The 57,671-nt window shown below is 69.1% G+C and carries 47 protein-coding genes and 1 pseudogene (1 of these 48 running past the window's edge); 20 read left to right on the top strand and 28 right to left on the bottom strand.

Features of this window, described 5'->3' with window-relative positions; all coding sequences use genetic code 11:
• From TSH64_RS34355 to TSH64_RS36700, 5 genes and pseudogenes are all read right to left on the bottom strand, one after another.
• Window positions 1-1,681 (bottom strand): annotated as a pseudogene (locus TSH64_RS34355) (tetratricopeptide repeat protein); the annotation flags it as partial.
• A gap of 1 nt (window position 1,682) precedes the next feature.
• A complete protein-coding gene (locus TSH64_RS34360; protein ID WP_109451964.1) occupies window positions 1,683-2,420 on the bottom strand; it encodes a flagellar motor protein MotB in 738 nt (245 codons plus the stop codon).
• Entirely contained in the window at window positions 2,417-3,187 is a 771-nt protein-coding gene (locus tag TSH64_RS34365) for a hypothetical protein (protein WP_247873330.1), read from the bottom strand. Before TSH64_RS34365 ends, TSH64_RS34360 begins: the two co-directional genes overlap by 4 nt.
• Window positions 3,188-3,272: 85 nt before the next feature.
• The gene (locus tag TSH64_RS34370) at window positions 3,273-3,980 is read right to left on the bottom strand and encodes a protein phosphatase CheZ (RefSeq protein ID WP_109451966.1); all 708 of its coding nucleotides are present in this window, start codon (window positions 3,978-3,980) and stop codon (window positions 3,273-3,275) included.
• A gap of 294 nt (window positions 3,981-4,274) precedes the next feature.
• Window positions 4,275-4,403, bottom strand: a complete 129-nt coding sequence (locus TSH64_RS36700) for a hypothetical protein (RefSeq protein ID WP_280177257.1) — start codon at window positions 4,401-4,403, stop codon at window positions 4,275-4,277.
• Between the two features lie 363 nt (window positions 4,404-4,766).
• Between TSH64_RS36700 and TSH64_RS34375 the strand changes: the two genes are divergently transcribed.
• Window positions 4,767-5,801 (top strand): patatin-like phospholipase family protein, encoded by a 1,035-nt coding sequence (locus TSH64_RS34375; RefSeq protein ID WP_109451968.1) that lies wholly within the window; start codon window positions 4,767-4,769, stop codon window positions 5,799-5,801.
• Between the two features lie 147 nt (window positions 5,802-5,948).
• The gene (locus TSH64_RS34380; protein WP_109451970.1) at window positions 5,949-7,529 is read left to right on the top strand and encodes a matrixin family metalloprotease; all 1,581 of its coding nucleotides are present in this window, start codon (window positions 5,949-5,951) and stop codon (window positions 7,527-7,529) included.
• A 45-nt stretch (window positions 7,530-7,574) separates the two neighbouring features.
• On the opposite strand, the gene TSH64_RS34385 is transcribed toward TSH64_RS34380, so the two are convergent.
• A complete protein-coding gene (locus TSH64_RS34385; RefSeq protein ID WP_247873331.1) occupies window positions 7,575-8,558 on the bottom strand; it encodes an SAM-dependent methyltransferase in 984 nt (327 codons plus the stop codon).
• A 209-nt stretch (window positions 8,559-8,767) separates the two neighbouring features.
• Between TSH64_RS34385 and TSH64_RS34390 the strand changes: the two genes are divergently transcribed.
• From TSH64_RS34390 to TSH64_RS34395, 3 genes are all read left to right on the top strand, one after another.
• Entirely contained in the window at window positions 8,768-9,061 is a 294-nt protein-coding gene (locus TSH64_RS34390) for a (2Fe-2S)-binding protein (protein WP_109451972.1), read from the top strand.
• 221 nt (window positions 9,062-9,282) lie between these two features.
• Window positions 9,283-9,552, top strand: a complete 270-nt coding sequence (locus tag TSH64_RS35490) for a hypothetical protein (RefSeq protein WP_146208105.1) — start codon at window positions 9,283-9,285, stop codon at window positions 9,550-9,552.
• Between the two features lie 20 nt (window positions 9,553-9,572).
• Window positions 9,573-9,878 carry a hypothetical protein gene (locus tag TSH64_RS34395; RefSeq protein WP_098740106.1) on the top strand — a complete coding sequence of 102 codons (306 nt, stop codon included), beginning with the start codon at window positions 9,573-9,575 and terminating at the stop codon, window positions 9,876-9,878.
• 82 nt (window positions 9,879-9,960) lie between these two features.
• Here the strand turns inward: TSH64_RS34395 and era are convergent, their stop codons facing one another.
• The 8 genes from era to rpoZ all read right to left on the bottom strand — a co-directional run bounded on the left by era (window position 9,961) and on the right by rpoZ (window position 17,291).
• Complete coding sequence (era, locus tag TSH64_RS34400) at window positions 9,961-10,866, bottom strand: GTPase Era (protein WP_109453340.1); 906 nt, start codon at window positions 10,864-10,866, stop codon at window positions 9,961-9,963.
• A gap of 262 nt (window positions 10,867-11,128) precedes the next feature.
• Window positions 11,129-11,914, bottom strand: a complete 786-nt coding sequence (gene rnc / locus TSH64_RS34405) for a ribonuclease III (RefSeq protein ID WP_109451974.1) — start codon at window positions 11,912-11,914, stop codon at window positions 11,129-11,131.
• Entirely contained in the window at window positions 11,915-12,682 is a 768-nt protein-coding gene (gene lepB, locus TSH64_RS34410; RefSeq protein ID WP_109451976.1) for a signal peptidase I, read from the bottom strand.
• On the bottom strand, window positions 12,679-13,164 hold the full coding sequence (gene acpS / locus TSH64_RS34415; RefSeq protein ID WP_109451978.1) for a holo-ACP synthase: 486 nt from the start codon (window positions 13,162-13,164) through the stop codon (window positions 12,679-12,681). The genes lepB and acpS overlap by 4 nt, the downstream gene beginning before the upstream one ends.
• Entirely contained in the window at window positions 13,161-13,910 is a 750-nt protein-coding gene (locus TSH64_RS34420; protein WP_109451980.1) for a pyridoxine 5'-phosphate synthase, read from the bottom strand. Before TSH64_RS34420 ends, acpS begins: the two co-directional genes overlap by 4 nt.
• A gap of 179 nt (window positions 13,911-14,089) precedes the next feature.
• Complete coding sequence (locus tag TSH64_RS34425) at window positions 14,090-14,485, bottom strand: cytochrome c (protein WP_199237738.1); 396 nt, start codon at window positions 14,483-14,485, stop codon at window positions 14,090-14,092.
• A 57-nt stretch (window positions 14,486-14,542) separates the two neighbouring features.
• Window positions 14,543-16,702 carry a bifunctional (p)ppGpp synthetase/guanosine-3',5'-bis(diphosphate) 3'-pyrophosphohydrolase gene (locus TSH64_RS34430; protein ID WP_109451984.1) on the bottom strand — a complete coding sequence of 720 codons (2,160 nt, stop codon included), beginning with the start codon at window positions 16,700-16,702 and terminating at the stop codon, window positions 14,543-14,545.
• 154 nt (window positions 16,703-16,856) lie between these two features.
• Window positions 16,857-17,291, bottom strand: a complete 435-nt coding sequence (gene rpoZ / locus TSH64_RS34435) for a DNA-directed RNA polymerase subunit omega (protein WP_098740113.1) — start codon at window positions 17,289-17,291, stop codon at window positions 16,857-16,859.
• A gap of 307 nt (window positions 17,292-17,598) precedes the next feature.
• Here rpoZ and TSH64_RS34440 point away from each other — a divergent pair, with 307 nt between their 5' ends.
• On the top strand, window positions 17,599-18,201 hold the full coding sequence (locus TSH64_RS34440) for an NYN domain-containing protein (protein WP_109453342.1): 603 nt from the start codon (window positions 17,599-17,601) through the stop codon (window positions 18,199-18,201).
• Between the two features lie 98 nt (window positions 18,202-18,299).
• On the opposite strand, the gene pdxA is transcribed toward TSH64_RS34440, so the two are convergent.
• The 3 genes from pdxA to lptG form a co-directional block, all read right to left on the bottom strand.
• Entirely contained in the window at window positions 18,300-19,328 is a 1,029-nt protein-coding gene (gene pdxA / locus TSH64_RS34445; protein WP_109451986.1) for a 4-hydroxythreonine-4-phosphate dehydrogenase PdxA, read from the bottom strand.
• Window positions 19,325-20,785, bottom strand: coding sequence for a peptidylprolyl isomerase (locus TSH64_RS34450; RefSeq protein WP_109451988.1), 1,461 nt, complete (start codon window positions 20,783-20,785; stop codon window positions 19,325-19,327). The genes pdxA and TSH64_RS34450 overlap by 4 nt, the downstream gene beginning before the upstream one ends.
• Window positions 20,786-20,990: 205 nt before the next feature.
• Complete coding sequence (gene lptG, locus TSH64_RS34455) at window positions 20,991-22,085, bottom strand: LPS export ABC transporter permease LptG (RefSeq protein ID WP_109047418.1); 1,095 nt, start codon at window positions 22,083-22,085, stop codon at window positions 20,991-20,993.
• Window positions 22,086-22,377: 292 nt separating this feature from the next.
• On the opposite strand from lptG, the gene TSH64_RS34460 reads away from it, so the two are divergent.
• Window positions 22,378-22,956, top strand: coding sequence for a GNAT family N-acetyltransferase (locus TSH64_RS34460; protein WP_109451990.1), 579 nt, complete (start codon window positions 22,378-22,380; stop codon window positions 22,954-22,956).
• 37 nt (window positions 22,957-22,993) lie between these two features.
• The gene (gene guaA / locus TSH64_RS34465; protein ID WP_109451992.1) at window positions 22,994-24,577 is read left to right on the top strand and encodes a glutamine-hydrolyzing GMP synthase; all 1,584 of its coding nucleotides are present in this window, start codon (window positions 22,994-22,996) and stop codon (window positions 24,575-24,577) included.
• A 452-nt stretch (window positions 24,578-25,029) separates the two neighbouring features.
• Here guaA and TSH64_RS34470 read toward each other — a convergent pair whose 3' ends face one another.
• Complete coding sequence (locus TSH64_RS34470; protein ID WP_247873332.1) at window positions 25,030-26,130, bottom strand: lytic transglycosylase domain-containing protein; 1,101 nt, start codon at window positions 26,128-26,130, stop codon at window positions 25,030-25,032.
• Window positions 26,131-26,475: 345 nt separating this feature from the next.
• On the opposite strand from TSH64_RS34470, the gene TSH64_RS34475 reads away from it, so the two are divergent.
• Both TSH64_RS34475 and TSH64_RS34480 read left to right on the top strand, forming a co-directional pair.
• Window positions 26,476-27,690 carry an efflux RND transporter periplasmic adaptor subunit gene (locus TSH64_RS34475; RefSeq protein WP_109451994.1) on the top strand — a complete coding sequence of 405 codons (1,215 nt, stop codon included), beginning with the start codon at window positions 26,476-26,478 and terminating at the stop codon, window positions 27,688-27,690.
• Between the two features lie 19 nt (window positions 27,691-27,709).
• On the top strand, window positions 27,710-30,835 hold the full coding sequence (locus TSH64_RS34480; RefSeq protein WP_109451996.1) for an efflux RND transporter permease subunit: 3,126 nt from the start codon (window positions 27,710-27,712) through the stop codon (window positions 30,833-30,835).
• A 3-nt stretch (window positions 30,836-30,838) separates the two neighbouring features.
• Here the strand turns inward: TSH64_RS34480 and TSH64_RS34485 are convergent, their stop codons facing one another.
• Window positions 30,839-31,921 (bottom strand): patatin-like phospholipase family protein, encoded by a 1,083-nt coding sequence (locus tag TSH64_RS34485; RefSeq protein ID WP_109451998.1) that lies wholly within the window; start codon window positions 31,919-31,921, stop codon window positions 30,839-30,841.
• Between the two features lie 158 nt (window positions 31,922-32,079).
• Between TSH64_RS34485 and TSH64_RS34490 the strand changes: the two genes are divergently transcribed.
• From TSH64_RS34490 to TSH64_RS34505, 4 genes are all read left to right on the top strand, one after another.
• Entirely contained in the window at window positions 32,080-32,901 is an 822-nt protein-coding gene (locus TSH64_RS34490; RefSeq protein WP_109452000.1) for an RNA methyltransferase, read from the top strand.
• A complete protein-coding gene (locus TSH64_RS34495) occupies window positions 32,898-35,123 on the top strand; it encodes a helicase-related protein (protein ID WP_247873333.1) in 2,226 nt (741 codons plus the stop codon). Before TSH64_RS34490 ends, TSH64_RS34495 begins: the two co-directional genes overlap by 4 nt.
• Before the next feature lie 238 nt (window positions 35,124-35,361).
• A complete protein-coding gene (locus TSH64_RS34500) occupies window positions 35,362-36,651 on the top strand; it encodes an Nramp family divalent metal transporter (RefSeq protein WP_109452006.1) in 1,290 nt (429 codons plus the stop codon).
• Between the two features lie 83 nt (window positions 36,652-36,734).
• Entirely contained in the window at window positions 36,735-36,947 is a 213-nt protein-coding gene (locus tag TSH64_RS34505; protein ID WP_109452008.1) for a SlyX family protein, read from the top strand.
• A 16-nt stretch (window positions 36,948-36,963) separates the two neighbouring features.
• Here TSH64_RS34505 and TSH64_RS34510 read toward each other — a convergent pair whose 3' ends face one another.
• Together TSH64_RS34510 and TSH64_RS34515 are read right to left on the bottom strand one after the other, a co-directional pair.
• Window positions 36,964-38,508 carry a multicopper oxidase domain-containing protein gene (locus TSH64_RS34510; RefSeq protein WP_109452010.1) on the bottom strand — a complete coding sequence of 515 codons (1,545 nt, stop codon included), beginning with the start codon at window positions 38,506-38,508 and terminating at the stop codon, window positions 36,964-36,966.
• 71 nt (window positions 38,509-38,579) lie between these two features.
• Window positions 38,580-38,960, bottom strand: a complete 381-nt coding sequence (locus TSH64_RS34515; protein WP_109452012.1) for a hypothetical protein — start codon at window positions 38,958-38,960, stop codon at window positions 38,580-38,582.
• A 186-nt stretch (window positions 38,961-39,146) separates the two neighbouring features.
• Here TSH64_RS34515 and TSH64_RS34520 point away from each other — a divergent pair, with 186 nt between their 5' ends.
• Complete coding sequence (locus TSH64_RS34520) at window positions 39,147-39,356, top strand: hypothetical protein (protein WP_109452014.1); 210 nt, start codon at window positions 39,147-39,149, stop codon at window positions 39,354-39,356.
• A gap of 107 nt (window positions 39,357-39,463) precedes the next feature.
• On the opposite strand, the gene pbpC is transcribed toward TSH64_RS34520, so the two are convergent.
• Window positions 39,464-41,503 (bottom strand): penicillin-binding protein 1C, encoded by a 2,040-nt coding sequence (gene pbpC, locus TSH64_RS34525; protein WP_109452016.1) that lies wholly within the window; start codon window positions 41,501-41,503, stop codon window positions 39,464-39,466.
• A 48-nt stretch (window positions 41,504-41,551) separates the two neighbouring features.
• Window positions 41,552-46,768, bottom strand: coding sequence for an alpha-2-macroglobulin (locus TSH64_RS34530; RefSeq protein WP_109452017.1), 5,217 nt, complete (start codon window positions 46,766-46,768; stop codon window positions 41,552-41,554).
• Between the two features lie 202 nt (window positions 46,769-46,970).
• On the opposite strand from TSH64_RS34530, the gene TSH64_RS34535 reads away from it, so the two are divergent.
• Together TSH64_RS34535 and TSH64_RS34540 are read left to right on the top strand one after the other, a co-directional pair.
• Window positions 46,971-47,381 (top strand): hypothetical protein, encoded by a 411-nt coding sequence (locus tag TSH64_RS34535; RefSeq protein WP_109452018.1) that lies wholly within the window; start codon window positions 46,971-46,973, stop codon window positions 47,379-47,381.
• A 51-nt stretch (window positions 47,382-47,432) separates the two neighbouring features.
• Entirely contained in the window at window positions 47,433-48,803 is a 1,371-nt protein-coding gene (locus TSH64_RS34540) for a PepSY domain-containing protein (RefSeq protein WP_109452019.1), read from the top strand.
• A 10-nt stretch (window positions 48,804-48,813) separates the two neighbouring features.
• Here the strand turns inward: TSH64_RS34540 and TSH64_RS34545 are convergent, their stop codons facing one another.
• Together TSH64_RS34545 and glp are read right to left on the bottom strand one after the other, a co-directional pair.
• The gene (locus TSH64_RS34545; protein ID WP_109452020.1) at window positions 48,814-49,719 is read right to left on the bottom strand and encodes a LysR family transcriptional regulator; all 906 of its coding nucleotides are present in this window, start codon (window positions 49,717-49,719) and stop codon (window positions 48,814-48,816) included.
• Window positions 49,716-50,954, bottom strand: a complete 1,239-nt coding sequence (gene glp / locus TSH64_RS34550) for a gephyrin-like molybdotransferase Glp (protein WP_109452021.1) — start codon at window positions 50,952-50,954, stop codon at window positions 49,716-49,718. Before glp ends, TSH64_RS34545 begins: the two co-directional genes overlap by 4 nt.
• Before the next feature lie 324 nt (window positions 50,955-51,278).
• Here glp and TSH64_RS34555 point away from each other — a divergent pair, with 324 nt between their 5' ends.
• Window positions 51,279-51,596: a hypothetical protein gene (locus TSH64_RS34555; RefSeq protein WP_109452022.1), complete on the top strand. Its 318-nt coding sequence runs from the start codon at window positions 51,279-51,281 to the stop codon at window positions 51,594-51,596.
• A gap of 33 nt (window positions 51,597-51,629) precedes the next feature.
• Here TSH64_RS34555 and TSH64_RS34560 read toward each other — a convergent pair whose 3' ends face one another.
• Complete coding sequence (locus tag TSH64_RS34560) at window positions 51,630-52,841, bottom strand: hybrid sensor histidine kinase/response regulator (protein WP_109452024.1); 1,212 nt, start codon at window positions 52,839-52,841, stop codon at window positions 51,630-51,632.
• Between the two features lie 229 nt (window positions 52,842-53,070).
• Here TSH64_RS34560 and TSH64_RS36520 point away from each other — a divergent pair, with 229 nt between their 5' ends.
• On the top strand, window positions 53,071-53,601 hold the full coding sequence (locus TSH64_RS36520; protein WP_247873334.1) for a hypothetical protein: 531 nt from the start codon (window positions 53,071-53,073) through the stop codon (window positions 53,599-53,601).
• An 85-nt stretch (window positions 53,602-53,686) separates the two neighbouring features.
• Window positions 53,687-55,567, top strand: a complete 1,881-nt coding sequence (locus tag TSH64_RS34570; protein WP_146208106.1) for a carboxylesterase family protein — start codon at window positions 53,687-53,689, stop codon at window positions 55,565-55,567.
• Between the two features lie 100 nt (window positions 55,568-55,667).
• On the opposite strand, the gene glpX is transcribed toward TSH64_RS34570, so the two are convergent.
• Both glpX and TSH64_RS34580 read right to left on the bottom strand, forming a co-directional pair.
• The gene (gene glpX, locus TSH64_RS34575; RefSeq protein ID WP_174471837.1) at window positions 55,668-56,669 is read right to left on the bottom strand and encodes a class II fructose-bisphosphatase; all 1,002 of its coding nucleotides are present in this window, start codon (window positions 56,667-56,669) and stop codon (window positions 55,668-55,670) included.
• A gap of 81 nt (window positions 56,670-56,750) precedes the next feature.
• A protein-coding gene (locus TSH64_RS34580; protein ID WP_109452030.1) for a homoserine dehydrogenase crosses the window boundary here: on the bottom strand, window positions 56,751-57,671 show its 3' portion. It continues 384 nt past the right edge of the window; only the last 921 of its 1,305 coding nucleotides appear in the window; its start codon lies beyond the right edge, outside the window; its stop codon occupies window positions 56,751-56,753.

Genomic DNA, 57,671 nt, shown 5'->3' on the forward strand with positions numbered 1-57,671 from the left:
TGGTCAGCTCCACCCCCTCCTTGATCGCCCGCACCGTCACATTGTCGGAGATCGGCCGCACCACCACGCCCTGGTAGGAGGCCATGACCTCCAGGTCCGGATAGCGGTGGGGTTCGGGCACCCCCTGCCCCGGACTGGGAAGCGGAACGACCTGGATGCGGTCGCCGACGTCCGGGTCGGCGAACTGCACGACGTTGGCCGCATCGGGGGCCCGCACCAGCAGCCGGGCGCCCAGCAGGAAATCGGGGTCCGGCTCGACCCGCAGGTCGCCGGTGCTGCCCATGTTGGCGGGGCGGGCGGAGGACAGGATGCGCCATGTGGTGCCCTGCCGCTCCACCGTCGGCCACACCATCGGGCCGATCTTGGTGCGGAAGACACTGCCGCCGGTCGCCGGCACCGGCTCCACCGCGCCCATCAGCTCGGCGCCGGGACCGCTGAGCTTGCCGGCGCCGATGGGCATCGGCCGGTCGAAGGCGATGTAGAGCTGTCCCGCCCGCGGATAGACCGCGATGGAGGCTGGCCCGCCGGTGTCGAAGGTCAGCACCGGCCCTTTCGGCCCCGCCGCCGGCTGGGCCTTCGCATCGGCAGCAGCCGCCGGAGCCGCCTTGGCCTCGGCCGGCGGAGCGGCAGGAGCCGGGTTGGCGGCAGTGTTGGCCGCGGCGGCGTTCGCGGCGACGGCCGACCGGCCGGAGGTGGCCGACGCCACGGTGGGGGCGTCCTTGCCGCCCTCCTTGGCCACGTCCTTCGCCGGTGCAGGCTGGCTGGCGCCCTGGTTGCCGTTGGCGCCCTGGCTGCCCGGCCCGGCCGGCGTCCCCTGGGAACCCGAAGCGGGCGCAACGGCTGCCGGAGCGGCGCCGTCGCTCTTGGGCAGGCCGGCGCGCGATCCCGGATTGCCGACGGTCAGCACCATCGACTTGCCCGACGCGCTGTCGCTCACCTCGGCGTCCTGCGGCACGGCGAGCGTGACCGCAAGCGAGCCGTCGGGCTGGCGGTAGGATTCGATGTTGCGGATGTTGCGCAGCGGTGCCTTAGGCAGGGCCGACAGGTCGGCGGTGCCGCCCTTGTCGAAGGCGACGGTCACCGCGGCGCCGTCGTGGGTCACCTTGTAGCCGACCGGGGCCGGCCAATCGAAGGTCAGGCGGCTCCGGTCGGGCTGGTCGCCCCCCTGCACCCGCAGCCGGCCGGCGGACGGCACAGGCTTGGACGTTTCCGCCTTGGCGGGGGCCGGCGGCGCGGGCTCGGCATTGGCATTGGCATTGGCCTGTTGCGGGGCGGCGCCCGCCGCCGCGGGCGACAGGTCGATGGCGACGGCATTGCCGTTGCGGAAGCTCTTCAGCGAAACCGGGCGCTTCAGGTCGAAGGACACCGTCTTTCCATCGGCCTCCACCCGCCCGGCGGCGAGATAGTCGGGCAGCGCCCGCACCAGCCGGTCGACCGGGGCGTCGATGGGTTCGGTGAAGGCGATGACCAGCCGGTCACCCTCGACCGCCGCGGTGAAATCGACCTTGCCCGGCCAGTCGAAGACCAGACGGCCGAAATCCTTGTGGGTGCCGCCGCGCACCGGCACGCTGGCGGCATCGGCCGGCAGGGGGGAGAGCAGGACCGGCACGGCAAGCAGCGCCACCGCGGCGGCACAGCCGCGCAGCCAGCGCTTCCGTCGATAGCCCGAGCCGTCCGTCACCTCAATCCGCTCCTTCCTCGCGCACCACGATGTCGACCGGCAGGCGCCCCCCGCCGCCCGACACATCGCCGGCAATCCCTGCCCCAATCCCTACCCCGTCCACCGGCATCATCACCGCCCGCGCCACAAGATCGCGGCGATAGCCGGTCTCGCGCAGGGCGGCGGAGACGGCGACCGCCCGCGTCAGCGCCCGTTCCCAGGCGACGCCGCCGGTCGTGTCCTCATGCTCCGCATGGCCGACCAGCTCGATGCGGTTGCCGATGCGGCCGATGACGGCACCCAGCAGGAACAGCACCCGCCGCCCCTCCTCGGTGAAGGCGGCACCGGTGGGGTCGAACATCCGCTCTCCCGGCAGGCGGATGACCACCCGGTCATCTTCGCGCCGGACATCGACCACCGCCAGCTCCCCATTCGACCGCAGCTGGCTTCCCAGCAAGGCGGCCAGATAATGCAGGTCGATGGCCGCCCTCGCCTCCACCGCCATGGCGTTGAAGGCGGCGCCGGGATCGGCCGGCCGGTCCGACGGGGTCGTCGCGGTCGAGCGCGCGGCCGGGATCGACTCCGACACGCCCTTCGCCAGACGGGTCCAGCGCTCCGCCTCCGGCTCGCTCATCGAATACATCAGCACGAAGAAGGCGAGCATGAGTGAGATCAGGTCGGTGAAGCTGATCAGCCACAGCGTCTTGCGCTGGGCGCCGCCATCGTCCGCCCTGCCGGCGATCCGGGGAACGCGGATCATTTCCGCACCTCGGCTTTCGCCGGCGCCGTATTCGCAGGGACGGTATTGGTCGGTGTGGTGGGCTTCGCCGGTGCCGCCTTCGCGACCGGACGGGCCGCCCCGTCCTCGTCCCAGCGCAGGGAGAACAGCAGCCGCACCCCGCCGGGCTCGCCGCGTTCGATACCGACGGTGACGTTGCGGGCCGGCGCCCCATCCTCGACCAGGGCGCGGGCCAGCACGCCGGCACGGGCGACCGGCCCCGGCGGCTGGCTGGGCGTTCCCGTCGGGCCGATGCCGAGCAGCGCGTCCAACTCCACCCGCTCGCCCTGGCGCGACTGGCGGAGCGCGTCGGCGATGCGGTCGATCAGCCCCTGCCGGTCCGGCCGCAGGGTCATGGTGCCGGGAACGAACAAATCGTCGGCGGGCAGGCGCACCTCCAGCAGCTGGCCGGGGGCGACCACCTCCACCTTGGAGACCGCGACCGCGGTGGCGAACAGGGTGCCGACATCCTCCAGCCGCTGCACGGCGAAGACGGTCCCGGCGCGCGAGGCCACCGGTTCGGATCCGTCGCGCAGGCGCGGATCGATGACGAAGCTGGGGAAGGTCCGCTCCAGCGAGGCGGCGACCGCCTTGACCTTCTGCACCGTCTGCACCGAATGGGCGTTCAGCACGATGAAGAAGACCAGAAGCAGCAGGAACAGCGACAACAGAAGCAGGATGCTGCCGTTGTTCGGATTGGCATGGCTGCCGGAACCGCCGGCGCGCCCGGCCCGCAGCAGCAACGGCAATCCGGCGCCTCCCGCCCCCGGGGCGATGCCCTGGGCCGTGTGCCCGCCGCCGGGCCTGCTGATGGGGGAGCCGGGCAGCATGGCGTCAGTCGAAACTGGCCAGCAGACGGTCGATCTCGTCCTGGTCCATAGCGTTGCCCGGCAGCTGCGGACCATGCAGAAGCTGCTGATCGGCCTCCGCCGCGCTCATCGGCTCGAAATGCACGGCGGCCTCCGCCTCCTCCGCCGCCAGCTTCGCCAGCCGCGGGGCGTGGTTCTGCCGCACCTCGCTGCCGAAGGCGGCGACGATCATGTCCACCTTCGATTCGATGTGCTTCAGCGTGCGCACCACCTTGCTGATGCGCTGGCCGGTAATGTCCTGGAAGTTGCAGGCCTCGTAGATCGCGGTGATCTGGTCGTTCAGCTTGGCCGAGGTGCCGGCATCCGTCTGTCCGGCGACGGCGCCGATGGCGTCGCAGGCGTCGAAGATGGCGAAGGTCGCCTTTTCCGTCGCGCCGATCACCGCGTCCAGCTCGTCCGTCGCGGTGCGGATGTGTTCGTCGCGGATTTCGGCCGGCTGGAGCGCTGCGATCTCCTGCTTGGCCGTCTCGATGTATTTGGCGAGGTCCACCACCTCCTTGTACAGGCGCAGGTCGGTGGCGGAGATGTCGCCGTCCATGCTGCCCAGGATGTTGCGGACGATGTCCGTCACCTCGTCGCGCGACAGCGGCTGTGCGGCTTCCGCGAAGGCGGTGTCGAGGCGCTGTCTCAGGAGCTTCTGTTCCGTCACGGCGGATTGGGCGGAGAAGGTCATCGGGCGTGTCCAGCGAGAGGGGCAAGGCCTTGGCGGAAAGTGCCGGAACCTCCCCGGTTCGCGCCCTCCGGCGAGCGCACCGTCGGTGCCTTCCGCGGCGGAGGTTCGATGCTCCGACCGCTTGTGGCGCCCAACCGTCCAAGGAACTGTCCGAGCCGACAAAGCCTAGGGCGCGAGGGTTAAGAGCCCGTAAAGATGACCCCGCCAAGGGTCCTGACACCGTGCCCGAGTTGCCCGCGCATCACACTGTGGCCGGCGCAACCGCATGGGTGCCGGCCTCGCCAGCGGCGCGGTTCAGAACAGGCTGGCGGCAGCCGGCGCACCGAGAAGCGCGATCAGGACCAGCACGGTGACGGCAACCAGCCGCTCCATCGGCGACCAGCGCTTCCAGTCTTTTCTGAAGCTTTTCAGTTCGTCGGCCATGACAAACCTTCCGGGGTTCGGGAACTACACTGCAACGCAACGAAACTGCATCCCGGGCAGTTGACGCATGGTTAAAATCACCCGGCACCACGACAATGCTCGACCAGTGGCACAGAATTGCCACAGTCATGCCCAGCCAACCTCTGATCCAGGTCAAACATCGGCCAAATTTTCGACATTTCCCATCTCGCGGGTGGCGATGCCGTCGTCTCCGGCGGCGTGCCACTTCCGGCCGCTTCCGAAACCGGGCGGTAATGCCTAGATGATAAGCTCTAGATCAAGCCTCCGATGCCGGAGGCATTCAGCCTCCGATGCCCGGGGGCATCTGGCCCCCGACACCGGGGGCGCCGACGGGAGATGCGGATGGCGAAGGGAACCGACCTGAAGATCGGGCTTGCGCTGGGCAGCGGTGCGGCGCGCGGCTGGGCGCACATCGGCGTCCTGCGCGCACTGGAGGAGATCGGGATCAAGCCCGACATCATCTGCGGCACCTCGATCGGCGCCGCGGTGGGGGCCGCCTATCTGACAGACCAGCTCGACGAGCTTCAGGCCTGGGCGCAGAAGATGGGCTGGCTCGGCATGCTGGGCATCATCGACCTCACCTTCCGCCGCGGCGGTCTGGTGGCGGCCGAGAAGGCGTTCGGCCGCTTCGACAACGAGCGCAGCAACGTCCTGATCGAAAAGCTGCCGATGCCCTTCGCCACCGTCGCCACCGACCTGTCGACGGGGCGCGAGATGTGGCTGCGCGACGGCCCGCTGATGTCGGCGGTGATGGCCTCGGCCGCCATGCCCGGCCTGTTCCCCGCGGTGCGGCGCGACCATCACCTGCTGGTGGACGGCGCCCTGGTCAATCCGGTGCCGGTCTCGCTCTGCCGGGCGCTGGGGGCCGACATCGTGGTCGCGGTCAACCTGAACAGCGAGCTGTCGCCGCTGGGCCGGCCGACCGGCCGCGCCGCCGGCAAGGGGCTGACCGGGAAAGGGGGGCTTGGCGGCAAGGGAATCGGCGGCAACACGGTCGCGGTCAAGGCGCCGGAACCGGTGGTGGCGGGCGGCGACGCCGGTTCCCCCGCTTTGTCCCACCTGACCAGCCAGATCTCGACATGGCTCGGCCGCAAGCCCAGCCGGCGCACCCAGTTCCTGGCCGACCAGATCGACGACGCCCATGCCCACAAGCAGATGCCCAACGCGCTGGAGGTGATGGCCGGCTCCATCGACATCATGCAGGACCGCATCACCCGGTCCCGTCTGGCCGGCGAACCGCCCGACGTGCTGATCGCGCCGCGGCTGGCCCATATCGGCATCCTGGAGTTCGACCGCGCCGCCGAGGCGGTGGAGATCGGCCATACCGCCGCCTCCATGCTGCGCCCCTCCATCGAACTGGCCCTGCGCCGCGCCTGACCGGTTGCGCTGGAGGCTGTTCCCGTCTTCCGTATCAGCCATATATCCCTCGTGTCCCGGCGTTCGTCCGGGCCATGTCCCCGCCTGCCCCTTCCCGCCTGCCCTTCCCTGTTTGCCCCTCCCCGATTACCGCGAGAGCCAGCGTCCATGAGCCAGTCTGCGCCGTCCGACACCGTCGCCACCCTGCTCGCCAGCGGAACACCGCATTGGGGCAACAACGGCACGGTGCTGGACGGCGGCTCCGTCGGCGCCGCCGCCACCGTCACCTATGGCTTCCTGACCAGCGCGCGGCAGGTCTCCTCCGCCGACTCCACCGGCTTCGCCGCCATGAGCACGGCCCAGCGCGCCGCCGTCCGGCAGGCGCTGGCGACCTGGAGCGCGGTCGCCAACGTCACCTTCGTGGAGATTTCCGACGCCGCGAGCGCGGCGGTCGCCTTCGGGACCAACCGGCAGCGCGGCCAGTCGGCGGCCTACGCCTATTATCCCTCCACCGGCATCCAGGGCGGACAGGTGTTCCTGGCCAACGACAGCGCCGGGAACACCAACCCGGCGTCGGGCAGCTACAGCTACATGACCGTCATCCACGAGATCGGCCATGCGCTGGGGCTGAAGCATCCCGGCAACTACAACGCCGGCACCGACGACGGGACGGAGGGGCCCTATCTGCCGGCGGCGACGGACAATTATGCGTTCAGCATCATGTCCTACAACGAGAACGCCGCGCTGCCGTCGGGGACCTACCTGACCGGCCCCAGCCTCTACGACATCGCCGCGATCCAGTATCTCTACGGCGCCAACATGGCGACCGGGGCCGGCGACACCGGCTATGCGCTGAACACCGCCAGCTTCACCACCCTGTGGGACCCCACCGGCCACAACAGCCTGAACGGTGCCGCCCAGACGGCCGACCTGTCGCTGGATTTGCGCAGCGGCCAGTTCAGCAGCGCCGGCGGCACGACCTTCCTGGCTCTGGCCTATGGCACCAGGGTGCAGCTGGCGACCGGCGGCAGCGGGAACGACAGCTTCACCGTCAACGATCTGGGCAACGTCATCGACGGCGGCGCCGGGACCGACACCGTGGTGTTCAGCGGACGCCGTGCGCAGTACCGCGTCCAGTCGCTGGACGCCGGCCGCTACATCGTCAGCGGCGCCGACGGCAACGACCTGCTGACCAACATCGACTATCTGCGCTTCGCCGACGGCAGCACCGCCCTGTCGTCAATGGTGTCCGGCACTTTCGACGCGCTGCGCTACGTCGCCTCCAACAGCGACCTGATAGCAGCGCTCGGCACCAACGCCGCGGCGGCGACCCAGCATCTGATCGGTGCCGGCGTCTATGAGGGCCGCAGCCTGACCGGCTTCGATCCCTACAATTATCTGGCCGGCTATGGCGACCTGCTGACCAGCTTCGGCAGCGACGTCGCCGCCGCCACCCGCCATTACATCGAGGCCGGCAACCGCGAAGGCCGCAGTTCCACCCTGTTCGACACGCTGTCCTACGAGGCCAGCAACCCCGACCTGATCGCCGCCTTCGGCGACAACCGCGAAGCGGTGGAGCTGCATTACATCGTCAGCGGCCGGCTGGAGGGCCGTTCGCTGACCCGCTTCAACGCCGCCGCCTATCTGGCGGCGAACCCGGACGTCCGCACCGCCGTCGGCGGCAACCTGACCGCCGCCAAGCAGCATTACGTCAGCTATGGCTATGCCGAGGGTCGGGCGCTGGCCTGAGCCGGCCGGCTTCCCTCACTCCGGCAGCCCTTAATTCGCCGGCCCTTATTTCGCCGGCCAGATCCAGGTCAGCTCGTGCTTGTTGTGATGGAGGTGGAGCACACGGCCGCCGGGGATCTCCGCGAAGGCGCGGGCGGTCTCATGGTCGGTCTCCGCCTGGAACTTCAGCGTGCAGACGAAGCGCTTGGCGAGCCCGCTGTCCATCCACTCCTTCACCAGCCGCAGCAGGCGGGTCGGGTAGCAGATCACGTCGCAGCACAGCCAATCGACCGGACCGACCGTCGCCGGCTTCAGGCCGAAGGCGCTCTCCTGGCGGATCTCCACCCGCGGCAGAGCGGCGATGGCCGGATCGAGCGGAGCCTTGTCGACGCTGACCACCGACGCGCCCAACTCGTGCAGCACCCAGGTCCAGCCGCCGGGACAGGCGCCGAGGTCGAGACAGCGGTCGCCCGGTCCCGGCTGCTCGCCGAACAGGGTCAGCGCCTCCCACAGCTTCAGATAGGCCCGGTTGGGCGGCGCCGTGCGGTTCTCGACGAAGGTCACCTCGCCGTTGCGGAAGGGGCTGGAACAGTGCGCCGCGGCGATGATGGTGGACTCATCGATCAGCGTCCAGGAGCCCAGCGGCGCCGTCGGCAGGGGCGACGGGAAGACCACCGGCTTGGCCGACACATGCGGCAGGTTTTCCTGGATCAGGGCGGCGCGGCGGTGATGGCGCTGCGACCACAGCGCCCAATTGCGCTGGATGCCGCGCAGAGCCTTTGCCCCGCCCTTGATCGAGGGGAAGTCGATGCGGACCGGGTCGTACCAGATGTTCTGCGCCCAGGCCGCCGGCCGGGCCGGACCGTCGACGTAGACCAGCCGGCCGTCGACCGATGCGACATCCCCCAGTTCCGCCACCAGATCGTCGAGGAAGCCGTCCGCCGCCAGATAGATGGTCTGGCCAAGCGGGGTCACCACCGCGCCGGGAATGGCTTTCGGGTCGGTGCCGGGGGCATTCGGGGAGGCGGTTTTGGGGGTGCTGTCGTCCATGCCCCACGGGCTACCGCTGCCGGCCGTCGAATGCAAGCGCAAGGATGCGGCTCACCCCTTTCGGCGTGACGCGAAGGGGGCTGTGACAAAGCGTCTCGAAACTTCTTATATGCGATTGGCTCGCAATTGCTGCATTGACAACGATTCTCACTCTCAGCTATTGCTGGGCTCAGGACACCTCATCCGAAACCGATTTTCGCCGAGGGCTTATGTTCGTCTGCATCTGCCACGCGTTGAACGATAAGAAGGTCAAGGCTGCGCTCGATCAGGGCGCCACGACCCCGGCCTCGGTGTTCCGCCATCACAATTGCCAGGTCCAGTGCGGCAAATGCGTTCCGACCATGCGCAGCATGGCCAGCGAACATCGCGCTATCTTCGCACAGCAGGCCGCCGCTGCCGCAGCCGTCGTGGCGACGCCGGCCGCCGCCCCCTGCTGCGGCTCCGTCTTGCCTGAGCCGGCCAATGCCGAGGCCGTCCCCGCCTATGCCGTCGCGGCCGAGTGAACACGCACGCATAGGATCAGGACCGCGCTCCCGCCAGGTCTACCACTTCCGACTTTCTGCTGAATAACAGGTCTACAACCTCGCCTTAAGGCTGCGACAGATTGCGCGCCGACTATGATTTTTGGGCGAATTGACCCGGCAGCGGCATTCCGGCACAAAAGCGTCACCAAAACAAAAGAACGTCGTCAAAATGACGGCGTATAAAAACAGGAACGGGCCGGATGAAACCGGCCCTGGAGGAAACGCAATCCAACCAGGAAGACTTCCTTGGCCACCGGGTTTGCCTTGTCCTTGATGGGCTTGGCGGCCCGGCGGGATTTGGATTCGGACAGGTATTCCGCAACTGCGAAATCGCACCGCGAAAACCGGGCGGCATCTCCCAAACGGGCTGTGCCGACTGCGCTTCCGGCGTGTTTTCGTCATGTCGGCGCGGGGATATCTTTCCATCCGGCCGAGAGGTCAAAAGCGCCAAGAAGTCAAAAAACGGTTGAGGATCAAAGGAGGACACTTCATGAGCCGCCGCAACCGGCAAGCTTTCGACACGTTGAGCCGTGATCTGGTGCTGCGCGCCACCGACCGCATGGAAACCCTGCGATCGATGGTGGAGCGCGCGGACAGCAACCGGCGCGAGACGTGGGAACGCACGCTCGACCGTCTCCGCGGCCTGAACAATCGCGCCATCGCCCGCATCGAGGCCGCCCACATGGCCGATGACGACGCATGGCCCTTCGCCCGCGCCCAGGCCGATCAGGCGATGATGGACCTGATGCGCGCGCTCGACGATTTCGACGGCCATCTGCGCCTGATCGCCGCCTGACGAAACCGCTCAACGGCGGACAAATGAAAAAGGCCCTCTCCCGCAGGAGAGGGCCTTTTTCATGGGGCGGGACGCCACGAGATCAGGACGCTCCGAAATCGAGGCCCCAGGCCGAGTAGCGTTCCGGATCGTCGACCCAGCCCTCGCGCACCTTCACGAACAGGATCAGGTGGACGCGGCGTTCCAGCATGTGCGTCAGCTCGGAACGCGCGGCCGATCCCAGCGCCTTGATCCGCTGGCCGCCCTTGCCCAGCACGATGGCCTTCTGGCTTTCGCGCTGCACGAAGATGACCTGCGAGATCTTGACCGAGCCGTCGTCGAACTCCTCCCACACCTCGGTCTCGACCGTGGCGGAATAGGGAAGCTCCTGGTGAAGCTGGAGGAACAGCTTCTCGCGGGTGATCTCCGCCGCCAGCAGGCGCATCGGCATGTCGGAGATCTGGTCCTCCGGGAAATGCCACGGCCCTTCCGGCAGACGGTCGGCCAGGAACTGCTTCAGATGGGCGACGCCGTCCTCGGTGAAGGCCGACACCATGAAGATGTCGGAGAAGATGCCCTCCTGCCGGAAGGCGTCGGCGATGCCCAGCAGGACGTCGCGCTTCACCAGATCGATCTTGTTCAGGATCAGGATGGCTTCGCGCCCCTGTTCCTTCAGCCGGGCGACGATGCTGCGGGTGTCCTCGTCGATGGAGCGGCGCGACACGTCGTAGAGCACGCCGATCACGTCGGCATCCTCCGCCCCCTGCCAGGCCGCTGCCACCATGGCGCGGTCCAACCGGCGCTTCGGCTTGAAGATGCCGGGGGTGTCGACGAAGATCATCTGGGCATCGCCCTGGATGGTGATGCCGAGCACGCGGGTGCGGGTGGTCTGCACCTTCGGGCTGACGATCGACACCTTGCTGCCGATCATCGCGTTCAGCAGCGTCGACTTGCCGGCATTCGGCGCACCGACCAGCGCGATGAAGCCGCAGCGCGGATGGTCCGGCATCGTCGGCAGCGGCGGCAGGACGGAGATGGGCTGCCCGCGCGGGGCGTCCTCATCGTCGTCGTAGTCGTCGTCCTCGTATTCGCCGTCCTCGTCCTCGAAGTCGCCCTCTTCAGCGTCCTCTGCGGCGCCCTCCGCGGCGTCCTCGCCCGTGAGATCGTCGTCCTCATGGTCGAGCGCCTCGTCGTCCGGCACGGGCTCCGGAGTCGGCTCCGCAGCTTCGGAACCGGGCTGGATCTTCGTCTTGTCGATGTCGTCGCGACCGTCAGTCATCGACTTGCACTCCCACCTGGCGCAGCAATGCGCTGGCCGCCTTCTTTTCCGCGATGCGCTTAGACGAACCGGAACCGGAGACCGGCTCCATCCCCTCGACATGCACCGCAACCACGAACAGCGGCTCGTGCGCCGGGCCGCTGCGTTCGATCTGTTCATAGCGTGGCAGCGGCTTGCCGCGGCCCTGCGCCCATTCCTGCAACGTCGTCTTGCTGTCCAGCGGCGGCGGCGTCGCCTTGTCGATCTCGCCGGCCAGAGCCTGACGGACGAAGCGCGTCACCGGCTCCAGCCCGCCATCGAGATACATGGCGCCCAGCACCGCCTCGCAGGCGTCGCCCAGGATGGTGCGGTTCTCCCGCCCGCCGCTCTGCGCCTCCGCCGGCGACAGGCGCAGATAGGCGCCCAGCCCGATGGCGTCGGCGACGCGGCCCAGCGATTCCCGGCGCACCAGCGCGGCATGCCGCTTGGCCAGCGCGCCCTCGCGCTCGTTCGGATAGCGTTCGAGCAGCCATTGCGCGACGACCAGCCCGACGACGCGGTCGCCCAGGAACTCCAGCCGCTCATAGGCGATGCCCGGTCCCTTGTGCCCCTTGCGGCCGACCCGCTCCAGCCCCATCAGGCTGGGGTGGGTGACGGCATCGTGCAGGAGCGACGGGTCGGAAAACTCATACCCCAGCGCCTGCGCAAGGCTGGCGACGTCCGCGGACCGGGCGGCGCCATCGGGCTGGATGTCGGAGCCGGCGCCCGGATCGGAGGACGCCTTGGTGACGGTGGACACTTACCGGACTCCGTTGAACAGACGGCTGAAGCGCAGGTCGACCGGCCAGCGCCAGATTTCGTAGAAGCGCGTGCCCTCGTCGAGCGAGAAGAACAGGAATTCGGCGCGGCCGACCATGTTTTCGATGGGGACGAACCCGACCTGCGACGGCACGCGGCTGTCGAGCGAGTTGTCGCGGTTGTCGCCCATCATGAAGAGATGGCCGGGCGGCACCTTGAACACCGGCGTGTTGTCGAGCGGGCCGTTGTCCGACTCCTCGATGATGCGGTGGGTGCGGCCGTTGGGCAGCGTTTCGAGGAACTGCGCCGTGCGGATGCTGCGGCCCAGCGAATCCGTGGTCACGTAATCCTCGATCCGCTCCCGCTTCACCGGCTGGCCGTTGATGTGCAGGATGCCGCCGATCATCTGGACGGTGTCGCCCGGCAGGCCGATCACCCGCTTGATGTAGTCGGTCTTGTTGTCGCGCGGCAGCTTGAACACCGCCACGTCGCCCCGCTCCGGCTCGGAGCCGAGGATGCGGCCCTCGAACAGCGGCAGGCCGAAGCCGACGGTGTATTTGCTGTAGCCGTAGCTGAACTTCGACACGAACAGGTAATCGCCGATCAGCAGCGTCGGGATCATCGAGCCCGACGGGATGTTGAACGGCTCGAAGGCGAAGGTCCGCACGCCGAAGGCGATCAGCACGGCGAAGATCACCGTCTTGACGGTTTCGGCGAACCCGGATTCCTTGGCTTTGGCGGTGGGCGCCGTTTCTTTCTGAAAGGTCATTCTGGGGTCGCCGTTTCGGTGGGCGTTGTGGACGAATTGGGGACGGACTGGACAGGCTCGGCGCTGATGACGACGAACGCTTCCGCCATCGGGTATTCGTCGGTCAGCGTCACATGGATGTGCGCGCGCATGCCCGGCGGCGTGATCGCCTCCAGCCGGGCCAGCGCGCCGCCGGTCAACCGCATCGTCGGCTGGCCGGACGGCAGGTTGACCACCCCCATGTCGCGCCAGAAGACGCCGTCGCGGAAGCCGGTGCCGAGCGCCTTGGAACAGGCCTCCTTGGCGGCGAAGCGCTTGGCGTAGGTGGAGGCCCGCGCGTTGTTCTTCGCGGCGGAGCCGGCGCGGCGCTCGGACTTGGCCTGCTCGACATCGGTGAAGATGCGGTCGATGAAGCGCTGTCCGAATCGCTCCAGCGACTTCTCGACCCGCCGGATGTCGATCAGGTCGTTGCCGATGCCGAGGATGGTGCCGGATATCGTCATGCCGGCAGTCCGGCGGCGCGCGCCCTGTCCATCGCCTTGCGCATGCGGGCGATGGAGTTGGTCAGCCCGACGAAGATCGCCTCGCCGATCAGGAAATGGCCGATGTTCAGCTCCACGATGGTCTGGATCGCCGCCACGGGGCCGACGGTGTCGTAGCTCAGGCCGTGGCCGGCATGGCATTCCAGCCCGATCGCCTCGGCATGGGCGGCGGCACGGACGATGCGCGCCAGTTCCGCCTCGCGCTCCGCCGGGCTGTGAGCGTCGCAATAGGCGCCGGTGTGCAGTTCCACCACCGGGGCGCCGAGGCGCTTGGCGGCGTCGAGCTGCGCCGGCTCCGGATCGATGAACAGCGAGACGCGGATGCCGGCGGCACCCAGTTCGCCGACCGGGCGGACCAGATGGTCGTACTGGCCGATCACGTCCAGCCCGCCCTCGGTCGTCACCTCGGTGCGCTTTTCCGGGACGAGGCAGGCGGCGTGCGGCTTGTGGCGGAGCGCGATGCCCAACATCTCGCCGGTCGCCGCCATCTCGAAGTTCAGCGGACGGTCGATCTCGGCCATCAGCCGTTCGATGTCGCGATCCACGATGTGGCGGCGGTCCTCGCGCAGATGGGCGGTGATCCCGTCGGCCCCGGCCTCGATGGCCAGCTTCGCCGCGCGCACCGGATCGGGATGCGCCCCGCCGCGTGCGTTGCGGACGGTCGCCACATGGTCGATGTTCACGCCGAGGCGGAGAGGACGGGACATGCAAGGACTCCAAAGCGCCGCGGCCCGCCGGAACGGGCGGGAGCGATTCCGTCTATATAGCGGTGCGTCCGCCATCCGTCACGCCGAACCGACCGACGCAATCGCGGATGACAGGGAATTTACCGTCTCCGCCCCCTGCCCGACCGAATGGCCGGACCGGCGATCCCGGCGGATTGTCCTTATTTCGACCGTTGGATCAGGCCGTTCATGTGGTCGTTCAGATCGCGGAAGTCCTTGACGGTCCAGGCGTGCGGCGGGAGCCGGTAGCCGTTTTCCTTCAGTGTCTTCGGGATCAGATCGCCGTTTGGCCGCAGGATGACCGACGACACGATGACGCCGGGATAGTCCGCCAATCGCTTCCTGAAGGCCGCCGTCGTCAGATCGGGGGTCGGAGGATTGCTCTTGTGCGCCAACGGACCGGAGCCTTTCGCATCCGTCCCGTGGCACATGGCGCATCTCTCCACGAACAAACTCTCGCCGTTGTCCGCACTGGCCCCATGAAGTGGAGACAGGCAGACGGCAGCAACCGAAACCGGCAGGAGCAGCCTGGCGAGCCGCATGTCCTGTTCTCCCATCGCGCACCTTCATGGTGCGTCTTTGTGGTGCGACCCAGTTCCGTGCCGGCGGGAGCGTCACCGCCCCCGCGCCCGCTCCACCGAATGGATGGCCGGGGTGGCGCGCAGGGCGGCCATGATGTTGGTCAGGTGCTTGGCATCCTTCACGTCAATGTCGATCAGCAGCTCGAAATAATCGGTGCTGCGGTTCGTGATCTTCTGATGGATGACGTTGCCCTGATTCTTGCCGATCACCGTGAACAGCGTGCCGAGCGAGCCCTGTTCGTTGGCGATCACGACGCTGATGCGGCCGACATGCTCCTCCGGCGAATCCGGGCCGGTCTCCCACGACACGTCGATCCAGCGTTCCGGCGATTCATGGAAGCTTTCCAGCGTCTCGCAATCGATGGTGTGGATCGTCACGCCCTTGCCGGTGGTGACGATGCCGACGATGCGGTCGCCCGGCAGCGGGTGGCAGCAGCGGGCGTAATGGACCGCCATGCCCGGGATCAGCCCGCGGATCGGCAGCGCCGATTCCTTGCGGGCCTTGGCCTTGGGCTTCGGCGCGCTCTCTTCCAGCTCGCGGACGGCGGGAGCGGTCTGGGCCTTGTGGCCGGGGAAGACGGCGTGGAAGACTTCGCGGACCGAATGCAGGCCGGAGCCGACACCGGCCATCAGATCGTCCACCGTCGGCTGCTGGAAGATCTTGGTGGCGGCCTCCAGCGCCTTTTCGGTGAACTCGTAGCCTTCCGACTTGAACTGGCGCATCAGCATGCCGCGGCCCAGTTCCATATACTGGGCGCGCTGCTGGGTGCGCAGGAACTTGCGGATGCGGGCGCGCGCCTTGCCGGTGACGACGAAGCGTTCCCAACCCGGAACCGGCGTCTGCGCCTTCGACGTGACGATGTCGACCTGATCGCCGTTCTGCAGCTGGGTGCGCAGCGGCAACATGCGGCCGTTGATCTTCGCCCCGACGCAATGGTCGCCGACCTGCGAGTGCACGGCATAGGCGAAGTCGACCGGCGTCGCCCCGCGCGGCAGCGCGATCAGGTCGCCCTTCGGCGTGAAGCAGAACACCTGGTCCTGGAACAGCTCAAGCTTGGTGTGCTCCAGGAACTCTTCCGGCTTCTGCGCATGCTCAAGGATGTCGAGCAGCTCGCGCAGCCAGCGGTATTCGCCGCCGGTCGGGCGCGGCTGGTGGTCCTGCTTGTAGGCCCAGTGGGCGGCCACGCCCAGCTCGGCGATCTCGTGCATGTCCTGGGTGCGGATCTGCACCTCGATCCGGTTGCGGCCGGGACCGATCACGCCGGTGTGCAGGCTGCGGTAGCCGTTGGGCTTGGGCGTGGAGATGTAGTCCTTGAAGCGCCCGGGCACGACCGGATAATGGGCGTGCACGATGCCCAGCGCCTGATAGCATTCACCGACCGAGCCGACCGTGATGCGGAAGGCCATGATGTCGGACAGCTGCTCGAAGCTGACATTCTTGCGCTGGAGCTTGCGCCAGATCGAATAGGCCGACTTCTCGCGCCCCGACACCGACACGTCGGGCAGACCTTCGGAGGCCAGCAGCTCGCGCAGTTCGGTGATGATGGTCTGGACGCGGTTCTCGCCCTCGCTGCGCAGGCGGGCCAGTTGGGCCAGGATGCTGTCGCGCGCGTCGGGGTTCAGTTCGGCGAAGGCAAGATCGTCCAGCTCGTCCTTGATCTTGTGCATGCCGATGCGTTCGGCCAAGGGCGAGTAGATCTCGATGGTCTCGCGGGCGATGCGGCGGCGCTTTTCCGGCTTCTTCAGGTGGAACAGCGTGCGCATGTTGTGAAGCCGGTCGGCCAGCTTCACCAGCAGGACGCGGATGTCCTCCGACATGGCGATGACCAGCTTGCGGAAATTCTCCGCCTGCTTGGCCTGCTCGCTGTTCAGTTCCAGCCGCGACAGCTTAGTGACGCCGTCGACCAGACGCGCGATCTCCTTGCCGAACACCCGCTCGATGTCTTCGAGCGTGGCGACGGTGTCCTCGACCGTGTCGTGAAGCAGCGCCGTGGCGATGGTGCCGGCGTCCAGCTTCATCTGGGTGAGGATGCCGGCGACCTCCAGCGGGTGGAGGAAGTAGGGATCGCCGGACGCGCGCGTCTGCGACCCGTGCGCCTTCATCGAGAAAACGTAGGCGCGGTTGAGCAGATCCTCGTCGGCGGAGGGATCATACGCCTTGACGCGCTCGACAAGCTCGTACTGCCGGATCATGCGGCCCGACCCGGCGCACGCGGCGCCTCAAATGTGTTCGTGGCGGTTCCCAGGGCGGTCCTGCAAGAACCGAAGGAGAGCAGGACGCCCTCCTGTTTTTTGTTCGGCGAGGGGGCGTTGCGCCCCCTCCGGGTCCTGCGGTCGTTGTCCAGGATCAGAGGTCTCCGTCGGGATCCTCGGTCATGGCGAAGCCGGCGCCCGGCTCCGCATCCATGTCGGCGGCGACGTCGTCTTCCTCTGTCAGCTCTTCGCCGTCGCTCTCGCTCATGCCGTCTTCGTCGCCCAGCGAGTTGTTGCCGCGGGCGGCCCAGTCATTCTCGCCGGCCATCAGCTCGACGATCTCTTCCTCGGGCTCGTCCGGCTCGACATGCTTCTGGTGGCCCTTGATCAGGGCGTTCTTCAGATACTCCAGCGACACCGTCTCGTCCGCGATCTCGCGCAGCGCCACGACCGGATTCTTGTCGTTGTCGCGGTCGATCGACAGCGGGGCGCCGCTCGCGACTTCGCGGGCACGCTGGGCAGCCATCATGACCAGCTCGAAACGGTTCGGAACCTTCAGGACGCAATCTTCAACGGTAACGCGGGCCATGCCAGACGAACTCCGGATTCAGAGGAGGCTCTAGACTATATGGATGTGGCCCGATAGGTGCAAGCGCGAACGACAGCGCTGCTGCATTGCGTCAGGGGAAACACACCCGTCCAATCTCAATATCTATCCGGCCCGATGCCTGGAAACAGTCGGCAAACCCTGCCTCTTGTATGTCTGCCGGCAATACACTAGATTTCAAAATTGGAACGCGAGCTTTTGCGCATGTTCCAATACATTTTCAACAAGCAGCGATGGAAGGATCCTTGCATTGGACCGAAATTCGACTTTGCCGCGTGATGTCAGCAAGTTGTTTTACAAAGAAGAGCGTCTCGCACTTTTTATCGATGGCGCCAACCTCTACGCCGCAGCGCGTTCACTCGGCTTCGATATTGATTACAAAAGGTTGCGTGACGGCTTCGCCGGGGAAGGCCGGCTTGTGCGCGCCTTCTATTACACCGCCCTCGTCGAGGACCAGGAATACTCCCCGATCCGTCCGCTGGTCGATTGGCTGGACTACAACGGCTACACCATGGTGACCAAGCCGACCAAGGAGTTCACCGACGCATCGGGCCGGCGCAAGATCAAGGGCAACATGGACATCGAGCTGGCCATCGACGTGATGGAGATGGCCGAGCATGTCGACCACATCCTGCTGTTCTCCGGCGACGGCGACTTCCGCCGGCTGGTGGAGGCCGTGCAGCGCAAGGGTGTCCGCATCAGCGTCGTCAGCACCGTCCGCTCGCAGCCGCCGATGGTCGCCGACGAGTTGCGGCGGCAGGCCGACAATTTCATCGAGTTGCAGGAGCTGGCCCCCTTCATCGCCCGCACCCACCATCACCGCGATCAGATGCCCTCCCACCATGACCAGCAGGGCGGGCCGACCATGTACGATCCCGATGACCGGGGCTGACGGCCAGGCTTGCGGCACGGGTCGGAAAGCAACGAAAGCAGACGGCATGAAAAAAGGAGCGCATCGGGCGCTCCTTTTTCGTTTGGAGAACTTCGACCTCAGGGGCCGGCTGTCCGCTGCCGGTTCCGCGCCATCCGGTCGGCTGTCTTCAGCGCCGCGATCAGGCTGGTCGCATTGGCCCTGCCAGTGCCCGCAATGTCCAGCGCCGTCCCATGGTCGGGAGAGGTGCGGACGAAGGGCAGGCCCAGCGTGATGTTCACGCCGCTGTCGAAATCCACCGTCTTCACCGGGATCAGCGCCTGATCGTGGTACATGCACAGCGCCGCGTCATATCCACGGCGGGCGGCGGCATGGAACATGGTGTCGGGCGGGCGCGGCCCGGACACGTCGATGCCGTCGGCGCGCAGCGTCGCGATGGCGGGCTCGATGATGTCGATCTCCTCACGCCCCATCGCCCCGCCCTCCCCCGCATGCGGGTTGAGGCCGGCGACGGCCAGCCGCGGACGGTCGATGCCGAAGTCGCGCGCCAGCGACGCCGCGGTGACCCGGCCGGCATGGACGATGGCGTCGGCGGTCAGCTGGTTCACCGCGTCGCGCACCGACACATGGATGGTCACCGGCACCACCCGCAGATCGGCCGCCGCCAGCATCATGATCGGCTCGTCGGCCAGTCCGGCGAGGTGGGCCAGATATTCGGTGTGGCCGGGATGGCGGAAGCCGGCGGCATAGAGAGACGATTTCTGGATCGGGTTGGTGACAACGGCCGCGGCCTGCCCACCCTGCACCAGCGCCACGGCACGGTCGATGCTGGCGATCACCGCGGCACCATTGGCCGGATCGGGCCGGCCGGCAACGACCGGGTTGCCGAGCGCGACCGGCAGGACCGGCAGGGCACGGCCGAAGATCGCCGCCCCCTCCTGCGGAGACGAGACGGCCTGCACCGGCACCGGCAGCCCGAGCGAGGCCGCCAGCGCGGCCAGCCTCGCGGGATCGTCCAGCACGACGAAGGGGCGCAGGCCGGCCTCGTCGCGGGCCAGCCACGCCTTCAAGCCGATCTCCCCGCCGACGCCGGCCGGCTCTCCCATGGTCAGGGCCAGCGGCAGGTCGTTCGGCGGGGCGGCGGTCACAGGCGGGTCTCGATGAAGGCGGTGCGGCGCAGGTCGCGCAGGTACCGGCGCGACAGCAGTTCCGCCCGCTCGCTGACCAGTTCGCGCTCGATCTCGTCGCGGCCGGGCAGCTTGGCTTCCTGAACCGGGGTCGGGGCCGGCGGCGGCGGCGGCGCCGGCTGGGCTTCCGGCGGCGGCTGGATCATCGGCATGTCACGCTTGCAGACGATCAGGATCACCGCGGCGGCCGGGCTCATCAGCACCGGGCTTGCCTGGCCGAGCGGGATGCCGAGCGCGAGGTTCTGCAGGCCGGGGGCCATGTCCTTGACCCGCATGGTGCCCATGTCGCCCGATTCCGGCATGCCGGTCTCCTTGGCGCGGGCCTGGAAATCGGAGCAGCTCTTGATCGACTTGCGCAGCTTCTCGGCCTGTTCCTTGACGGACTTGGCCTGCTCCTTGGACTCGATGGGGAGGATGATCTGCTTCATGTTGACCGTGGCCTTGGCCACGTCCGGCCGCGGTTGCGGACGGGGGGCTGCCGGACGGGCGACCGGCATCGGCACCTCGCCGCCGCTGCTGCCGAACGGCCGCTGGCCGCGCACGAGAAGGATGTGGTAGCCGGTCGCCGTGCGGACCGGCGCCGACAGCTGGCCGCCGCGCATGCCCGACAGCGCCTTGTCCACCTCCGACGACAGTTCGCCGCTGCGCACCCAGCCGAGGTCGCCGCCCGACGCGGCGCCGGCCGACTGCGAGAACTGGCGGGCGAGTGCGGCGAAATTGCCGCCGCGCTTCACCTCTTCCACCAGACGCTCGGCGTTGCGGCGCACCTCGTCGTCCTGGTCGGGGCTGTCCACCGCCAGGAAGATCTCGGCGACCAGATATTCGGGCTTTCCGATGTTGGCCTTCAGCCGCTCCATCGCGGCGTCGACCTCGTCCTCGCCGACCACGACCTCCTGGCGGATGCGGCGCTGCATCACCTTCTGCCAAGCGAGCAGGGCGCGGATCTGGTCCTTCAGGGTGGAGTACGGCACGTTCTGGCGCTTCAGCATCTCCTGAAGCTGCTGGCCGTTCATGCGGTTCTGCTCGGCGATGCGCTTGACGGCGTCGTCGATCTCCGACGCCGAGACGGTGACGCCCTGGCGCTTGGCCTCCTGCATCTGCAGGCGCTCGTCGATCAGCAGGCGCATCACCTGCGGCATCAGCCGCTTGGTCGTTTCCGGATTGGCGGCGGCGCCGGCGTTCAGCAGCGCCATGCGGATGCGGGCATTGACGTCCGAAACCGAAACGACCTCGTCATTCACCACCGCAGCGATGCCTTCCGACCCCGGCGCGCGGGCCTGACGCGTGCTCTCGTCCCCCGTCCGCGGCGCGGCGGCACCGGCGGCAGCCTTGCTGGACTGCGCCACGGCGGGCATGGCCAGAAGCGCACAGGCGGTCGCCACGGCGACGGTGGTCCGGACGGCTCGCAAACTCGACATGCTGCTCAAGCTCCAAAAACGGGTCGCCCGTTATTACGGTGGGGCCGGTGCCCCTGGCAAACGGAATCGGACCCTGCAATCCAGTGCTAAACCAAGTGGGCGGAATTATGACCGATGGCGATAACCGCCCGCTTTGCGGCGAATGGTCCCACCCCCGTCCCTTCCCGGCGTCCCGTCCCAGCACCCCCTCCCGGCAGCCGTCCCGTCAGCCGTCTTCCAGATGCAGAAGGGCGGCGATGCCCAGCAGCAGGCTGATGCCGGCGGGACTCCAGGCGGCCATGAGGATGGGAATGGTTTCCGACATTCCGAAGGTGCGGACCACGTCGGTCATCACGAACAGCACGAAGCCGGTCAGCACGCCGCCGGTGACCATCGCCATGGTGCCGCCGCGACGCGGCAGCCGCAGCGAGAAGGCGGCGGCGAACAGCACCATCGCCAGGAACAGGAAGGGCTGGGCCAGCAGCGACTGGTAATGCAGCCGGTGGCGCACGGCCGGGAAACCGGTTGTCTCCAGCGTGTGGATGAAGCGCGGCAGCTCCCAGAAGGAGATGGTTTCCGGCGGGGCGAAGCTCTCCTCGATGGTCGCCATGTCCAGCTCGGTCGGGATGGTGTAGCTGTCCAGCTTCTCCGGGTCCTTCTTGGCCCGGTTCAGGATCGCCTCCTGCAATTCCCACTTGCGGTCCTTCAGCACGGCGCTCGGCGCATCGACGCGGCCCAGATAATTCTGGTCGGCGTCGAACAGGAAGACGATGACGTTCGACAGCTCGAAGGTCACCGGGTTCACCAGCTCCGAATGGATGAAGAACTGCTCGTTCTCGTTGGTCTGGCGCAGCCACAGGCCGGAGCGCGAGATGTTCAGCGTGCTGGACTGGAGCTTGAGATAGCGGTCCTGCAGCTGCTCGTACTTGGCGATGAACACGGCGCCGACCGGGTTGATCAGCGTCACCTTCACCACGCCGATGGCGGCGGCGGCGAACATCACCGGCATCAGGAACTGCCAGGCCGACACGCCGACCGCGCGGGCGACCACCAGCTCGGCGCTGCGCGTCAGCCGCCAGAAGGTGAACATGCCCGCGAACAGGACGACGAAGGGGAAGATCTGCTGCCCGATCTCCGGCAGCTTCAGCAGCGCCATCTCCACCACCAGCCCGAAGGTGACGTGGGGCTTGGTGCCGGCGCGGCGCAGAAGCTCCACCGTGTCCAGCAGCAGCACGATGGCGAGCAGGATCACCATCAGCAGGCAGAACCACACGACGAACTGCCGGCCGATGTAGCGGGAAAGCGTAGGCGAGGAATACATGCGGTGTCCGGTCTCCGGAGCCCCGCCCGCGGCGCCGCCATGGCACCTGGGACGGACTGGCGCGGCCCCGCCCGATCAAGGATCGGTGCGGGCCCCCGCCGGAACAAGTCCCGCTGTTTACCTCTGTTGCGCCGCGATGACAACCGGAGCCGAGGCCGAAGCCTCGGTCGGAGCCGAAGCCGGTCGCCCGCAGGCCTATCGACGGCGTCGTGCGTCTCCCTCCTTTTCCATCTGGACTTCCTGCGCGGGCACTCCAAACTGTTGGAGAGAGGCTGCACGGGAGGGTCGGTCGATGACGGACACCACGCTCGCAATCCGCCAGGCACGCGGGTCGGACGCCGCCGGCATGGCCCGCGTCCATGTGCAAAGCTGGCGCTCCACCTATCCCGGGCTGATCCCGGCGCAGTTCCTGGTCAACCTGTCCGAACCGGCCGCCGCCCAGCGCTGGGCAGCCATCGCCGAGACGCGCGGCCCCGGCCAGGGCGCCTTCGTCGCGGTGGATGTCACCGGCCGGATCGCCGGTCCCGGCACCATCGTCGGCATCGCCTCCTTCGGCACGCGGCGGGTCACGGTGGAAGGGCATGCGGGTGAGTTCCACGCGCTTTATTTGCTAGATGACGCAAAGGGTTACGGCATCGGTCGGCGGCTGATGGCGGCGATGGCCGACCGTTTCCTGGCCGCCGGCATCCGGTCCGCGGCGGTCTGGTGCCTGCGCGACAACCCGTCGCGCTGGTTCTACGAAAGGTTGGGCGGAATCAAGGTGGCGGAGCGGCCGATCCGCTTCGCCGGCAGCGATCTGGTGGAAATCGCCTATGGCTGGCGCGACCTGACGCCGCTTGCACGCTTGTCGGCGGGGCCGGAGGTGCGGTAGTGAGGGGACTTGAGTCCCCACGCATCAGGATTCGCCGATGTCCAGCGCCGCCTCCCTTTCCGCCGCCTCGCTTTCAGCCGAACGGGTCCTCATTCTCGATTTCGGGTCGCAGGTGACCCAGCTCATCGCCCGCCGTGTGCGCGAGAGCGGTGTCTATTGCGAAATCCACCCCTTCGGCATGAGCGACGAGCGCATCCGCGAGTATGACCCGAAGGCGATCATCCTGTCGGGCAGCCCGGCCTCGGTCACCGAGGCGAACGGCCCGCGCGCCCCGCAGGCCGTGTTCGACCTGAAGGTCCCGGTGCTCGGCATCTGCTACGGCCAGCAGACGATGTGCCACCAGCTGGGCGGCACCGTGTCCGGCTCCGACCACCGCGAGTTCGGCCGCGCCTTCATCGAGATCAAGGAGCCCTGCGCCCTGTTCGACGGGCTGTGGGAGGTCGGGTCGAAGGAACAGGTGTGGATGAGCCACGGCGACCGCGTCACCGCGCTGCCGCCCGGCTTCCGCGCCGTGGCGGTCAGCGACGGCGCGCCCTTCGCCGCCATCGCCGACGACCAGCGCCGCATCTACGGCGTGCAGTTCCACCCGGAGGTGGTCCACACCCCGCACGGCGCCCAGCTGCTGGCGAACTTCGTCCACCGCGTCGCCGGCATCGAGGGCGACTGGACGATGGCCGCCTTCAAGCAACAGGCCATCGAGAAGATCCGCGCCCAGGTCGGCACCGGCAAGGTGATCTGTGGCCTGTCGGGCGGCGTCGATTCGTCGGTCGCGGCCGTGCTGATCCATGAGGCCATCGGCGACCAGCTGACCTGCATCTTCGTCGACACCGGCCTGATGCGCGCCGGCGAGTCGGAAGAGGTCGTGCGGCTGTTCCGCGACCACTACAACATCCCGCTGGTCCACCGCGAGGCGGCCGACCTGTTCCTGGGCAAGCTGGCCGGCGTCACCGATCCGGAGCAGAAGCGCAAAATCATCGGCGGCCTGTTCATCGAAGTCTTCGACGAGGAGAGCGCCAAGGTCGGCGGTGCGGAGTTCCTGGCCCAGGGCACGCTCTACCCCGACGTGATCGAGAGCGTCTCCTTCACCGGCGGCCCGTCGGTCACCATCAAGTCGCACCACAATGTCGGCGGCCTGCCGGAGCGGATGAAGCTCAAGCTGGTCGAGCCGCTGCGCGAACTGTTCAAGGACGAGGTCCGTGCCTTGGGCCGTGAACTCGGCCTGCCGCCGGCCTTCATCGGCCGCCACCCCTTCCCCGGCCCGGGCCTCGCCATCCGCGTCCCCGGCGAGATCACCCCGGAGAAGCTGGAGATCCTGCGCAAGGCCGACACGGTCTATCTGGAGGAAATCCGCAACGCCGGCCTCTATGACGCGATCTGGCAGGCCTTCGCCGTGCTTCTGCCGGTCCGCACCGTCGGCGTGATGGGCGACGGCCGCACCTACGATCATGTGCTGGCCCTGCGCGCGGTGACTTCCACCGACGGCATGACCGCCGACTGGTACCCCTTCCCCCACGACTTCCTGGCGCGCGTGTCCAACCGCATCGTCAACGAGGTCCGCGGCGTCAACCGCGTCGTCTACGACATCACGTCGAAGCCGCCGGGGACCATCGAGTGGGAATGAGGCGGGCGGAAACGCTTTGCCGGTGAAAGACAAAGGGGCGGGAAACCGCCCCTTTTCTTTTGCCTGCCCAGATGTCGCTCAAAACAGCGATTCGACCGTCTGCGTCCTGGGGCTGCGCCGCTTGCCGCGGGCTGGCTTGGGGGTGGCGGGAAGCAGGCCTTCCCTCTGCGCGCACAGGTCGTGCCAGACATGGCCCGGACGCTCCGGCGTCCAGTACATGGGTTCGCCGAGCAGCACCTCTTCGCCGCAACAGGCGCAGGGAGGGTATGGGCTGGATGTGTGTTCGGACCGGTCCATCTCACCGTTATGCCAGTGGCGAGGCGATCCGTAAGTGATGCTGATCAAATCGGACCGCAAGAGTGCGAAAAAATAGCTCCGCTCACGCTGGCCCTGGTGACAGCGGCGGCCCCGCTCCCCACAGCGGGGGAACAGGACCGCGCGGCCCTATGCCGTCAACGCACGTCGGCCAGTGCGACGCAGGCGCGGTCGCGGCCGGCGAGGCTGCCGCAGCCGTCGGCGCGCTGGGAAACGAAGCGCATCACAACGCGCTCACCCTTGCCGACCGACTGCGGCGGCAACAGCGCCTCGGCGACCTGGGTGGTGAATTGCGGGCTGACGCGGTGCGTCGGTGCGGGCGCGGGGTCGAGGCTGGCGACCTGCACCGGCCTCGCCGGAGCCACCGCGGGGGCGGGAGCCGGGACGGGAGCGGGTGCCGGTTCGGGCAGCGACGCCACCACCACCGGAGCCGGTGCCGGAGCGGGCGCCGGTTCTGCGAACTTCGGCTCGGCCGGGCGCGGCTCCATCCGCCGCGGCTCGACAGCGCGGGATTCGGGCGCGCGGGTTTCCGGAGCGGCGGAGGCGACGACGACCGGCGCCGGTTCCGACCGCTGCGAGGGCGCCGTCTGGCCGCCGCGCGGCTTCGGCGCGTCGTCCGGCACCACCGCGACCTCGATGGCCGAGGCGCCGGCCGCCAGCGACGGTTCGCGCGGGCCGGTGCCGCGCAGCACCGGGGTCAGCGCCGCCAGATACATCTTCGTCTCGCGCGGCAGCCGCTGCTTGCCGGCCAGATGCTGGGCGTAGCAGGCCGGGCCGCAATTGTAGGCGGCCAGGAAACCGGGGGCGCCGAACAGGTCGTACATCTCGCGCAGATAGGCGGTGCCGGCCATGATGTTCTCGTGCGGGTCGGACGGATCGGACCCCAGTCCATACTTGGCCCGCATCAGCTCGTAGGTGCCGGGCATCACCTGCATCAGGCCGATGGCCCCGGCGGAGCTGGTCAGCACCTTGCCGCTGTTGGTCGTCGCCCGGCCGTTGCTCTCGCGCATCATCACCGCGCGGATCCATTTCTCCGGCATGTCGTACCGCTGGGAAGCCTCGCGGATGTGCGGGACCCAGCGGGACAGCGGATCGTTCGGATCCGGGACATAGGCAGCGGATTCGACCGGCGGAGCCGTCTGCACCTGCGGCGCGTCGGAGGCGCAGCCGGCCAGACCGAGGGCAAGGCACAGCAGTGCTCCGGCGGCGTGGATCGTCGCGAGGTTTCGTTTGACCACGAGGGGATTTCCGTGCTGTTGGCGCAGGCGGGACAAAAGATGGATCGCTTTTCAATGTATAGCCCACGCCTGTCAAGCGACATCACGGCCGTTTCTTGAATCCTGTCCCGAAGATGCCTCAAAAATGCCCGCTTTATCCCTTGTGAAGAGGTCGGCAATTAGGATTTTGGGCAAATGTCCCTATGCCTATCTTCTCTCTCCGTCCGGACATCACCATGCCGTCACAAGGCGCGACAACGGGAACCTTGACGGAACATCCACGCCACCCCTAATGGAGGGCGCCGGCCGCCCCCTCAACCGATGCCGTTCCGATCGGACAGGCTCGGCCGAACTGGATCGACGATCATGACCGCCCCCCAACGGACCTTCCCGCCGGCCCAGCAGACACCGCAGCCGCAGATGCCGTCCCCGCCGCAGGAAGACGCCCCGCCCCGCAAGCCCCGGCGCTTCGGCCGGCTGCTGGCGATCCTGCTGGTTCTTCTTGCGGCAGGCGGCGGTATTGCCCTGTGGCGCGCCCGCAATCCGGCCCCACCCTCCCCCACTCCGGCCGGCCAGGCGGCGGAGCGCCCGGTGGAGCTGACCGCGCTGGAGGTCACGGCCGTCGCCCCGCGCGCGCTGGCGGAGACGGTCCGGCTCAGCGGCTCCGTCTCGCCGATGGAACAGTCGGCGGTGAAGGCGGAGGTCGCCGCCCGTCTGGCCGAGGTGGCGGTGCGCGAGGGGCAGGCGGTCCGCCGCGGCGAAATGCTGGCCCGCTTCGACACGGTGGAGCTGACCGCCCGCCTCAATGAGAAGCAGGCCAACCTGGAGGGCGCGCGGGCCCAGCTGGTGCTGGCCGAAAAGACGCTGACCAAGAACCGCACGCTGAACCGCAGCAACATCGTCTCGGACACCAGCCTGGATCAGGCCGAAAGCAGCTTCGGTTTCCAGCGCGCGCAGGTCGATGCGCTGGCGGCGCAGGTGGAGCTGGCGCGCAAGGCCCTGCGCGACGCGGTGGTGCTCAGCCCCATCGACGGCATAGTCGCCACCCGCACCGTCAATCCCGGGGAAAACCTGGCGGTGAATGCCGCCATGTTCACCGTGGTCGACCTGTCGCGGGTCGAGGTCGAGGCGACCGTCCCGGCGGAGCAGGTGGCCCGGCTCGCCGTCGGCCAGACCGCCAGCCTGCGGGTGGAGGGTTTCGGCGAACGGGAGTTCGCCGGCAGCGTCGCCCGCATCAACCCGATGGCGCGGGCGGGATCGCGCGCCATCCCGGTCTATGTGACCATCGACAATCGCGACGGCGCGCTACGCGGCGGCATGTTCGCCAGCGGCGAGGTTCTGGTGGCGCAGGCGGCGGGCGCCATCGCCGTGCCGCCGGTCGCCATCCGCCACGACGAGCAGGGCGAGTTCGTCCTGGCGATTGCGGACGGCCGCACCGTGCGCCGCCCGGTCACGCGGGTGGCGCTGTGGGCGCGCGGCGATCTGGTGCAGGTGGACGGCCTGGCGCCGGGCGAGCGCGTCGTCACCGGCAACCTGCCCGGCCTGACCGCCGGACGCAGCGTCTCGATCACCGGCACCTGACCCGGACGGACCAGCAGCCATGCCGATCACCCGCATCAGCGTCGACAACCCGGTCTTCGCCACCATGATGATGGTGGCGCTGATGGTGCTCGGCCTCTTCTCCTACAACCGGCTGGGCGTCGACCTGTTTCCCGACGTCGATTTCCCGGTGGTGGTGGTCAGCACCGCCTATCCCGGCGCCAGCCCGGAGACGGTGGAGACCGACATCACACGGCCCGTCGAGGATGCGATCAACACCATCGCCGGCATCAAGACGCTGACTTCGCGCTCCTACGAGGGGCAGTCGGTGGTGATCGCCGAGTTCGACCTGAAGACCTCGTCGGTCCAGGCGTTGCAGGACGTGCGCGAGAAGGTCTCGGCCATCCGCGCCAGCTTCCGCGACGAGGTGAAGGATCCGCAGATCACCCGCTTCAACCCGGACGACCAGCCGATCCTGTCCATCGCCGTCACCTCCGACCTGCGGTCCTTGCGCGACCTCACCACGCTGACCGACCAGATCATCCTGAAGCGCTTGCAGAATGTCCGCGGCGTCGGCAAGGCCACCATCGCCGGCGGGGTCAAGCGGCAGATCCTGATCCGCCTGAAGCCGGAAAAGCTGGAAGCACTCAACGTCGGCGTCGACGAGGTGATCGCCACCGTCACCAGCGAGAACCAGGACGTGCCCGCCGGCACCGTCTCCGGCCAGGGACGGGAGCGGGTGGTGCAGGTGGAGGGGCGCGTGCGCAACCCGCGCGACCTGCTGGACCTGATCGTCGCGCGGCGCGGCAACAGCCCGGTGCGCCTCTCCCAGGTCGCCGAGGTGATCGACGGGCAGGAGGAACAGGATTCCGCCGCGCTGCTGAACGGCAACCCGGCGCTGGCGGTCGATGTGGTGAAGGTCCAGGGCGCCAACACGGTGGAGGTCGCCCGCGGCCTGCATGCGGCGATCCAGGATCTGCGGACCAACGGCTCGCTGCCGGCGGACGTGACGCTGGCGGTGGTGCGCGACAGCTCGCGCGGCATCACCAATTCGCTCAGCAACGTGCAGGAGACGCTGGTCGAGGGCGGCATCCTGACCATCCTGATCGTCATGGTGTTCCTGGGGTCCTGGCGCAGCACGGTCATCACCGCGCTGACCCTGCCGGTCGCCGTGCTCGGCACCTTCGGCATGCTGGCCGCCATGGGCTTCACGCTGAACATGATGACGCTGATGGCGCTGTCGCTGGCCATCGGCATCCTGATCGACGACGCCATCGTCGTGCGCGAGAACATCATGCGCCACCTCGCCCGCGGCCAGGGCCACCGTCAGGCGGCACTCGACGGCACGGCGGAGATCGGGCTGGCGGTGCTGGCGACCACGCTGACCATCGTCGCGGTGTTCCTGCCGGTCGCCTTCATGGGCGGCATCATCGGCCGCTTCTTCCTGCAATTCGGCATCACCGTCTCGGCGGCGGTGCTGATCTCGCTGTTCGTGTCCTTCACGCTCGACCCCATGCTGTCCAGCATCTGGTACGACCCGGCCGCCCATGGCCGCCACGGCCGCTCGATCTTCGGCCGCTTCGCGGCATGGTTCGAGCGCGGGTTCGACAGTGTCTCGCACGGCTATGGCCGGCTGCTGCGCTGGGGCCTGCGCCGGCGCTGGATTGTCGTGATCGTAGCGCTGGCGATCTTCTTCGGCAGCTTCCTGCTGGTGCCGCGCATCGGCGTGGAGTTCGTCCCCGCCGCCGACCTCGGCGAGCAGATCGTCGAGGTGGAATCCCCCGTCGGCTCGTCGCTCGCCACCACCACCGCCAAGACCCGCCAAGTCGAGGCGGCGATCCGCGAGTTCCCGGAGATCGCCTACACCTACAGCACGGTCAACACCGGGGTCTCCATCGGCCACAACCGCGGCAGCATCTATCTGCGCTACACCCCCATCGACCAGCGCAAGCGCTCGCCCAACGACCTGGCCCCGCTGCTGCGGCAACGTCTGTCGGCGATCCCCGGCGTCACCATCGGCATCGCCATCCCCGGCGTCGGCGGCGTGCAGAAGCAGATCCAGGTTTCGGTCCAGGGCCGCGACATCGCCGAGCTGGACCGGCTGTCGCAGACCGTGATCGGCGCCATGCGCGCCATCCCCGGCTTCGTCGATGTCGACAGCACGCTGAAGGCGGCCAAGCCGACGCTGGCGGTCCGACTGGAGCGCGACCTCGCCAGCGACCTTGGCATCGGCACCGCCAAGGTGGCCGACACGCTGCGCCCGCTGTTCGCCGGCGACACGGTGTCGAGTTGGAAGGCGCCGGACGGCGAGAGCTACGACGTGCTGGTCCGCCTGCCCGAAGGCGACCGCGCCGGCCGCGCCGACCTCGACCGCATTTATTTCTCCGGCGGGGTCGATGCCAACGGCACGCCGCGCATGATCCCGCTGTCCCAGGTGGCGGAGGTGGTGACGACGCTCGGCGCCTCGCAAATCAACCGGCGCGATTTGCAGCGCGAGGTGAATGTCCAGGCCAACGTCCAGGGCCGCGCCGCCGGCGATGCCGGCCGCGACCTCCAGGCGGCGCTGGCGAAGATCGAGCTGCCGCCCGGCTACCGCATCGTCTTCGGCGGCTCGACCAAGGACATCGCCGAGACCAGCGGCTATGCCATGCAGGCCCTGGCGCTCGCCGTCATCCTGATTTACCTGATCCTCGCCTCGCAGTTCGGCAGCTTCCTGCAACCGCTCGCCATCATGGCCTCGCTGCCGCTGTCGCTGGTCGGCGTCTTCCTGGGGCTGCTGGCGGCGGGATCGACGCTGAACATCTTCAGCGCCATCGGCTTCATCATGCTGATGGGGCTGGTGACCAAGAACGCCATCCTGCTGGTCGATTTCGCCAATCAGGCGCGCAAGCGCGGCGCCGGCCTGCACGACGCGCTGGTGGAGGCCGGCATCATCCGCCTGCGCCCCATCGTGATGACCACCGCCGCGATGATCTTCGGCATGCTGCCGCTGGCGCTCGGCATCGGCGAGGGCGCGCAGCAGCGCGCGCCGATGGCCCATGCGGTGATCGGCGGGTTGTTGTCCTCCACCATCCTGACGCTGCTGGTGGTGCCGGTGGCGCTGACCTATCTCGACGGGCTGTCGCGCCGGATGAAGCGCTGGTTCGCCCACAGCGATCCAGACGCCCAACAGCATCCGGCAGAGTGAGGGTCAGGCCAGGGCCGGGGTCCGCACCGAGCTGCCAACGCCGACGGCCCGCATGTTCTCCTCGACCCAGCGCCCCGCCGCCTCGCGCCCGGCGTCGCGCAGCCAGTTGAGGAAGCTCCAGTCGGTCATCAGCTTTGAATAGAGCCCCAGATCCTGGAGATGCTCGTCGGCGCCGATCATGTGCAGGCGCGGGGCGTCGCCGCGGGCGGACAGGCAGCGCATCTCCTGCAACAGGGCGGCGTTGAAGGTGATCTGGTTGAGGCGGGCGGCGATGCCGGCCGGATCCTCCGGCGTGGTGGCGCAGGTGAAGGGGTTGATCGTCACCACCAGCAGGTCTGCGCCGGGACAGGCCGCCGCCAGCGGCGACAGCGGCGGGTTGGCGAGATAGCCGCCATCCCAATAATCCTGGCCGTCGATCCGCACCGCGCGGAACAGGCTGGGCAGGCAGGCCGAGGCCAGCAGGTGATCGACCTCCAGCTCCGTCTCGTCGAACAGCCGCAGGGCTCCGGTCCGCACAGTGGTGGCGCTGACGAACAGCCGCAGCCCGCTCCGCCGGATCAGCTCCGGTTCGACCATCTCGGCCAGCAGGCCGCGCAGCGGGTGGAAATCCGCCGATTGGGTCCGATAGGGGCTGACCCAGCGCCGTGCCCAATCGACCATATGGGTTCCCGGCGCGTGATCGACATTCCAGCGGCCGAGCAGCCGGTCGGTCACGCTCGGCCGGATCGGCCCCAGCCGCCCGGCGGCGCTGACCCGCTCCCAGAAAGTCGCCAGCTCGGCCCGCGCCCCGATACACCCGCCCCGTGCCCAGCCCTGGGCCAGCATGGCGGCGTTCATCGCCCCGGCGCTGGCCCCGCTGACCCCGACCAGCCGGATGTCCTCCTCCAGCAGCCGGTCGAGCACGCCCCAAGTGAAGGCGCCATGCGCACCGCCGCCCTGCAAGGCCAGCGCCAGCGTTGGCCTGGGCGGCGGCAGGGCCAGAAGAGGGTCCGGCCCCGACAGTTCCAACGGTTCCGCAGGGCAGGCGGGCGGCACAGGCGTCGCCTTGCCGCACACACGGTTCCACAGCTCTCGGATCATCGTCATGGCCGGCACGTCTCCAAATGCTTATGCTGCACCGCAACATGAGCAGGGACTTCCGCATCGGCAAGGGGGTATGCCCATGGAGGCAGGCAGGGAACGGCATTGGAAAGCCGCGCCCACATGCACTAAGTAGGCGGACACCCCAGACGCCGAGCCGCCCCTTGCCCACCCCGCCCTATCAGGTCATCCCGATCACCGACCCCGAAGACCCGCGCATCGAGCCTTACCGCGATGTCCGCGAGCGCGATCTCGTCGGCCGTGACGGGCTGTTCATCGCCGAAGGGGCGGTGGTGGTGCGCAGCCTCGTGCAATCCACCCGCTACCGGGCCCGCTCGCTGCTGATCGCCGAAAAGCGGCTGGAGGCGCTGGCGCCGATGCTGGCGGCCCTTTCGCCCGAAACGCCGGTCTATACCGCCACCCAGCCCGTGCTGGACCGCATCGCCGGCTTCCCCCTGCATCGCGGCATCCTGGCGGTGGGGGAAAAGACCGGTGTCCCGAGCGTCGCCGACCTGCTGGGTGCCTGCGGGCCGATTTCCCGTGTCGTCATGCTGTTCGGCATCGGCAACCACGACAATATGGGCGGCATCTTCCGCAACGCCGCCGCCTTCGGCGCCGATGCGGTGATCCTCGATCCCGGCTGCTGCGACCCGCTCTACCGCAAGGCGATCCGCGTTTCGGTGGGGGCGACCCTGCTGGTGCCGACGGCCAAGCTCGCCGCGGACGAGGATCCGCTCGCCCTGCTCGACCGCTTCGGCTTCGAGGCGGTGGCGCTCAGCCCCGCCGGTGCCGAGACGCTGGCCGCCCTGACGCCGCCGCGCCGTGCCGCCCTGCTGTTCGGCTCTGAAGGGCCGGGCCTGCCGCCCGCCCTGCTGGCCCGCGCCCGCAGCGTGCGCATCCCGATGGCCGGCGACTTCGATTCCCTCAACGTGGCGACCACCAGCGGCATCGTGCTGCACCACATCGCGTCCGGACAGGTGCCATGACAGACGATATGAGCGACGACATCGGCACGCCGGCCGCCACAACCACCGCCGACCCGCATCTGGTCCATGACCTCGCCGTCGCCCATCCGGAGGTGACGACGCTGGGGGCGGCCGGCCTGCTGCGGATGACCGACGCCGAGGCGCGCGGGCTGGTGGCGCTCGGCCTGCCGCTGCCGAAGGGCAAGCGCGACCTGCTGGTGCCGGCGGAGCGGCGCGCGGCCATCCTGATGGAGATCGCCGGACGCATCGACCGCGCCCACCGCCGCGACGCGCTGCTTGCCCAGGGCCGCCGGGCGCTGGCCGGCGGCCACACCGCCCTGCTGTCCTGCGAGGACCGCACCCGCGTCCGCGCTGTGCGCAGCGACGAGCTGCCCTGGCCCGGCCTGTCCCCGGCGATCCGCTTGCAGGTTTCCCGGACCTTCGACGCGCTGGAGCTGTCGGACCTGTCCGATGGGGAGCTGTCGGCCCGGCTGGACCATGACCCGGCCCTGCGCGCAGCACTGGACGACGCCCTGTCCCGCATCGCCGCCCGGCTGCGCGATCTGGCCGAGCGGGCCGGCGACGACCCGGATTGGGGCTTCGCCAGCCTCGCCGACCGGCTGGGCAAGGCCGCCCGCAACCGCAGCGACGCCGACGAGTTGCTCGACCGCTGGGACCGCGAATACGACCAGTGGCGCCGCGACCGGGCGGAGGGGCGCGGCCGGCTCTATGTCGACCGCCATTTCGACTTCTCGCGCTTCGAACGGCTGTTCCCGGTGGCGCGCGGCATGAACCGCCGTCTGGTGCTGGTGATCGGCCCGACCAACTCGGGCAAGACCCACCGTGCCATCACCGCGCTGCGCGAAGCGCGCGACGGCGTCTATCTGGCGCCGCTGCGCCTGCTGGCGCTGGAGGTGATGGAGCGGCTGAACGGCGAAGGCACCCCAACAACGCTGATCACCGGCGAGGAGGAAATCCGCACCCCCGGCGCCCGCCACACCGCCTCCACCATCGAGGTGATGGACCCCGACCGCCCCGTCGAGGTCGCGGTGATCGACGAGATCCAGATGCTGGCCGACCCGGCGCGCGGCTGGGCCTGGACCGCCGCCCTGATGGGCGTCCCGGCGGAGACCGTCTACATCCTCGGCGCGCCGGAGGTCCGGCCGCTGGTGGAGCGCGCCGCCGCCCATCTCGGTGAGCCGCTGGAGGTGGTGGAGCTTGAGCGCAAGACCCCGCTGTCGATGCTGGACCGCCGGCTGGAGTGGGCGGAGGTGGAGCGCGGCGACGCGCTGATCGCCTTCTCCCGCCGCGAGGTGCACAGCGTCCGCGACACGCTGCTGGCCCAGGGACTGTCGGTCGCCGCCATCTACGGTGCGCTGGCCCCGGCGGTGCGGCGGCGCGAGGCGGCGCGTTTCCTGTCCGGCGAGGCCGATGTGGTGGTGGCGACCGACGCCATCGGCATGGGGCTGAACCTGCCCTGCCGCCGCGTGTTGTTCACCGCCCTGGAAAAGTTCGACGGCAGCGGCGTCCGCCCGCTGAGTGCCACCGAGGTGAAGCAGATCGCCGGCCGCGCCGGCCGTTTCGGACAGTTCGAGGAAGGGCATTTCGGCGTCATCGCCCGCGGCACCCCCGCCACGCTGAAACGCCTGCTGGAGGCGCCCGACCGCCGCCTGCGCGCCGACGCCCCCCTGCCCGTCCGCCCGACCCGCGCCATGCTGGCCCGTCTCGCCAGCCACATCGACAGCGACGAGACCCGGCTGCTGGTGGAGTGCTTCGGCAGTGCCGCGACATCCGGCTCCCCCTTCCGGCTGGCCGACCTGTCGGCGCTGCGCCGGGCAGCACCCATGCTGGATGCCCGCCGGCTGGCGCTCGCCGCCAAGCTCGACCTGCTGCTCGCCCCCGCCGACCTTGAGGATGCGGAGGATGCCAAGGTGTTCGCCGCGATCCTCGACGCGGTGGAGGCCGGAGAAAGGCTGCCGCTCGGCCGGCTGATCCCGGCGCGGCTCGACGGGCTGGCCGCCGACGTGCTGGAGGCGGCATCGCGCGCCTGCGACCTCTATTTCTGGGCGTCGCGCAAGTTCCCGGACGCCCTGCCCGACCGCGACCGGGTGCGCAGCGCCCGCGACGCCATCGGCCAGCGCCTGTCCGAAGCGCTGGCCTCCCGCGCCCGCCGCCGCGAGCCGCCGCCGGCCGCCGGCTTCCGCGGCGCCCCGCGCAAGCGCTTCGGGCCGCACCGCCGCTGAAGGGGAGATTGACGAAGGGGGGTTGGTTCCCGGCGAAATTCGCCCGCATGGCACTGCTGCACTGCGAACGAAGGGGACGCCCTGCTGTTCTGACCTGGACCAGACTTGGCTCGGTCACCACATCGATAGCAAGCGCCTATCGCCACGTTAGAAAACGTCGATTGGACGCTATCGAAAGGCCCTGCCATTGTTGCATCGGTGGCCAAACCTCTGGCCGTCCCGTTCAGGAGCAACCGGCGTGAAGACCGCATCCCCCACCATCGCCGACACCGTCCCCGCCCGCTCCCCCGCGGTGGGACGCCGGTTCTGGACCATGCTCGGCCCCGGCTTCGTGGTGGCGGTCGGCTATATGGATCCGGGCAACTGGGCAACGGACATCGCGGCGGGCTCCAGCTTCGGCTTCGCCCTGCTGTCGGCGGTGCTGATCGCCAGTCTGGCCGGCATCTTCCTGCAGGGGCTGATCGTCCGGCTGACGCTGGCGACCGGCACCGATCTGGCCCGGCTGATCCGCCAGCGTTTCCCGCGGCCGGTGGCGATGCTGGTCTGGGCGGTCTCGGAGCTGGCGATGATCGCCACCGATCTGGCCGAGCTGCTGGGCAGCGCCATCGCGCTGAAGCTGCTGTTCGGCATCCCGATCATGGCCGGGGTGGTGATCTCCGCCGTGCTGACCTTCGGCATCCTGGCCCTGCCCGGCGCCCGCGGCCGTGCGCCCGAACTGGTGGTCGGCGCGCTGATGAGCGTGGTCGTCGTCTGCTTCGCCTGGGAGTTGGCGATTGCCCGCCCCGACCCCGGCGCCCTGCTGGCCGGTCTGGTGCCAAGCGTCGAATTGGCCCGCAATCCCGAGATGCTGTACCTGTCGCTGGGCATCATCGGCGCCACCGTCATGCCGCACAATCTGTTCCTGCATTCCGGTCTGGTGCAGGCCCGGCTGGCCGAGGTCAAGACGGAGGAGGAGCGGCGGCAGGCCGCTCGCTGGCTGACCATCGACCTGTCGACCGCGCTGGCGCTGGCCGGTCTGGTCAACGGCGCCATCCTGGCGGTCGCCGCCGTGGCCTTCCAGGGAGCGGCTGCCGGTACCTCCCCCGGCATCGAGGACGCCCACGCCCTGCTGGGCAGCAGCATCGGCGGCGTCGCCGCCCTGGTCTTCGCCATCGCCCTGCTGGCCGCCGGCCAAAGCTCCACCACCACCGGAACCATGGCCGGGCAGATGGTGACGGAGGGCTTCCTGAACCTGCGGCTGCGCCCGGTCACCCGTGCGCTGATCACCCGCGGCGCCTCGCTGATCCCGGCATTGGCAGTGCTGGGCAGCGCCGGGGACGGGGCGGTGGATGGCTTGCTGGTGCTGAGTCAGGTGGTGCTGGCCCTGACCCTGCCCTTCATCCTGATCCCGATGCTGGTGCTGCTGCGCAACGACAAGCTGATGGGCGGGCTGGCGATGGCGCCGCTGACCCTGCGGCTGGCCAGCCTGACCGTGCTGGTGCTGACCGGCCTGTCCGGCTGGCTGGCCGGCACCACCGCCATGGCGTGAGCGGAAAGGCACCTCGACCCGGAGCGGGGAATGGTCCATCTTGCGGCCCGTTCCCCGATTTTCCTTCCTGTCATCGGTGCCCTATGGATCCTGCCCTCGAACAACGCCTCGCCGATCTGGAAAGCCGCCTCGCGCATCACGAGCGCATGGCGGAGGAGATGTCGGAGGTCATCTTCGCCCAGGGCCAGACTATCGACCGCCTGACCGCCCAGATGAGGCGCATGCGCGACCGGGTGGAGGCGGCGGAATACGCCATCGCCTCCCCGCAGGACGACCGGCCGCCGCCGCATTACTGAGGGACTGGGGGCGTCCTCACCCCACCCCCTCGTAGACCACCTCCGTCATCATCCCCGTCGCCATGTGCAGCAGGTTGTGGCAATGCAGCGGCCAGCGGCCGGGGTTGTCGGCGTCGAAGGCGACGGTGACGCTGCCCATCATCGGCACCAGGACGGTGTCGCGCACCGCCCCGGCCACCGGCCGGCCGTCGATGGCCACCACCTGGAAATGATGGCCGTGCAGGTGCATGGGATGCGCCATCATCGACGCATTCTCGAAGGTCAGCTCCACCCGCTGGCCCTGGCGGACCGTCAGCGGCCGGTGCGCCCCGAAGGTCAGACCGTCCAGGCTCCAGACATAGGGCGCCATCGAGCCGGTCAACTGCATCCGCCGCGTCAGGTCGGCGGTACGCGCCGCCAGCGGCATGACGGCGACCAACTGCTTTTCCAAAGACAGGTCGAGCGGATCGGTCTGCGTCTCCCCGGCCGCCGCGACCTTCTCCACCGCAGCGCCGGGGGTGGCGAGGATGATGCCGGTGCGCTGCACCGCCCCTTCGCGCAGAGCCAGGATCGGGAAGGCGCCGCCCTCGGCCGGCACGGTCAGGCGGATGTCCAGCCGCTGGCCCATGCTCATGGCGAAGCGGCTGCCGGCAACCGGCTGCACCGGGTTGCCGTCGGCGGCGATCACCTGCCCGGTCAGCCGCCCGAGGTCGAGATGGAAGGCGGTCGAGGTGGCGCCGTTGATGATGCGCAGCCGCACCCGTCCGCCCCGTTCCACCCGGACCAATTCGGGGTCGGCGAGCGTGCGGTCGTTGGCGAGGTAGGCGTCGTACTCGACGTCGTTCAGGTCCATCGCCATGCCGCCGGACATACCGCTCATGCCATGCCCAGAGCCATGCGCCGAACCATGTTCCGCCTGTCCGTGATCCATCGAGCCGTGGTTCATCACGCCGTGATTCATGGCGCCAGTGCTCATGGCACCGTGATCCATCTGGCCGTGCCCGCCATGGGCCGTTCCGCCGGCCGGCGCACCCAGGGAGGCCAACAGCTCCGTCGGGTCGCGGAAGGTGAAGTCGTGCAGCAGGAGTGTCACCTCCTGCTCGTCGGCGCGCAGATCCTCGGCGCTGCGGACCACCAGCGGGGCCGCCATCAGCAGCTGTTCCTGCATCCCGTGATGGGAGTGCATCCAATGGGTGCCGGTGCGGGGCGCGAAGTCGTAGCGGACCGACTCGCCGTTGCGGATCGCCGGACGGTTGTTGTCGACGACACCGTCCTGGACATAGGGCGGCGTCTGGCCGTGCCAGTGGATGACCGCATCCTCGCCCGCCCGGTTGGCGAGATCGACGACGAAGCGCCGGCCGGGATCGAGGGTCAGCCCATGGGTGCCGTCGGGCTGGCGGATGCCGAACACGCCGGCCGCCTTGCCGTTCACGTCGAGCGTGCGGCGGTCGACGGTCAGCCGGACGGCATCCTCCACCGGACTGGCGGCAAAGACGGAACGCGGAAAGGCGGGAAGCAAGGCGGCACAGCCGCCGGCGACCGCCGTCGACAGCAGACGGCGGCGCGAAAGCGCGAGAGTCATGACGGACTCCGAAGAATCGGATGAAAAGGGGATAAGGAAAGGCGCCGCGGAAGCCCGGCGGCGCGCCGGCATCATCCCAGCCGCGGCGGCGGCAGGTCGGGCCGCACCCCAAGCCCTTCACGCAACAGTCCGGTCGTCCACCGCAAGCGCAGCCCGGTGGAGCCGACCGGGGTCGTCAGACCGGCGCTTGGCAAACCGACGACCATGGGCGCACAGGCCATGCCGGCGCAGCAAGGCTGGGTCGCGTGATGCGTCCGGCCCGGCGCGGGGCGGCCATGGTCCATTCCATCCATGGCGGCCGCGTGCGGCACGCCGTGCACCGCCATGGCGGCCGGCGCATCATGCGGACAGGCAGCGGCGGCATCCCCCGACCACAGCAGCAGGCCGAGAATCACGAGGACAAGCGCCCCCGCGACCCCGCTCAGCCTCCGCATCCAGTCGGCGACGCGCATCGGCACCGCACCGCTCCCGCTTGTTGTCAGCCTTTCCAAATAGGCCCTCGGTGGGAGCCGGTCAACCGCCTCCGACCGCCGGACAGGGCGTCTACCCATTCCGTCCTAGGCGTTTTCCCGAGCATGGAACTGCAACACACCGCCCCTATATTGGCCGTCACCCGAAACCAAGAAAACACTCCCGAGATGTCCGCCCCCGCCCGTTCGGCCACCCTTCTGCACACCGCGACCCGTCCGCTGCATTGCGCCTGCTGCGGCCGTCCCTTCGTCCGTCCGTCCACGCGGGGGCCGGCACCGCTCTATTGCTCGGCGGATTGCCAGAAGCAGATGCGCGTCCGCACGCGGGTGTGGAGCGGGCGCGACGACGCCCCCTTCGGACTGCGCCGCGCGTCTTAGAGACTGTCTGGTGCTCATTGAAGCACCAGACAGTCTCTAAGCTTTTGGTTCTTCGTGTGATTCACGCTTCAAGCGATCCCGCTTGAACCGATCACACTCCAACGGTTTCAACGAATCTCGACGGTCGCGCTGTCGCTGCGGCCGTCGGCGTCCAGCACGGTGACCCGCACCACCCCCGGCCCGTCCGGACGCCACACCACGTCGCGGGCAATCGGTGACTGGGCGATGCGCCGTCCGTCGATCAGCCAGGACAGCGGGCGACGCCCGCCGCTGGCGGTCAGGGTCATCGGCTCCCCCTTGCCATCAGGGCCCAGCGCCTCCAGCACCATGTCGCTGACCGGGAAGGTCAGGCGCAGCCGGTCGGTCTGGCGCGGCCCGGCCAGCTCGACCTCGCCCGGCCGCAGGTGGCGCAGCAGCTCCGGCGGCGCCTCGTTCCTGACCGGGCCGGCGGGACGGCCGCGCTCGGCCGGCAGCCGGTCGAAGACCTCGAACAGCAGCGGAGCGGCGGTGTTGCGGCCGTAATGGTCAGGGCTGGGCGTGCCGTCCGGCCGCCCGACCCACACGCCGACGGTGTAGCGCCCGGTGACGCCGAAGGCCCAGGCGTCGCGGAAGCCGTAGCTGGTACCGGTCTTCAGCGCCACCGGCCCGCTGCCGCGCAGCTCCTGCGCCTGCACCACCCCCGGCGGCGGCGGCGAGCCTTCCAGGATGGCACGGACCTGCTGCGCCGCGGTGGCCGACAGCAGCCGCTGCTCCGCCCCGCCGGGTTCGTCCAGCCTGGCGCGCAGCGGCGCCACCAGCCCGTCGCGCGCCAGCCCGCTGTAAAGCATGGTCATGTCCCACAGGCTGATCGACGCCCCGCCCAGCGCCACCGGCAGCCCCGGCAGCGTCGTGCCGCCCGGCAGCACCAGCCGGGCACCGGCCTTGCGCAACGCCTCGGCGAAGCGCAGCGGCCCGACGCGGTCCAGCACCAGCACCGCCGGCACGTTCAGCGAGCGCTGCAACGCCTCCATCACCGTCAGGTCGCCAGTGAAGCTGCGGTCGAAATTGCGCGGCGCCCAGTCGCCGAAGCGGGTGGAGACGTCGGCGATCTGGGTCAGCGGGTGGATGATGCCGTCGTCGAAGCCCAGCCCATAGATGAAGGGCTTTAACGCCGATCCGGGCGAGCGCACCGCCCGCACCATGTCGATGGGGCCCTGCCGCGTCTCGTCCAGCGCGTTGGGGCTGCCGAGATAGGCGAGGACGGAGCGGTCGCGGTTGTCCACCACCAGCACCGCCAGCCCGGCCTGCGGGTTCAGCGTTTCCGCCGTCTTCCGGCCCAGCGCCTCGACCGCCTGTTGCAGGGTGCCGTCGATGGTGGTGGCGATCTGCGCCCGTCCGGGATTGGCGCTGCGCAGCCGGTCGGCCAGATGCGGGGATGATGCCGGCAGCGGCAGCCGGGCCGAGGGCACCGGCAGGGTCTTGGCCTCCGCCACCGCCTTGGGCGGCAGCGCGCCCGCCTCCGCCACCCGGTCCAGCACCTTGTCGCGCGCCGCCCGCGCCCGCTCCGGATAGCGGTCGGGGCGCAGGTGGGAGGGCGATTGCGGCAGCGAGACCAGCAGCGCCGCCTCCGCCGCGTCCAGTTCAATCGGCGCCTTGCCCAACAGCATCAGAGAGGCGGCGCGGATGCCCTCGATGTTGCCGCCATAGGGGGCGAGCGTCAGATACATGCCGAGGATGTCGCGCTTGCCGTAGCGCCATTCCAGCTGGGCCGCCCGCGCCGCCTCGATCAGCTTGGCGCTGAAGGTCCGTGGCCGCGGCTCCAGCAGGCGGGCGACCTGCATGGTGATGGTGGAGGCGCCGGAGACCACCCGCCCCGCCCCCAGATTCTGCCCCGCCGCGCGCAGCACCGCCAGCGGATCGACGCCGGCATGGTTCTCGAACCGCCGGTCCTCATAGGCCAGCAGCAGCTCGACGAACAGCGGCGAGACATCGTCCACCGTCGCCGGCAGCCGCCACGCGCCGGCCCCGTTGGTGAAGATGCGCAGCGGCTGGCCCTTGCGGTCGGTGACCGTCACCGACAGGTCGGCCAGCCGGTCCAGCGGCGGCGGGAACAGCCGGTCGAGCAGCAGCGCCGTCCCGACCAGGACGGCGACGCCGGCCGCCGCCACCCCCGCCCGCCTTACCCGGACATTACGCACCCAAGCCGGCGCCAATCGTCACTCCGCCGGACGGACGGTGATCCGCCCGGTGGTCTGGCGGGCGAAGAAGCGCGGCTTGTACATGTCCTCAACCGTCGCACCCGGCAGCTCGTAGGTGCCGGGGGTGATGGCGCGGACGATGAAGGCCAGCTTGAAGGTCTGCTGGTCCTCCGTCAAATCCACCGCGGCGACATAGCGGTCGTCGCGCGCCTCGGTCGTGCGGGTGTAGCTGAGGTCGCCCAGCCACGCCATCTCCTCCGGCGTGCCGCCGCCCAGCTTGGCGTTCTCGATCTCCCAGCCGGCGGGCAGCGCATGCGTCACCATGCCCTGGTGGAACAGCTTGGTGTTGGCCTCGCCCTCCAGCACGACGACGAACACATCGTTCTGCTTGATGGTGTCGAGGTTCAGCACCTCGCCCTTGCGGGTGAAGAAGTTGCGCTTGATGCGCAGCCCCTCGCGCGCCGCCGGCTGCGGCGCCACCGGCACGCCGGACAGCGACACCGCCTGCCAGACCGCCGCCTTGCCGGCGTTGGCGACCGGGATGCCGGCCTTCAACTGGGCCAGCGTCGGGGTCAGATCGACCCGCGCGCCGTCCTTCTTCGCACCGCCCAGCGTCATCTCCGCCTTGGCCGGCGCGCCGCGCAGCAGCGCGTCGGCGGCCAGCACCGACCACGCCTTTTCCTGCGTGTTGGTGCGGTTGGCGGCGGTGGCCGACGCCGGCAGACGGTCGATCAGCGCCGGGATGCGGGTGCCCGCCATGTTGACCTCGGTCATCAGCGCCACCAGCGCCGCAGAGTCGCGGACGGTGGAGCCGTAATCGACATGCCATTCCTCGCGCGCCAGATGGCCAACGGCGCTGTCGAAGGCGCTGGCCGCCCGCTCCTGGTCGCCCATGCGGGCGAGTGCCGCACCCAGCTGCCCTTTGGCGAGCGGCGTCGGCAGCTTCTCCAGTGCTGTGTCGTGCAGGTAGCGCGCCGGACCGGGCAGCGAGACGCCGGCCAGCGCCAGCGTGTGCAGGGCATAGGCGCGCACCGCCAGATCCCCCGGCTCCGACGCGCTGGCGATGGCGCGCTGGCGCAGCCAGTTCAGGGCGTCGGTCAAGGGCTTGTCGGGAACCGCCTCGCCCTTCTGCTTGGCGCGGACGAGGAACTCGGCGGCATAGGCGGTCAGCCAGCCGTCGGCCTCGTCATTGGCCCCCCACAGGCCGAAGGCGCCGTCGAAGCGCTGCTTGTCCAGCGTGCGGGAGATCGCCTGCTGGACCCGCGCCTCCAGCCCGTCGTCGGGCTTGCGGTCCTTGCCCAGCGCCAGCTCCACGTCGCGCACCACCAGCAGCGGCAGCGCGCGGCTGACCGTCTGCTCCAGGCAGCCGAACGGGTAGCGGTCGAGCGCCCGCAGGATGCCGGCAACATCGAAGGGAGGTGCGGTGGTGAAGCTGGCCGACCAGCTGGTGGTTCCCGGCAGGTAGGTCGCAAGCTCGGCCCCGTCGAAGCGGACGCTTTCGCCCGGAGCGATCTGGCGGGTGACGAACTGGGTCTCCACCGACCGCGCCGGGCGGACGGTGATGCCGTAGTCGTGGTTCAGCGACAGATTCTCCGGCCCCTTCACCGCCACGGCGACATGGCCGATGCCGGCGGCCACACCCTTCAGCGGCACGATCAGCGTCTTGCGCTCGCCCTTCGCCAGCGGAACCGACAGATTGCCGCCCTCCACCGCCACCGCGTCCTGGGCGGTGACGGCGACCTCATAGGTGCCGGCCGCCGCCTCGACATTGTGCAGCGACAAGGTAACGCGGCTGTCGTCGCCGGGGGCGAGGAAGCGCGGCAGGATGGCGTCGGCGACCAGCGGATCGCGCACCGTCACCGGCCCGGCGGCGGAGCCGACACGGCCTCGGCTGTAGGCCACCGCCATCAGCCGGAGTTCGCCGTTGAAGTCCGGCACGTCGAAGCCGATGCGGGCGGTGCCGTCGGCGCCGACCTTGACCGGCCCGTGGAACAGCGAGACCACGGTGAAGGGCACCACCGGCAGCCCGGCGCCGCTGGAATCACCGCCCTGGCGCATGGCGCCATAGGGGCCGTCGAGCGGGTCGATCAGCCGGCCGTAATCGTCGCGGATGTCCAGCCCCAGCCGGCGCTTGCCGAAATAATGCTTCTCCGGCTGCGGGCTGGCGAAGTCGGTCAGGCGCAGGATGCCCTCGTCCACCGCGGCCAGCGTGACATAGGTGTCCTCGATCTTCCCGCCATCGGCGGCGGCGACCTTCACCCCCACCTCCAGCCGGCTGCGCGGGCGCATCACCTGCGGGGCGTCGAGCGTGACGGTCATGGTGCGCACCGACGGATCGACGCCGACCCAGGCCACACCCATGGCGCGCACCGGCTGACGCTCGCGGCCCTTGACCGGCGGGCGGTAGGCGGTGGCGGTCACATAGGCGCCCGGACCCCAGGCGGCATCGACCGGGATCTCCACCGTCGCGCCTTCGGCCGGAACCGAGATGGTGCGCACGTCGAAGATGCGGTCGGTCGCCACCGTCACCAGCAGTTCGCCGGCGAAGGGCGGCGCCACCCGGATGCGGGCGGTCTCGCCCGGCTTGTAGGACTGCTTGTCGGTGGAGACCTCCAGCTTGTCCGGGATGTCGGCGGTCTCGTCGCCGCTGGCCCAGCCGGAGTAGAAGCGGTAGGAGCTGGCCACGCCCGCCGCCTTGTCCGTCACCTCAAGCCGGTAGCGGCCGAAGTCGCGCTTGCCAAGCGCCACCACCGCCGGCTTGTCGGCGGCGACATCGACGCTGCCCGAGGCCAGCGGGATGTCGCGCACCGTGGCGTTGTAGCTGTAACGGCCGTCGCGGCGGAACCAGACGAAGGACACGCGTTCCTCGACCAGCTCCCACTTGATGCCGGGCTTGGCGACGGCGCTGCCGTCCGGCGCCACGGCGACCAGATCGAAGGCGGCATCGCCGCCCTCGCCGACGCGCCCGTCGGAGAAGCGCGGGCGCAGGCCCAGCGCGTGGGTCTTGGGCCGCACTGGCACGCTGACCGACTTGTGGACTGGGCGCCCGCCCGGCTCGGACAGGGTGACGCGGATGTCGGCGCGCAGCGGCTTGCTGGTGTCAGGCACCTCCGGCAGGGTCACGGCGATGTGCGACACGCCCTGCTCGTCGGTGGTCGGGAATTCCAGCGGGTCGAGCCGCTCGGTCGGGTTGTCCTGCACCCGGCCGAAACGATAGTCCTTGAAGGCCGGATAGGGCATCGGGTCGGTCTTCAGCGCCACCTCGGCGGTGCCCTCCAGCCCGGCGGCCGGCGGGCCGTAGAGGAAGCGGCCCTGCGCCGTCACCTCGAAGGGCTGGCCCGGAACCAGGATCGGCGCGCTGGCGGTCACGTCGAGCGCCAGCTTGATCGGCACGAAATCCTCGACCTGGAAGGAGCCGCGGCCGATCGGCTCGCCCTTCGGGTCGCTGTAGACCTGCACCTCCCAGCCGCCGAGCGGTGCGGTGCGGGTCAGGGTCAGCGGCAGGAAGAAGCCGCCGGCCTCCTGGCCCTTCAGGGCGCCGCTGTAATATTCGGTGCCGCTGGGCCGCAGGACCTTCACCGTCAGCGGGAAGTTGTCGACCGCCTCGGTCTTGTCGTCGCGCAGCAGGATCGACAGGTTCACCGTCTCGCCCTGGCGGTAGACGCCACGGTCGGCATAGACGAAGGCGTCCATCGGTCCCGGCGCCGGACGCCCGCCGACCCCGCGGTCGCTGAGGTCGAAGGCGGCGCCGGTCAGATCCTGCATGGCGAAATCGGTGCCGAGATAGGCCATCGCCATCTCGGGTGCGTTGCCGCCGGTCTTCAACAGGCCGGGGGCGAAGCGGGCGCGGCCGAACTCGTCAGTCTTGACACGGGCCAGTTCGGTGTTGTTGCGGGCGACCAGCGCCACATCGACCCCCGGCAGCGGCTTGGCCGTGCCGAAGGAGCGGGCGAAGACGGTCAGCCCATCGGCGCCGCGGAAGCTGGTCAGGCCGATGTCGGACAGCAGCACCCACTGGGTCGCCAGCGCATCCCAGCGGTCGGACTCCTCCACGTCATGCGGGCGGGCGGTGACGACATAGAGGCCGGCCTTGGGATCGTCGCCGACGGCCTGCCGGAACGGGATCGCCGCGGTGGTGTCGCGGTTGCGCTCCCCCTTCACCTCCAGCGAGCCGGACCACACCAGCTCGCCATTCTCCTGGGCGAGCCGGTCGGCGGAATAGCTGGTCAGCTCGTTGAAGATGTTGCCTTCATACTTGTTGGACACCAGGGCGCGGTCGGCGATGCGGTAGACCGACACGTCGAGACGGTCGGTGTTGACGCTGACCACCGGGATGCCGTCGGCCCCCTTGCGCGGCAGGATGTAGGCGGAGCCGCGGAAGGCGGCCATCGACGGCCGGTCGGGCACGCGCACGCGCTGGGTCTCGTCGGCCTTCAGGTTCACCCCGTCCTCGCCGGGCAGACCCTGGCGCAGGGTGACGGTGTAGCCGGAACCATGGGTGACGCCGCGCAGGCACAGGCTGTTGTCGCGCGTCTCGATGGCGGTCTTGGTCGCCGGCTCCACCCGGACATAGTCGTCGAAGCGCACGCCCTGCTTGCCGCTCAGCCGGTCGCTGAACTGGAAGCAGACACGCGGGCTGCTGCCCTCCGCATTGACGGTGACGCCGGTCAGCGCCAGCCCGGCCTTGCGGCGGAGTGCGACGATGCGTTCCTCCAGCTTCGGCGCCTGGGTGTCGAGGGTCGCAGCCTCCATCTTCGGCGCGATCTCCTGGATCGACCTCAGCGCCTTGACCGCCTCGTCCGGCTTGCCGAAGGCCTCGTCCATCAGGGTGGCGATGCGCCAGAGGATGGCGACCCGCTCCTCGTCCTTCGGGTTGAACTGGCCGGCCATCACGGCGCTTTGCAGCGCGCGGTCCCGGTTGGGCGGGGTGGCGGCCTGCCAGACGGCGCTCAGCTCCAGCCAGACCGACGGGGAGCCGCCGCCCTGGGTGATCGTCTTCTCATAGGCCTGGATGGCGCCGGCCATGTCCTTGCGGTCGCGGGCGGCGCGCGCCTGCTTCAGCAGATCGGCGATCACCTGCGGTTTCGGTTGCGGCGGCGATTTCAGCAGCAGCCCGTTGGCATAGGCGGAAGCGTCGGAGAGGGCGCCGGGCGGCGTATAGTCCGCACGGACCGGGCCGGCCGTCATCGCCATCACCACCAGAACCCAAAGCAGCGTCAACAGCCGTGCCATCATGTCGCCTTACAACCGGAAGCGGGATCGCCCGGTTATAGCGCCGATAACCCGGTCGTGGCGATATGGCGAACCGCCGATGTACCGTTAGGCTGTATGGGTACCACCACGCTTGTCGAGAGCGGTGCTTCCACCGGCACTTGTCCGCTGGCCGCGGATCGGATAACGATCGACGGCTTTCGGGCTCTCTGGCGAACGGAAACCGATGCTGGCTCATTGCCGCAGGCTGCAGGAACGGTGGGGGCTGGCGCTTGCACTCGCGCTCAGCCTCAGCCTGTTCGTTCGCCTTGCCGCACCCTATGCCGGGGCCGCCGACCGCGACGGCTATGTCGCGATCTGCACCGGCAGCGAGCTGGTTTATCTGCCGGCGGACCATGACGGCCTGCCGCTGCCGGACGGCGGGCAGAGCGAGAAGCGGGACCTGCCGCCGCTCCACCTGCCCTGCAACTGGCTCGGGCAGTTTCTCGTCCTGCTGCCGGCGTTGCAGATGCTGGTGCTGCCGGCGATGCCGGTGTTGCCAGCGGAATCGCCGGAGCCCGTACAGCCGCACCGCCCGAAGCCGCTCAAGCCCTTCCAGTCGCAAGCCCCGCCATCCGGCCGTCATCCGACGCATTGAGCCGCCCGCCTGCCGGGCGAACCCGCATCGCGACGACCGACTGGACCGATCATGACGCAAACTCTGCAAGGCGGAGCCATCGGCTCTGCCCTTTACCGTGCGCTGTGGCGCTGGCATTTCTTCGCCGGGCTGATCTGCGCCCCCTTCGTCATCCTGCTCTGCGTGACCGGCGCCCTCTATCTGTTCAAGGACGAGATCAACGACGGGCTGCACCGCGAGCTGCGCCTCGTGAGACCGCAGGCTACCGAGCGGCTGGCTCCGTCCGCCCTGGTCGCCAGGGCGCTGGAGGCCCATCCCGGCACGCTCAAGGGCTATGGCGCCCCTGCGGCACCCGACCGCCCCGCCGAAGTGAAGATCCTGGGATCCGACGGGCTGAAGGACGTCGTCTATGTCAATCCCTATGACGGCCGGGTGCTGGGCAGCCTGTGGGACGGCGGCTTCGCCGGATCGCCGACCATGTATGTCGTGCGCAAGCTGCACAGCCTGCAATATGCCGGCTGGTTCGCGGAGCGCGTCGTCGAGGGGGTGGCCGGCTGGATGGTGCTGATGACCGCCTCCGGCCTCTATCTCTGGTGGCCGCGCGGTCAGCAGAGGGGCGGCCAAAGGGGTGGTGTCGTCACGGTGCGCGGAGGGCCGGGCAAGCGTGTGTTCTGGCGCGACCTGCATGCCGTCACCGGACTCTTCGTCAGCGTCTTCATCGTCTTCCTGGCGATGACCGGACTGCCCTGGTCGGGCTATTGGGGCAAGCAGTTCTACGCCGCCGCCTATGCGGTCGGCATGGGCATGCCCGACGGTTATTGGGACAAGTACCCGGTCTCCACAGTGCCGCTGAAGGACACCATCGACCGTGCGCCCTGGATCGTCGAGAACCAGCCGGCGCCGCTGTCCACGTCGGCGGCCGGGGTGCCCGCCAAGCTGGACGACGTGGTGCGGACGGTGGAGGCGCTGGACATGGCGCCGGGCTATGCCATCGCCATCCCAGGCAAGCCGGACGGCGTCTTCACCGCCTCCGTCTATCCCGACGACGTCAGCCGGGAACGGGTGGTTCATCTCGACCAGTACAGCGGCACGGTGCTGTTCGACATGCAGCTGAAGGATTTGGGCCTGTTCGGCCGGCTGGCGGAATGGGGGGTCGGCATCCATATGGGCCAGGCATTCGGGCTGGCGAACCAGCTGGTGCTGCTCGCGGCCCTGGTGGCGATGGTGGGGCTGACGATGTCGGGCATCGTGATGTGGTGGAAGCGCCGCCCGGCCGGCAGCCTGGGCGCGCCGCGCCTGCCGGCGGGCCAGCCCGTGCCGAAGGGGCTGATCGTCATCGCGCTTGCAGGCGGCCTGTTCTTCCCGATGGTGGGTGTTTCGATGCTGGCATTCGCTGCCGTCGAGCTGGCCGGTTACGGGACCCGCGCCCTGCGGACGGCCTGAGGCACGACCGTCAATCGGACGCCGGGGCCTGTCCGGCGTCCAGCGCGCTGCGCACGAACGCCCGCTCGGCGATGCTGCGGTAACGGTCGCGGTGCCGCAGCAGGTGGAAGGGCCGGGCCGGCAGGTCCAGCCCATCCAGCGCCACGATCCGCCCCGCCGCCAGATCCTCGGCGACGATCAGGTCGGACAGCACGCTGGCCCCGACGCCGGCCAGCAGCGCCGCCCGGATCACCCCGCCGCCGGGCAGCGTCATCGCCACGTCGAGCGCGTCGGGCGCCAGCCCCACCCCGCGCATCGCCGCCTCGAACAGCGCGCGGGTGCCGGATCCGGGTTCGCGCTGGATCCAGCGCCCGGCCGCCATCTCCTCGCGCCCGACCCGGCCCAGCCCGGCCCAGGGATGGCCGGCGCCGACCACCAGCCGCAGCCGGTCGCCCTCGATGGGTTCGCTGACCAGCGCCGAATCGGTCACCGCCCCCTCGGCGATGCCGAGTTCGGCGCGTCCGTCGCGCACCGCCTCGGCCACCTGTTCGGTGTTGCCGATGGACAGATCGACCCGGATGCCGGGATAGGCGGCGGCGAAGCGCAGCAGCCGCGGCGCCAGCCAATGGTTGCCGACCGTCTGGCTCGCCGCCAGCCGCAGCGCCCCGCGCGACAGGCCGGACAGCTCGGCCAGCATCGTGCCAGCCTCCTCCACCTTCGCCAGGATGGAGCGGGCCTGGGCGTGCAGCAGGTCGCCGGCGGCGGTCAGCTCGACCCGGCGGCCGATGCGGTCGAACAGGCGCAGGCCATGCTCCGCCTCCAGCGCGGCGATGGCGGCGCTAACCGCCGGCTGCGACAGGTGCAGAACCTCGGCGGCACGGGTGAAGTGCAGCATCTCCGCCACCGTGGCGAAGATGCGCAGCTGCTCCAGCGTCACGCGAACAGGCCGGTGAAGGGCAGGAAATCGACCAGATCGCCGGGCCGCACCGCCGTGGCCTCCGCCGGCATGTCGACCAGCCCGTCGGCCTCGACCATCGAGGTCAGCACGCCGGAGCTGTTGCTGGGGAACTTCACCGCGACCGGGCGGCCGTCGGCGCCGCGCTCCAGCCGGGCGCGCAGGAACTCGCGGCGGCCGGGCTTCTTGGTGAAGGTGAAGTCGGCGACCACCAGGCTGCGCGGCGTGTCGATGCCGCTGGCGCCCGACAGGCGCAGGACCAGCGGGCGGCCGACCAGCAGGAAGGTCACCATCGCCGACACCGGATTGCCGGGCAGCCCCAGGAAGGGCGTGTCGCCGACCCGGCCGAGCGCCAGCGGCTTGCCCGGCTTGATCGCCAGCGTCCACAGGTCGATGGAGCCCAGCGCATTGACCGCCGCCTTGACATGGTCCTCCTCGCCGACCGACACGCCGCCGCTGGTGACGATCAGGTCGGCGGTGCCGGCAGCCTCGGCCAGTGCGGCGCGGGTGGCGTCCGGCCGGTCGGGCAGGATGCCGAGGTCGCGCACCTCCACCCCCAGCGCGTCGAGCTGGGCGGCCAGTGTGTAGCGGTTGGCGTCATAGATGGCGTGGTCCGGCTTGGGCGTCCCCGGCTCGCGCAGCTCGTCGCCGGTGGAGAACAGCACGACGGTCAGCCGCTTGCGCACCGTCAGGGTGGAGCGGCCGACCGCGGCGGCGAGCCCGACCTCCTGCGCGCGCAGGCGCTGGCCGGTTTGCAGAACCACCGCACCGGCGGTCATGTCCTCCCCCGCCAGCCGGATGTTGGAGCCGCGCTTCAGCGATGCCGGGACCAGCACGGCGTCGCCGTCGGTCCGGCAATCCTCCTGCATCGCCACGGTGTCGACCCCGGCCGGGACCGGCGCGCCGGTGAAGATGCGCACCGCCTGCCCTGCCGCGACCGTGCCGTCGAAGGTCGATCCCGCCGGAACCCGCCCGACGACGTCCAGCCGCCGGAAGCCTTCCCCCGCCTCGGCGGGAAAGGCCCAGCCGTCCATGGCCGAGACGTCGGCCGGCGGCACGTTGACCGGCGCCACCACCTCTTCCGCCAGAACGCGGCCGAGCGCCCGGCGCAGCGGCACCTCCTCCGTCCCGGTCACCGCGCCATAGCCCCGTGCGACGCGGGCGACCGCCTCGTCCAGCGACAGGGGAATGGGGCCGTGTGCGGAGCAATCGTCCATGATCTCGATGTCCTTGTTGAACGGGCCGGGATGAGGAGCGCCATTCGAGCGGCGGTCGGGCCCGCGCCCTTCCTATCGCCAACTGCAACCCCTGCCTTTGATCGGCGTCAAGGCTCTGTTTGGATATTCCTGTATTGCGGCGCCTCGGTCCGTCCCCGCCCGCAGCCAGCCGGGACAGGCCGGGTTCCCGGCATGGGGAAGGCTCCCTCCTTTTCGATGCACCTGCCCCGCGCTTTGGCGTAGGATGCCCGCACTTTGCCACAGCCCCCGCCGGGGCCGGCGATTTTCCTGTCCGTTCACGTATCCGCAAGAGCAGCCCGTCCCATGGCAAAGCCCCGCCGTTCCCCGTCCCGCAGCACCCCGTCCGATGTTCAGGGGGCATGGCTGCGCCGCGGTCTGGACCAGCCGGGCGGCAAGCTGCCGCTGTTCGACGAGCGCGGGCAGCGCGTGAAGAAGCCGACGGTGGACGCCTGCCTGAAATCGGGATGGGCGGAGCGCTGGTTCGACAATCCGCTGAAGCCGGACTGGCTGGTCTGCCGCCTGACCGAGGCCGGCCGCACCGCGCTGGGCGGGCATGAGCACGGCGATGTCGCCCCTGCCGACGAGGCGGAGGCCGATGCGCGGCAGGGTGCGCTGATTTAAGGGGCTGCTATCTAAGGCGCTGCTTGAGCGGAGCTACTGCGCGGCCTGCGCGATGCCGTTCACGCGCTTGATCCGCAGCTGGCGGTCGACCTCGGCCTGGAGCTGGCGCGGGGTTACCGGCTTGTGCAGGATCGCCACGCCATGGGCCGAGGCGTCGGCCAACGTGTCGGCGCCGGTCTCCCCGGTCAGGATCAGGGCGGGAACCTCGGCACCGTAGCGGGCGCGCACCCGGCGGATCACCTCGGTGCCGACCCGACCCTCGCGCAGTCGGTAATCGGCGATGACGATGTCCGGCACCCGTCCCAGCGACTCCAGCCGGTCCATTGCCCGGTCAGCGCTGTCGGCGGCGACGACGCGGAACCCCCATTCGGTCAGCACCGTCTGCAAGCCCAGCAGCACAACCGCGTCGTCATCGACCAGCACGGCAAGGCGCGGGCGGTCGATGGACGGCGGCCGCTCCGGCCCCCCTGCCCGGCCGGCGAGAAAGCGGGCCGGCGCCAGCGGCACCAGGACGCGGAAGGCCGATCCCTGCCCGTGCACCGACCGCACCTCGACCGGATGGTCGAGCAGCTGCGACAGCCGCCGCACGATGGCGAGCCCGAGCCCGAGCCCGCGCAGCCGGTCGCGCTCCGGATTGCCGACCTGATGGAATTCCTCGAAGATGCGGTCGAGATGTTCGGGCGGGATGCCGATGCCGGTGTCCTGAACCTCGATGGCCAGCCGGTCGCCGTCCGGCCCGGCATCGATGCGGCAGCGGATGCGGATCGCCCCGGCATCGGTGTAGCGCAGCGCATTGTCGACCAGATTGCGCAACAGCTGCATCAGCAGCCCGCGGTCGCTGCGCAGCACCGCCTCGCAGCTCTCCACCCGCCAGACCAGCCCCTTGGCGGTCGCCTGCTCGCCATAGGCGGCGTCGAGCGCGTCGGTCAGCTCGCCAACGTCGAAGGTGTCGAGGACCGGCGTCACCACCCCCGCTTCCAGGCGCGACACCTCCAGCAGCCCGTCCAGCAGGCCCTTCATGGTGTCGAGCCCCTGGTCGAGCCGGGACAGCAGATCGCGGCCGCTGTGGTCGCCGACATGGCGGGCAAGGGCTGCGGACAGGAAGAACAAAGCCTGGAGCGGCTGACGGAGGTCGTGGCTGGCGGCAGCGAGGAACTTCGACTTGGCGAGATTGGCGCGCTCGGCTTCCTCCCGGGCGGCATCGCGCTCCGCTTCCAGCGACTGAAGGCGATGAATGAGACTCATGCTTCGACCACGGCTCTCACGGAGGATTGGGGTTCCCGAAGGCGCCCCGTTTCCATTTTAGAACAGAACCGGGGGTAATGTTAAAATGCATTAACCATAATCATGCTGCAGCGCGCAACCCTTCCCAGGCATATGCGTCGCATGGGCAGGGTCCATGAAGAAAAGGTTAATGGAGGTTCATATGCGAAAGCCCCGGCATTGTCCGGGGCTTTCCGCATTCGGGACTCGATTGGCCGCCTCGCGCCGGACGCTGTGGGCAAACCTTTCGATATCCGCTTTTCCGGTACGCGAGACCGCGCCGGACGCCGACTCAGATGCTGCGGCGGACGGCCATGTGGATTTCGCCGCGGGTCAGTCCGATGTCGGACAGTTCGGAGTCGGACATGTGGTTCAGCTCACTTTCCGCACGGTGAAGTTCAATCCGTTCGTGGACCCAATGAACGACACGCTGGAAGAGGGTGATTTCTTTTGTTCCGGTCGCAAACAATTCACCGGACGAAGACTGCATCGAAGAGTAGGCCATGTTGATCTCCTGCGCTTGGCGCTGATTACATGGTCCTATTTTGCCTTTCGCACCCGCGAAATCAACGGACAACCCTCTGCGGTCCTGCGGCGGCAGACCTGCACGGATTCGATGGGCCGGAATTTCCTGCGGACCGCAGGCTTCGCCACGCCGCGATCCGGCAATTCCTGGACAAACTGCTGGCAGATTTTCCCGCAATCCTCCCATCTGATGGAAATTAACCGATATTACGGATAGTATAGCATAATTATTTCTACTTTAGAGGATCAGATCAATGCAGATGGTCCGCAATAAGAAACCTTTGAGTGCATTTTTCGCCGGCATGCTTGCCCTTCCCCTCCTGGCCGCATCGGTCACGGGGGCGGCCTGGGCGGCTTCCCCCAAGCCGGCAACGCCGAACCCCCAACCGCCGGCCGCCCCCGCCTGCACCTCGTCCGACCCGACGACGGTCTGGGCCGATAACGCGAAATCGACCGCAGCCCTCTGCGGCAGCCAGGGGACGGGGGGTATCGCCTCCTATCTCGGCATTCCCTATGTGGCGAACCAGCCGGTGCCGCCGAACCGCTGGATGCCCAGTGCGCCGGCAAGCTGGCCGCCCGCGCCCGCCATGCAGGCGGTGAACGTGCAGAATCAATGCATCCAGAAGCTGCCGGCCTGGGACGCCCAGCCGCCGGCGACCGGCGAGGACTGCCTGTATCTGAATGTCTGGGCGCCAACGGCCTCGCTGAACAACCCGGCGGCCAAGCTGCCGGTGATGGTCTTCATCCATGGCGGCGCCTTCATCGCCGGCTCGGGCGGCGCGCCGGTCTACAACGGATCGGCACTGGCGCAGAACGGCGTCATCGTGGTCACGCTGAACTACCGGCTGGGTGCGCTGGGCTTCATGGCCGCACAGGTGCCGGCGACCGGCAAGAAGGATGCGCCGACCGTCGACATCAACGGCAATTTCGGTCTCGACGACCAGCGCAACGCCCTGCTCTGGGTCCAGTCCAACATCGCCCGCTTCGGCGGCGATCCGACGCAGGTCACGCTGTTCGGAGAGAGCGCCGGCGCGATGTCCACCGGGCTGCATCTCTTCGCCTCTCCGGCCAGCGCCCCGCTGTTCCGGGCGGCGATCATGGAAAGCAACCCCATCGGATCGCTGTATCGCACCCTGGCCGACACCCAGAGCCAGGGCACCAACTTCATCCGCTGGCTGTGCACCAAGACGCTCCATCTGCTGAGCTGTCCGGGCAACATGGAATGGTTGCAGAGCCTGTCGGCCGACACCATCCAGAAGGCGCAGGCCGACTTCCTCAATCTGGGAATCGGCAACGGCAACGGCGGTGGCGGCCCCGTTCCGGCGGCCGGGGCGCTGGCCGACTCCCTGCCCTGGGCGCCGACCGTCGATGGCAAGGACGTGGTCGCCCAGCCGATCGCCGGCTTCGCCCCCGGCATGCCGCAGAAGCCCTTCCTGTTCGGCGTCAATGCCGATGAAGGCGCCGTCTTCGCCGCGATGATCGCCGCCGCAATCCCCGGCCCCTATCTGCCGGCGGAATACAACAAGATCCTGGCCAAGGCGATCCCGGACACCACCGCGCGGACCGCAATCGCCGCTTACCAGAACAGTGCCGGCCAGAAGCCCTATGTGGCGCCGGCCGCCAACCCGCCGACCTATTACGGCCTGGACAAGATCACCAACGGAACGGCGCAGACGACCGATCTGCTGATCGACGACTTCGCCTTCCACTGCGCGAACCTGTGGATGGCCGGACAGGCCTATGGCCAGATCGCCAACACCAAGGGCACCTCGCCGATCTATGGCTACCTGTTCAGTCAGCAGCCGATCTTCGACCTCTACAAGACGGCGTCGGGCCAGCCGGTCGCGGCCTGCGCCCCGAGCAACGGCAATGTCTGCCATGCCAACGAGCTGCCCTACGTGTTCAGCACGCTGGGCATCCTGTTCGCCAACCCGCCCCAGGCGGACGCCGCGCTGGCCGCCACGATGACCTCGACCTGGGCAAGCTTCGCCAGGAACCCGGCGGCCCCGGCCGGACTGGCCGCCTATACCCCCACCGGCGTTCTGAACCTCTTCAACAGCCGGACGTCTGCGAAGACGACGCCGATCTCCGGCATGGATCAGACCGGCAACTGCTCGGCCCTGTGGAACACACTGGGCGTCTATCCGGCGGCTGCGCAGACGACCGCCAGTAGCAAGCCGTAACCGTCCTACTGGAAGACGGCAAAGAGAAGGGCGCGCGGGAGAAGTCCCGCGCGCCCCTGTCCATGGCATCCGGTCCCGCAGGGGACCGGCGGCAAAAACCTTACTTCACGCTGACCTTGCGCGACAGGTTGTGGTGCGCCTCGATGTAGCGGACCGTGCCCGACTTGGAGCGCATGATGACCGAGTGGGTGTAGGCACCGCCCGGAACGCGGCGGACACCCTTCAGCATGGCGCCGTCGGTCACGCCGGTGGCGGCGAACATGACGTTGCCACGCGCCAGCTCGTGCAGGCTGTACTTCTTGTCGAGGTCGGTGACGCCCCACTTGGCGGCGCGGGCCTTCTCGTCGTCGTTGCGGAACAGCAGACGGCCCTGGAACTGGCCGCCGATGCAGCGCAGCGCGGCAGCGGCCAGCACGCCTTCCGGCGCACCGCCGGAGCCGACATACATGTCGACGCCGGTGCCGGCCTGGCTGGTGGCGATGACGCCCGACACGTCGCCGTCGTTGATCAGCATGATGCGGGCGCCGGCTTCACGGACGCGGGCGATCAGCTCGGCGTGGCGCGGACGGTTCAGGATGCAGACCAGCAGCTCCTGCACCTCGGTGCCCTTGGCGGCGGCCAGCGCCTTCAGGTTGTTGGCCGGGGTCTCGTCCAGGTCGACGACATTGTCCGGCAGGCCGGCGCCGACGGCGATTTTGTCCATGTAGACGTCGGGGGCGTTCAGGAAGCCGCCCTCCTCCGCCATGGCGATCACGGCCAGCGAGTTCGGGCCGCCGGTGGCGCAGATGGTGGTGCCTTCCAGCGGGTCGAGCGCGATGTCGACCTTCGGGCCGGAGCCGATGCCGGCACCGACCTTCTCGCCGATGTACAGCATCGGGGCCTCGTCGCGCTCACCCTCGCCGATCACGACGGTGCCGTCGATGTAGAGCGTGTTGAGCGCCTGGCGCATGGCGTCGACCGCGGCCTGGTCGGCCAGCTTCTCGTCGCCGCGACCCATCAGCAGCGAGGCCGACAGAGCGGCGGCCTCGGTCACGCGGACGGCCTCCAGCGCGAGGTTGCGGTCCATGTGGGACAGGTCGACATGCGTAGACGGCGTAGACATCGTGTGCTCCCCCCGACTCTTCGGTCGTATCAGGCTGTGTTTGGTCAGGCTGTGCTTGGTTATTGTGGGAAACGGTCCCGATCAGAACTGCTCGATCCGGATCATCCGCGGCGGCTCCAGCACGCTGTCGCTGGCCGCGATGGTCGCAAGCGCGCGCTGCATGGCCGCCTCGTCGGTGTCATGGGTGGTCAGGACCACCGGAACGCCTTCGCCCGGCGAGCGGCCGCGCTGCAGGAACTGCTCCATGGAGACGTTCTGGTCGCGCATCGCCGCTGCGATATCCGCTATCACACCGGGACGGTCCACGACCATCAGGCGGACGTAGTACGACCCGCGGCGCGCTTCCATCGGCGAGGGGGTTGCCGCACCCAGCCGATCGGCCGGAACGCCGAAGGTGGGCGTAGACCGCCCGCGGGCGATGTCGATCAGGTCGGCGACCACCGCCGAGGCGGTCGGGCCGGCGCCGGCGCCGCGGCCGACGAACAGCACCCGGTCGGCGAAGTCGGCCTGAGCCACCACGGCGTTGAACACGCCGTCCACCGACGCGATGGGGGCGGCCACCGGCACCATGCAGGGATGGACGCGCTGCTCGACGCCCGCTTCGGTGCGCCGCGCGATGCCCAGCAGCTTGATGCGGAAGCCCAGCTGGTCGGCATAGTCGAAATCGACCGCCGACACCTGCCGGATGCCCTCGACATAGACCGAGGAGAAATCGACCGGCGTGCCGAAGGCGACCGACGCCAGGATCGCCAGCTTGTGCGCGGCGTCGATGCCGTCGATGTCGAAGCTGGGGTCGGCCTCGGCATATCCCAGAGCCTGGGCATCGGCCAGCACATCGGCGAAGTCGCGGCCGGTGGTCCGCATCTCCGTCAGGATGTAGTTGCAGGTGCCGTTGAGGATGCCGTGGATTTCCGACACGGCGTTGCCGGCAAGACCCTCGCGCAGCCCCTTGATGATCGGGATGCCGCCGGCGACCGCCGCCTCGAAGGCGACGGTCAGGCC

Source organism: Azospirillum sp. TSH64 (assembly GCF_003116035.1).
Classification (GTDB): domain Bacteria; phylum Pseudomonadota; class Alphaproteobacteria; order Azospirillales; family Azospirillaceae; genus Azospirillum.

Bases quoted from the DNA above. Each gene is read 5' to 3' on its own strand.
- TSH64_RS34360 (WP_109451964.1), bottom strand. From the start codon at position 2,420: ATGATCCGCGTTCCCCGGATCGCCGGCAGGGCGGACGATGGCGGCGCC.
- TSH64_RS34370 (WP_109451966.1), bottom strand. From the start codon at position 3,980: ATGACCTTCTCCGCCCAATCCGCCGTGACGGAACAGAAGCTCCTGAGA.
- TSH64_RS36700 (WP_280177257.1), bottom strand. From the start codon at position 4,403: ATGGCCGACGAACTGAAAAGCTTCAGAAAAGACTGGAAGCGCTGGTCG.
- TSH64_RS34375 (WP_109451968.1), top strand. From the start codon at position 4,767: ATGGCGAAGGGAACCGACCTGAAGATCGGGCTTGCGCTGGGCAGCGGT.
- TSH64_RS34380 (WP_109451970.1), top strand. From the start codon at position 5,949: ATGAGCCAGTCTGCGCCGTCCGACACCGTCGCCACCCTGCTCGCCAGC.
- TSH64_RS34385 (WP_247873331.1), bottom strand. From the start codon at position 8,558: ATGGACGACAGCACCCCCAAAACCGCCTCCCCGAATGCCCCCGGCACC.
- TSH64_RS34390 (WP_109451972.1), top strand. From the start codon at position 8,768: ATGTTCGTCTGCATCTGCCACGCGTTGAACGATAAGAAGGTCAAGGCT.
- TSH64_RS35490 (WP_146208105.1), top strand. From the start codon at position 9,283: ATGAAACCGGCCCTGGAGGAAACGCAATCCAACCAGGAAGACTTCCTT.
- TSH64_RS34395 (WP_098740106.1), top strand. From the start codon at position 9,573: ATGAGCCGCCGCAACCGGCAAGCTTTCGACACGTTGAGCCGTGATCTG.
- era (WP_109453340.1), bottom strand. From the start codon at position 10,866: ATGCCGGACCATCCGCGCTGCGGCTTCATCGCGCTGGTCGGTGCGCCG.
- lepB (WP_109451976.1), bottom strand. From the start codon at position 12,682: ATGACCTTTCAGAAAGAAACGGCGCCCACCGCCAAAGCCAAGGAATCC.
- acpS (WP_109451978.1), bottom strand. From the start codon at position 13,164: ATGACGATATCCGGCACCATCCTCGGCATCGGCAACGACCTGATCGAC.
- TSH64_RS34420 (WP_109451980.1), bottom strand. From the start codon at position 13,910: ATGTCCCGTCCTCTCCGCCTCGGCGTGAACATCGACCATGTGGCGACC.
- TSH64_RS34425 (WP_199237738.1), bottom strand. From the start codon at position 14,485: ATGGGAGAACAGGACATGCGGCTCGCCAGGCTGCTCCTGCCGGTTTCG.
- TSH64_RS34430 (WP_109451984.1), bottom strand. From the start codon at position 16,702: ATGATCCGGCAGTACGAGCTTGTCGAGCGCGTCAAGGCGTATGATCCC.
- rpoZ (WP_098740113.1), bottom strand. From the start codon at position 17,291: ATGGCCCGCGTTACCGTTGAAGATTGCGTCCTGAAGGTTCCGAACCGT.
- TSH64_RS34450 (WP_109451988.1), bottom strand. From the start codon at position 20,785: ATGTCGAGTTTGCGAGCCGTCCGGACCACCGTCGCCGTGGCGACCGCC.
- lptG (WP_109047418.1), bottom strand. From the start codon at position 22,085: ATGTATTCCTCGCCTACGCTTTCCCGCTACATCGGCCGGCAGTTCGTC.
- TSH64_RS34460 (WP_109451990.1), top strand. From the start codon at position 22,378: ATGACGGACACCACGCTCGCAATCCGCCAGGCACGCGGGTCGGACGCC.
- guaA (WP_109451992.1), top strand. From the start codon at position 22,994: ATGTCCAGCGCCGCCTCCCTTTCCGCCGCCTCGCTTTCAGCCGAACGG.
- TSH64_RS34475 (WP_109451994.1), top strand. From the start codon at position 26,476: ATGACCGCCCCCCAACGGACCTTCCCGCCGGCCCAGCAGACACCGCAG.
- TSH64_RS34480 (WP_109451996.1), top strand. From the start codon at position 27,710: ATGCCGATCACCCGCATCAGCGTCGACAACCCGGTCTTCGCCACCATG.
- TSH64_RS34485 (WP_109451998.1), bottom strand. From the start codon at position 31,921: ATGACGATGATCCGAGAGCTGTGGAACCGTGTGTGCGGCAAGGCGACG.
- TSH64_RS34495 (WP_247873333.1), top strand. From the start codon at position 32,898: ATGACAGACGATATGAGCGACGACATCGGCACGCCGGCCGCCACAACC.
- TSH64_RS34505 (WP_109452008.1), top strand. From the start codon at position 36,735: ATGGATCCTGCCCTCGAACAACGCCTCGCCGATCTGGAAAGCCGCCTC.
- TSH64_RS34510 (WP_109452010.1), bottom strand. From the start codon at position 38,508: ATGACTCTCGCGCTTTCGCGCCGCCGTCTGCTGTCGACGGCGGTCGCC.
- TSH64_RS34515 (WP_109452012.1), bottom strand. From the start codon at position 38,960: ATGCGCGTCGCCGACTGGATGCGGAGGCTGAGCGGGGTCGCGGGGGCG.
- TSH64_RS34520 (WP_109452014.1), top strand. From the start codon at position 39,147: ATGTCCGCCCCCGCCCGTTCGGCCACCCTTCTGCACACCGCGACCCGT.
- TSH64_RS34530 (WP_109452017.1), bottom strand. From the start codon at position 46,768: ATGATGGCACGGCTGTTGACGCTGCTTTGGGTTCTGGTGGTGATGGCG.
- TSH64_RS34535 (WP_109452018.1), top strand. From the start codon at position 46,971: ATGCTGGCTCATTGCCGCAGGCTGCAGGAACGGTGGGGGCTGGCGCTT.
- TSH64_RS34540 (WP_109452019.1), top strand. From the start codon at position 47,433: ATGACGCAAACTCTGCAAGGCGGAGCCATCGGCTCTGCCCTTTACCGT.
- glp (WP_109452021.1), bottom strand. From the start codon at position 50,954: ATGGACGATTGCTCCGCACACGGCCCCATTCCCCTGTCGCTGGACGAG.
- TSH64_RS34555 (WP_109452022.1), top strand. From the start codon at position 51,279: ATGGCAAAGCCCCGCCGTTCCCCGTCCCGCAGCACCCCGTCCGATGTT.
- TSH64_RS34560 (WP_109452024.1), bottom strand. From the start codon at position 52,841: ATGAGTCTCATTCATCGCCTTCAGTCGCTGGAAGCGGAGCGCGATGCC.
- TSH64_RS34570 (WP_146208106.1), top strand. From the start codon at position 53,687: ATGCTTGCCCTTCCCCTCCTGGCCGCATCGGTCACGGGGGCGGCCTGG.
- glpX (WP_174471837.1), bottom strand. From the start codon at position 56,669: ATGTCTACGCCGTCTACGCATGTCGACCTGTCCCACATGGACCGCAAC.